At 35.6% G+C, this 57,671-nt stretch carries 44 protein-coding genes and 1 CRISPR repeat array (2 of these 45 cut by a window edge); of the genes, 20 read left to right on the top strand and 24 right to left on the bottom strand.

Going from position 1 to position 57,671, the window contains the following annotated elements; all coding sequences use genetic code 11:
• Together AB8P06_RS07190 and AB8P06_RS07195 are read left to right on the top strand one after the other, a co-directional pair.
• Positions 1 to 499: the 3' portion of an ABC transporter permease gene (locus AB8P06_RS07190; protein WP_369839892.1), read on the top strand. The gene continues 347 nt to the left of window position 1, outside the view; only the last 499 of its 846 coding nucleotides appear in the window; its start codon lies off the left edge, out of view; its stop codon occupies positions 497 to 499.
• 333 nt (positions 500 to 832) lie between these two features.
• On the top strand, positions 833 to 1,462 hold the full coding sequence (locus AB8P06_RS07195) for a hypothetical protein (protein ID WP_369839894.1): 630 nt from the start codon (positions 833 to 835) through the stop codon (positions 1,460 to 1,462).
• A gap of 250 nt (positions 1,463 to 1,712) precedes the next feature.
• On the opposite strand, the gene msrB is transcribed toward AB8P06_RS07195, so the two are convergent.
• From msrB to AB8P06_RS07215, 4 genes are all read right to left on the bottom strand, one after another.
• Positions 1,713 to 2,807, bottom strand: a complete 1,095-nt coding sequence (gene msrB / locus AB8P06_RS07200; protein WP_369839897.1) for a peptide-methionine (R)-S-oxide reductase MsrB — start codon at positions 2,805 to 2,807, stop codon at positions 1,713 to 1,715.
• Between the two features lie 20 nt (positions 2,808 to 2,827).
• Positions 2,828 to 3,262 carry a DUF417 family protein gene (locus AB8P06_RS07205; RefSeq protein WP_369839900.1) on the bottom strand — a complete coding sequence of 145 codons (435 nt, stop codon included), beginning with the start codon at positions 3,260 to 3,262 and terminating at the stop codon, positions 2,828 to 2,830.
• Positions 3,263 to 3,341: 79 nt separating this feature from the next.
• A complete protein-coding gene (locus tag AB8P06_RS07210; protein ID WP_369839901.1) occupies positions 3,342 to 3,614 on the bottom strand; it encodes a hypothetical protein in 273 nt (90 codons plus the stop codon).
• Positions 3,615 to 3,627: 13 nt separating this feature from the next.
• On the bottom strand, positions 3,628 to 4,182 hold the full coding sequence (locus AB8P06_RS07215; protein ID WP_369839903.1) for an RNA polymerase sigma factor: 555 nt from the start codon (positions 4,180 to 4,182) through the stop codon (positions 3,628 to 3,630).
• A 363-nt stretch (positions 4,183 to 4,545) separates the two neighbouring features.
• Between AB8P06_RS07215 and alaS the strand changes: the two genes are divergently transcribed.
• The 4 genes from alaS (at position 4,546) to AB8P06_RS07235 (ending at position 12,727) form a co-directional block, all read left to right on the top strand.
• Positions 4,546 to 7,149, top strand: coding sequence for an alanine--tRNA ligase (gene alaS / locus AB8P06_RS07220; protein WP_369839906.1), 2,604 nt, complete (start codon positions 4,546 to 4,548; stop codon positions 7,147 to 7,149).
• Positions 7,150 to 7,349: 200 nt separating this feature from the next.
• Positions 7,350 to 9,803, top strand: coding sequence for a DUF5686 family protein (locus AB8P06_RS07225; protein ID WP_369839909.1), 2,454 nt, complete (start codon positions 7,350 to 7,352; stop codon positions 9,801 to 9,803).
• Positions 9,804 to 9,986: 183 nt separating this feature from the next.
• Positions 9,987 to 12,404, top strand: coding sequence for a hypothetical protein (locus AB8P06_RS07230; protein WP_369839912.1), 2,418 nt, complete (start codon positions 9,987 to 9,989; stop codon positions 12,402 to 12,404).
• A gap of 89 nt (positions 12,405 to 12,493) precedes the next feature.
• Positions 12,494 to 12,727 (top strand): hypothetical protein, encoded by a 234-nt coding sequence (locus tag AB8P06_RS07235; RefSeq protein WP_369839915.1) that lies wholly within the window; start codon positions 12,494 to 12,496, stop codon positions 12,725 to 12,727.
• A gap of 157 nt (positions 12,728 to 12,884) precedes the next feature.
• Here AB8P06_RS07235 and folP read toward each other — a convergent pair whose 3' ends face one another.
• A complete protein-coding gene (gene folP / locus AB8P06_RS07240) occupies positions 12,885 to 13,730 on the bottom strand; it encodes a dihydropteroate synthase (RefSeq protein WP_369839918.1) in 846 nt (281 codons plus the stop codon).
• Positions 13,731 to 14,031: 301 nt separating this feature from the next.
• On the opposite strand from folP, the gene AB8P06_RS07245 reads away from it, so the two are divergent.
• The 5 genes from AB8P06_RS07245 to tpiA all read left to right on the top strand — a co-directional run bounded on the left by AB8P06_RS07245 (position 14,032) and on the right by tpiA (position 19,082).
• Entirely contained in the window at positions 14,032 to 14,598 is a 567-nt protein-coding gene (locus AB8P06_RS07245; RefSeq protein ID WP_369839921.1) for a DUF1599 domain-containing protein, read from the top strand.
• A 1-nt stretch (position 14,599) separates the two neighbouring features.
• Positions 14,600 to 15,706: a BT_3928 family protein gene (locus AB8P06_RS07250; RefSeq protein WP_369839923.1), complete on the top strand. Its 1,107-nt coding sequence runs from the start codon at positions 14,600 to 14,602 to the stop codon at positions 15,704 to 15,706.
• Positions 15,707 to 15,802: 96 nt separating this feature from the next.
• Positions 15,803 to 16,153, top strand: coding sequence for a tellurite resistance TerB family protein (locus tag AB8P06_RS07255; RefSeq protein ID WP_369839926.1), 351 nt, complete (start codon positions 15,803 to 15,805; stop codon positions 16,151 to 16,153).
• 27 nt (positions 16,154 to 16,180) lie between these two features.
• Entirely contained in the window at positions 16,181 to 18,307 is a 2,127-nt protein-coding gene (locus AB8P06_RS07260; protein WP_369839929.1) for a S9 family peptidase, read from the top strand.
• Between the two features lie 13 nt (positions 18,308 to 18,320).
• Positions 18,321 to 19,082, top strand: coding sequence for a triose-phosphate isomerase (gene tpiA, locus AB8P06_RS07265; protein ID WP_369839932.1), 762 nt, complete (start codon positions 18,321 to 18,323; stop codon positions 19,080 to 19,082).
• 679 nt (positions 19,083 to 19,761) lie between these two features.
• On the opposite strand, the gene AB8P06_RS07270 is transcribed toward tpiA, so the two are convergent.
• From AB8P06_RS07270 to dnaG, 4 genes are all read right to left on the bottom strand, one after another.
• Positions 19,762 to 21,024: an esterase-like activity of phytase family protein gene (locus tag AB8P06_RS07270; RefSeq protein ID WP_369839935.1), complete on the bottom strand. Its 1,263-nt coding sequence runs from the start codon at positions 21,022 to 21,024 to the stop codon at positions 19,762 to 19,764.
• A gap of 466 nt (positions 21,025 to 21,490) precedes the next feature.
• Positions 21,491 to 21,631, bottom strand: coding sequence for a hypothetical protein (locus AB8P06_RS07275; protein ID WP_369839938.1), 141 nt, complete (start codon positions 21,629 to 21,631; stop codon positions 21,491 to 21,493).
• Between the two features lie 13 nt (positions 21,632 to 21,644).
• A complete protein-coding gene (clpP, locus tag AB8P06_RS07280) occupies positions 21,645 to 22,331 on the bottom strand; it encodes an ATP-dependent Clp endopeptidase proteolytic subunit ClpP (RefSeq protein ID WP_007842699.1) in 687 nt (228 codons plus the stop codon).
• A gap of 120 nt (positions 22,332 to 22,451) precedes the next feature.
• A complete protein-coding gene (gene dnaG / locus AB8P06_RS07285; protein ID WP_369839941.1) occupies positions 22,452 to 24,431 on the bottom strand; it encodes a DNA primase in 1,980 nt (659 codons plus the stop codon).
• A gap of 94 nt (positions 24,432 to 24,525) precedes the next feature.
• Here dnaG and tsaE point away from each other — a divergent pair, with 94 nt between their 5' ends.
• The 7 genes from tsaE (at position 24,526) to AB8P06_RS07320 (ending at position 31,545) form a co-directional block, all read left to right on the top strand.
• Positions 24,526 to 24,933, top strand: coding sequence for a tRNA (adenosine(37)-N6)-threonylcarbamoyltransferase complex ATPase subunit type 1 TsaE (gene tsaE, locus AB8P06_RS07290; RefSeq protein WP_369839944.1), 408 nt, complete (start codon positions 24,526 to 24,528; stop codon positions 24,931 to 24,933).
• A gap of 70 nt (positions 24,934 to 25,003) precedes the next feature.
• A complete protein-coding gene (locus AB8P06_RS07295) occupies positions 25,004 to 26,197 on the top strand; it encodes an alanine dehydrogenase (RefSeq protein ID WP_369839947.1) in 1,194 nt (397 codons plus the stop codon).
• Positions 26,197 to 26,568, top strand: a complete 372-nt coding sequence (locus AB8P06_RS07300) for a hypothetical protein (protein WP_369839950.1) — start codon at positions 26,197 to 26,199, stop codon at positions 26,566 to 26,568. The genes AB8P06_RS07295 and AB8P06_RS07300 overlap by 1 nt, the downstream gene beginning before the upstream one ends.
• A 9-nt stretch (positions 26,569 to 26,577) precedes the next feature.
• Positions 26,578 to 27,348, top strand: a complete 771-nt coding sequence (locus tag AB8P06_RS07305; RefSeq protein WP_369839953.1) for a histidine kinase — start codon at positions 26,578 to 26,580, stop codon at positions 27,346 to 27,348.
• The gene (locus AB8P06_RS07310) at positions 27,326 to 28,036 is read left to right on the top strand and encodes a LytR/AlgR family response regulator transcription factor (protein ID WP_369839955.1); all 711 of its coding nucleotides are present in this window, start codon (positions 27,326 to 27,328) and stop codon (positions 28,034 to 28,036) included. The genes AB8P06_RS07305 and AB8P06_RS07310 overlap by 23 nt, the downstream gene beginning before the upstream one ends.
• 211 nt (positions 28,037 to 28,247) lie before the next feature.
• Positions 28,248 to 30,533 (top strand): cation:proton antiporter, encoded by a 2,286-nt coding sequence (locus AB8P06_RS07315; RefSeq protein WP_369839958.1) that lies wholly within the window; start codon positions 28,248 to 28,250, stop codon positions 30,531 to 30,533.
• 166 nt (positions 30,534 to 30,699) lie between these two features.
• Positions 30,700 to 31,545 carry a prephenate dehydrogenase gene (locus AB8P06_RS07320; RefSeq protein WP_369839961.1) on the top strand — a complete coding sequence of 282 codons (846 nt, stop codon included), beginning with the start codon at positions 30,700 to 30,702 and terminating at the stop codon, positions 31,543 to 31,545.
• Positions 31,546 to 32,359: 814 nt separating this feature from the next.
• On the opposite strand, the gene AB8P06_RS07325 is transcribed toward AB8P06_RS07320, so the two are convergent.
• From AB8P06_RS07325 to AB8P06_RS07355, 7 genes are all read right to left on the bottom strand, one after another.
• Entirely contained in the window at positions 32,360 to 33,778 is a 1,419-nt protein-coding gene (locus AB8P06_RS07325) for an L-serine ammonia-lyase (RefSeq protein ID WP_369839964.1), read from the bottom strand.
• Positions 33,779 to 33,876: 98 nt separating this feature from the next.
• Complete coding sequence (locus AB8P06_RS07330) at positions 33,877 to 35,223, bottom strand: ammonium transporter (RefSeq protein ID WP_369839967.1); 1,347 nt, start codon at positions 35,221 to 35,223, stop codon at positions 33,877 to 33,879.
• A gap of 109 nt (positions 35,224 to 35,332) precedes the next feature.
• Positions 35,333 to 35,974: an alpha/beta hydrolase family protein gene (locus tag AB8P06_RS07335; protein WP_369839970.1), complete on the bottom strand. Its 642-nt coding sequence runs from the start codon at positions 35,972 to 35,974 to the stop codon at positions 35,333 to 35,335.
• Between the two features lie 75 nt (positions 35,975 to 36,049).
• The gene (locus AB8P06_RS07340) at positions 36,050 to 36,676 is read right to left on the bottom strand and encodes a YceI family protein (RefSeq protein WP_369839973.1); all 627 of its coding nucleotides are present in this window, start codon (positions 36,674 to 36,676) and stop codon (positions 36,050 to 36,052) included.
• A 78-nt stretch (positions 36,677 to 36,754) separates the two neighbouring features.
• Positions 36,755 to 37,321: a YceI family protein gene (locus tag AB8P06_RS07345; RefSeq protein ID WP_369839976.1), complete on the bottom strand. Its 567-nt coding sequence runs from the start codon at positions 37,319 to 37,321 to the stop codon at positions 36,755 to 36,757.
• 145 nt (positions 37,322 to 37,466) lie between these two features.
• A complete protein-coding gene (locus AB8P06_RS07350) occupies positions 37,467 to 38,516 on the bottom strand; it encodes a glucokinase (RefSeq protein ID WP_369839979.1) in 1,050 nt (349 codons plus the stop codon).
• Positions 38,517 to 38,631: 115 nt separating this feature from the next.
• Positions 38,632 to 39,195, bottom strand: coding sequence for a hypothetical protein (locus AB8P06_RS07355; protein ID WP_369839982.1), 564 nt, complete (start codon positions 39,193 to 39,195; stop codon positions 38,632 to 38,634).
• 365 nt (positions 39,196 to 39,560) lie between these two features.
• Between AB8P06_RS07355 and AB8P06_RS07360 the strand changes: the two genes are divergently transcribed.
• Both AB8P06_RS07360 and AB8P06_RS07365 read left to right on the top strand, forming a co-directional pair.
• Positions 39,561 to 40,940 carry a DUF1800 domain-containing protein gene (locus tag AB8P06_RS07360; RefSeq protein ID WP_369839985.1) on the top strand — a complete coding sequence of 460 codons (1,380 nt, stop codon included), beginning with the start codon at positions 39,561 to 39,563 and terminating at the stop codon, positions 40,938 to 40,940.
• 40 nt (positions 40,941 to 40,980) lie between these two features.
• Positions 40,981 to 42,165 (top strand): DUF1501 domain-containing protein, encoded by a 1,185-nt coding sequence (locus tag AB8P06_RS07365; protein ID WP_369839988.1) that lies wholly within the window; start codon positions 40,981 to 40,983, stop codon positions 42,163 to 42,165.
• A 52-nt stretch (positions 42,166 to 42,217) separates the two neighbouring features.
• Here AB8P06_RS07365 and AB8P06_RS07370 read toward each other — a convergent pair whose 3' ends face one another.
• The 8 genes from AB8P06_RS07370 to AB8P06_RS07405 all read right to left on the bottom strand — a co-directional run.
• Positions 42,218 to 42,340, bottom strand: coding sequence for a hypothetical protein (locus AB8P06_RS07370; RefSeq protein ID WP_007842728.1), 123 nt, complete (start codon positions 42,338 to 42,340; stop codon positions 42,218 to 42,220).
• A gap of 44 nt (positions 42,341 to 42,384) precedes the next feature.
• Entirely contained in the window at positions 42,385 to 43,407 is a 1,023-nt protein-coding gene (locus tag AB8P06_RS07375; protein ID WP_369839992.1) for a helix-turn-helix transcriptional regulator, read from the bottom strand.
• 96 nt (positions 43,408 to 43,503) lie between these two features.
• Positions 43,504 to 43,836 carry a HopJ type III effector protein gene (locus AB8P06_RS07380; RefSeq protein ID WP_369839995.1) on the bottom strand — a complete coding sequence of 111 codons (333 nt, stop codon included), beginning with the start codon at positions 43,834 to 43,836 and terminating at the stop codon, positions 43,504 to 43,506.
• A gap of 890 nt (positions 43,837 to 44,726) precedes the next feature.
• A CRISPR array of direct repeats spans positions 44,727 to 47,930; the repeat unit is 47 nt; unit sequence GTTGTGAATTGCTTTCAAAAATTATTATCTTCGTGATTAGTCACAAC.
• A gap of 57 nt (positions 47,931 to 47,987) precedes the next feature.
• A complete protein-coding gene (gene cas2, locus AB8P06_RS07385; protein WP_007842732.1) occupies positions 47,988 to 48,326 on the bottom strand; it encodes a CRISPR-associated endonuclease Cas2 in 339 nt (112 codons plus the stop codon).
• A complete protein-coding gene (cas1, locus tag AB8P06_RS07390) occupies positions 48,323 to 49,216 on the bottom strand; it encodes a type II CRISPR-associated endonuclease Cas1 (RefSeq protein WP_369839999.1) in 894 nt (297 codons plus the stop codon). Before cas1 ends, cas2 begins: the two co-directional genes overlap by 4 nt.
• A gap of 7 nt (positions 49,217 to 49,223) precedes the next feature.
• Positions 49,224 to 49,670: a PIN domain-containing protein gene (locus AB8P06_RS07395; protein WP_369840002.1), complete on the bottom strand. Its 447-nt coding sequence runs from the start codon at positions 49,668 to 49,670 to the stop codon at positions 49,224 to 49,226.
• Entirely contained in the window at positions 49,642 to 53,991 is a 4,350-nt protein-coding gene (cas9, locus tag AB8P06_RS07400; protein ID WP_369840005.1) for a type II CRISPR RNA-guided endonuclease Cas9, read from the bottom strand. The genes AB8P06_RS07395 and cas9 overlap by 29 nt, the downstream gene beginning before the upstream one ends.
• Positions 53,992 to 54,223: 232 nt before the next feature.
• Positions 54,224 to 57,671 carry the 3' portion of a DUF4132 domain-containing protein gene (locus AB8P06_RS07405; RefSeq protein ID WP_369840006.1) on the bottom strand. 1,592 nt of this gene lie beyond the right edge of the window, so only the last 3,448 of its 5,040 coding nucleotides appear in the window; its start codon lies beyond the right edge, outside the window; the stop codon is at positions 54,224 to 54,226.

Below are 57,671 nucleotides of genomic sequence, written 5' to 3' on the forward strand. Positions count from 1 at the left end.
TACGGTTGTTTCAACTTTAATTGTATTTATAATCACCATATTGCTGGGATTCCAATATTCTAATAACACGACATCCGAAATGGTTTTCAAAGAAATTTTCTTTATCGGAAACTATTTTGTCAAGCTGTTTACGTTCTTCTGCTTCCTGATGTTCCTTTCAATTTTATTGAGAAAATCTGTTTTTGTTTTTCTTGCCTTATTTGTTTTCTGGATTGGCGAAGGTATTTTAACTGCAGTAGAAACATTTTCAAAGGTAAGCGGAATGCAGGGACCTCAGAGAAATGAAGTGCTTCAAAACGACTTTTTCATCACCCACCTTCTCCCGCTGGAAAGCATGTCGAGCCTTATTCCCAACCCTATGATGAGGCTGAATATGGCTAAAATGATGGGCTTAAAATATGAATTTCATTACCCTACGGAAAGTATGATCGCTTGTCTTGTATGGTGCGCAATCTTCATTTTCGGGTCTTATTGGATTCTGAAAAAAAGAGATTGGTAGAGTTTCGAAAGATTAAAAGATAACTATATCCTGTTTTACACTTATCTTTTTTTTAACGCAAAGTTTTTAAAATACGGCTGCAATATTTTAGGAAAAGCAAAGAAAGCAGCAAAGCTGTTATGAAGCATTCTTTTGAAAATCTATTTATAGATTTAAAAACTTTGCTCATCTTAGATATGCCCCACTCATCATTTTCTTTGCGATATAAAAACTGAATGAAAGAAACAGAAACAAGTTTAAAATAGTATAGTTACCTTTAAAAATTAAAGTGGTTCGTTTCGGATCACTTTTTTTGGCTTAAAATTTTCATTTCGTTATATTAAAATAATATCCATGAAGAAAATATACTACGTTCCGGGATTGATCAGTGCTTTGCTGATTCCGGTTTTGTTTTGCTATTATGGAAATCAGAGAGTTCATCCTCAATATACGGTTCTTGATTTAGGAATTCCTGCAAAATACAAATACAACGACAGTATTGACAATACTTTTGAGCCTTACAGAAGCTGGAATTACCAAAAAATTGTCGTAAAACCTAATACAGCTATACAAAATCAACCCTACTATGTTTCTGAACTAAAAAAACTTCAGGCAAGAAATAAAAAAGAAACCGGAATTGAATTCATCATCGGAGACCAAAATACTTTACAGGATTTTATCGCTTTGATTGATGTCATGACATTGGCCAAACAGGAATCCTATGGAGTTGACAATGATAAAACCGGACATTTCTTCGCTGTTCATTTTTATAAAGATCCGAAAAAAATTGAGAGAGGCTATGATGTTTGTTGTGGATATTCTGAGCATATGCAATACATGAAATATGAAGAACATTACACAGGCTTTGAGAAAATAAAATATCTGCTTGATCTTCCTAAGCAGTCTTATTACATGATTTTCGGTTTTTTACTTTTTTTAAACATTTCTATGTTCAGTATTAAAGAAAGATTTCAAATGCAATGAATTAGTTAATCGCAAAGGCGCAAAAGATGATTTACTCTATGTTTTTAAGGCGCAAGAAAATCAAAGATTTTCGGCTATCAATTTTTATGTAATTTTATCTTTTATGCTTATTCTTGCCAAATGAAATCATGATTTGACAGGGTCAGACGTTTTTACGTATTATAACATTTAAAACCTTGCGCCTTTGCGTATAACTTAAAAACAGAAAACAAAAAAGGCCGTCTTTCGACAGCCTTACTTTCACTTTATCTTACTTTTTATCCAGCAGAGAAATATATTCCCCATATCCTTTTTCTTCCATTTCCGCTTTCGGAATAAACTTCAGTGAAGCACTGTTGATACAGTAACGTAAACCTCCTTTATCAGCCGGACCGTCTGTGAAAACGTGTCCCAAATGGGCATCTCCGGTTTTACTTCTTACTTCCACTCTGGTCATTCCGGCAGATCTGTCCATTTTTTCATCGATTAACTTTTTAGTAATCGGTTTTGAAAAGCTTGGCCATCCGCAACCGGATTCAAATTTATCTGTTGAAATAAATAAAGGTTCTCCCGTTGTAATATCCACATAGATTCCTTCACGGGTTTCATCCCAGTATTCATTCTGGAACGGCCTTTCTGTTCCGTTCTCCTGTGTTACTTTGTATTGTTCCGGGGATAACTTATCTTTTAAAGCTTTTTTATCCTGCTTTTGGTATTTTGCTTTGGGAAGCGGGTTTGCATTTCTCGCCATCTCAAAAAGTCCCGGCTCAATATGGCAGTAACCTCCCGGATTTTTATCCAGATATTCCTGGTGATAATCTTCCGCCTTATAAAAATTTTTCAATGGAATGGTTTCAACAACCACAGGCTTACTATAATTCTTAGCCAATTTCTGAACTTCTTCTTTTACCACAGCATCATCCCCTTTTTCAGTATAATAAATTCCGGTTCTGTATTGATCCCCTCTGTCATTTCCCTGTTTGTTCAGACTTGTAGGGTCAATCGTTTTGAAATACAGGTCAATCAATAATTTCAGATCAATCTGAGTGGCATCATATTTTACTTTTACCGTTTCCGCAAAACCTGTTGTATGACTTACCACCTGTTCGTAGGTAGGATTGTCGGTTTTCCCATTGGCATAGCCAACTTCGGTAGCCACTACTCCACGAATCTGTTGAAAAAAATGTTCCGTACCCCAAAAACATCCGCCTGCAAAATAAATCTCTCTTACGTTTTTATTGTCCATAATTTCTTGATTTTCTTTTTCTTTTTTTACTTCTTTAGGTTTAGAATTTAAAAAACCTGATTTTGTAGCAAATACTGCTATACCCAGAATAATCCCGAGCACTATAAGTATATTTTTCATTTTTATCTTTTTATTCATTTCTAATTATTTTGAAACAGCGTTAATCCAAATCCCAGAAACATGACGTCTTTCAGGATAAAAAAATCTGTAACCGGTACTCCATCCACTGTTTTCCATATTCCCGGCGTGGTAAACAAATAGCTTAATGTGACAAGAAAAGTAACGGTCATTGCGATTCCCGCATATCTTTTCAGAAATGCAAATTTCACACTAAATACCAGTAATAAGGCAATGATAATTTCTATCACTCCGATAGTATTTGACACAGCCCGAACGCTCATAAAATCGTATGCGAAAAAAGTGAGAAAATGGTTTTCTACCAAAGGTTTTATAGCATTGGCTTCTGTTGGTGTAAACTTGAAAATTCCGATCCATAGTAAAATAAGGGCAGCCCCGAAAAGCGAAAGGTAATATCCAGGCCTTATTTTTGTAAATTGTTGTAATGTTCCGTTCATGTTTTAAGATTTTGAATGACTATTGTATTATTTTCAAAAGTATAGTCGGAACAATTTCAAAATCCTGACAAAGTTTTTCTTAAATATCTAATTTCTCAAGCACTTTGTTTTTAAAATCCTGAATATCAGATTGATTAATTTTATTCTCCTCTCTCTGAGAAAGTTTTCTTTTTAAAATATCGTCTAAAATTTCCAGCTTTTCTTTGTATGCCCTGCACCATTTACAGATTTTAAGATGCACGGAAAGCTTCCAGTCTTCTTTCCTGGAAATGGTCTGTGCATTTCTTTTTTCCATGAGCAGGGTTGCTTCACGGCATGGCAAAAATATCAGATGAATAATTTTTTTCAACATTTTTTATAATTCGTTACGATCTCGCAAACCAGTTAAAATCCAGGCACTCTCTCAGCTGCATTCTACTTCGTTGAAGAATCTTCCATAGATTAGTCGTAGAAATATTTAATTCCTGACTTACTTCCGGTGCTTTTTTTTCATGAAGATAATACATTTTTAGTGGAATTTTCCATCTTACCGGCAATTCTTCAATACAATCTTCCAAAGTTTTATTAAAATTATGATCGTCCAAAAGCTCCGTTTCCCTGTCTGAAGTATCCCAATCATTCAATACATCATTGTTTTTCCAAGAACCCGTTTCATCAAAAAAATGATCAAGACTGATCTGTGGTTCCGATTTATATTTTTTCCGGTAAAAATCAGAAACTTTATAATTAAGAATACTGTAAAGCCAGGTTAAAGGTTTACTTTTTTCTTCAAAAGAATCATATGACGTAAAAGCAGACAGGAAAACCTCCTGAACAATATCTTCAGCCTCACCTTTATCTGAAAGCAGATATATAGCCCGCCTCAGAAGAGCCCCGGAATATTGCTCTACCCAACTTTTCAGTACTTCATTTTTCGTCATGTTAATCTTTTATCTTTTCAGATCATAACGAAGATAATAAGTTAAACGCAAAAGCACAAAGTTTTTTTTCTGTCATTGTGAACACCATTGGCCTTGTTCCTCGCAATAAAAAAAAACCTACGTACAAGAATTCCCCTCCAAAGGAGGGGTGGCGAAAATTCTTTTAGAATTTTTGACGGGGTGGTTTTAGCCCCAATAACAACTTCCGAAACAAAGAGTACCAATATCCCCGGAAAACACTAGATCTGATTTTAGATAATAACCATTCCAAAATATCAAATATTTGATATAAAATCAGCTAAAAATCTTAAATTTGCATCTTATCAAAAATTTGATTAAAAAAGCAAAGCAATACATATAATTATGACATCACAAGAGATACGTCAAAAATTTTTAGATTATTTTAAAAGTAAAGGCCACCTTATCGTTCCTTCTGCACCTATCGTGCTGAAAGACGACCCTACTCTAATGTTTAACAATTCCGGAATGGCACAGTTTAAGGATTTCTTCCTAGGCTACAAAACACCTACCGCCCCGAGAATTGCCGATACGCAGAAGTGTCTGAGAGTTTCAGGGAAGCACAATGACCTGGATGATGTAGGTAGAGATACGTATCATCACACCATGTTTGAAATGTTGGGAAACTGGTCTTTCGGTGATTATTTTAAAAAAGATGCTATTGCTTTTGCCTGGGAATTATTAACGGAAGTATTCGGAATTCCAAAAGAGAATTTATATGTAACGATTTTTGAAGGAGATTCTGCTGAAAATCTTGAAAGAGATCAGGATGCTTATGATTTCTGGAAATCCCATATTTCAGAAGACAGGATTATCAACGGAAACAAGAAAGATAATTTCTGGGAAATGGGTGAAAGCGGGCCTTGCGGACCCTGCTCGGAAATCCATGTTGATTTGAGAACACCGGAAGAAAAAGCTAAGGTTTCAGGACTTGATCTTGTGAACAACGACCATCCTCAGGTGGTGGAAGTCTGGAACCTGGTTTTCATGGAATTCAACAGAAAAGCGGATAAATCCCTGGAAAAACTTCCTGCACGTCATGTTGATACCGGAATGGGCTTTGAGCGTCTTTGTATGGCACTTCAGGGGAAATCTTCCAATTATGATACAGATGTTTTCACTCCGCTGATTTCTAAAGTTGAAGAGCTTTCAGGTAAAAAATATACAGGAGTTTTAGAAGACGAAAAAGATATTGCCATCCGTGTGGTGGTAGATCATATCAGAGCAGTTTCTTTTGCAATTGCAGACGGACAGTTACCTTCAAGCGGAGGAGCCGGTTATGTGATCAGAAGAATCCTGAGAAGAGGTATTTCTTATTCTTACAGATTCCTGGATATGAAAGAACCTTTCCTTTATAAATTAGTGGCCGTTCTTCAGGAGCAGATGGGTAAATTCTTTCCAGAACTTGAAAAACAGGGAACTCTGGTAACGGAAGTTATCAAAAGTGAAGAAGAATCTTTCCTTAGAACCATTGAAACAGGATTGATCAGAGTTGAAAAATTAATTCAACAGACGATTGCTGACAACCAAAAAGTATTGCCAACTCTTGAAGTTTTCGAATTGTATGATACGTATGGCTTCCCGGATGATTTAACAAGAATTATTGCGGAAGAAAAGGGTTTGACGATTGATGAAGAAGGCTTTAAAGCCGAAAGGGAAAAGCAAAGATTACGTTCAAAAGAAGATTCAGCCCAAAAAGTTTACGATTGGGTAACTCTGGAAGAAAGAGACGAAAACTTTGTAGGTTACGATAAAACAGAATCTGAAACTTACATTACAAGATATAGAAAAGTAGAGAATAAAGACGGTGAATTTTATCAGGTGGTATTGAGCGAAACACCTTTCTACCCTGAAGGTGGTGGACAGATCGGTGATAAGGGAGTTCTTGAAAATGCTGTTGAAAGCTTTGAAGTTTTAGAAACCAAAAAGGAAAACGGATTAATTATTTCTTTAATCAGCGGACTTCCTAAAGATGCAGGTGCAGTTTTCTATGCCAAAGTAAATGCAACCGACAGAAAAAATTCTCAGGCTAACCACTCTGTAACTCACTTGTTGCATGAAGCTTTGAGAGAAGTTTTAGGAACTCACGTTGAACAGAAAGGCTCATTCGTTGGTCCTGATTATCTGCGTTTTGACTTCTCGCATTTCAATAAAATGACAGAGGAAGAATTGACCTTAGTTGAAAATAAAGTAAACCAGAAAATCAAAGACAGCATCGCTTTACAGGAGTTCAGAAACATTCCGATCCAGGAAGCTTTTGATAAAGGTGCAACAGGTCTTTTCGGTGAAAAATACGGTGATTATGTGAGAATGATCCAGTTTGGAAGTTCAAAAGAGCTTTGTGGTGGAACTCACGTGAAAAATACCATTGAAATAGGTCACTTCAAAATTGTTTCCGAAAGCTCTGCTGCTGCAGGAATCAGAAGAATTGAAGCGATCTCGGGAGATAAATCTGAAGAATATTTCAAAAATTTAGAAAAACAGATTACCGAACTTTCACAATTGCTGAAGTCTAAAGATGTTGTAAAATCGATTGAAAAACTAATTGATGAAAATACCTCTTTAAAATCTGAAGTTGATGCTTTAAAGAAAGAAAAAGCAAAAGGAGAAATCAGTGACTGGAAAAATGCTTATGAACAAAAAGGTGATAAACAGCTTTTAGTGAAGAAAACGTCTCTTGATGCAGGCTCTGTAAAAGACATCGTATTCCAGCTGAAAAGAGAAATCCCTTCTTCTGTGACGATCATTCTGTCTGATGCAGACGGAAAACCAATGATCACAGTTGGGGTTTCTGATGATTTAGCTGCAAACTACCAGGCTAGAGCTATCATAAAAGACTTAGCCAAGGAAATCCAGGGCGGCGGCGGCGGAAACCCGGGTTTCGCAACTGCAGGCGGGAAAAATCTTGACGGTCTGGAAAATGCATATCAAAAAGCATTGAATATTTAATTTTACAATCCGAAAAGGTTTAAAATCTAAAATAAATGTTCGTTATTTTATTGCGGTGAGAATTGAACAACTCCTAAATCAGCTGTATTTAACCTTAATACAGCTGATTTTATTTTTTAATTTTTAACAAAACATTATATTTTTTACTATGGTTTTGTAACTTTCTTATCAATAGTTTTGTCATATCTATAAAAAAACTAATGACAAAGCTTTTATCCTCTTTATTTCTATTTTTCACTGTTTTATTTTTCGGTCAGAGCCAGCTGAAAGTATTCAATAAAACCAACAACCAACCAGTTCAGAATGCAGCTGTCTACTGTGATGACAATTTGCTCGGCAAAACCAACCACGAAGGCATACTGTCATTCAAAACAAAATGTAAAAAAGTTGAAATTCTTGCCAGTAATTTTGAGGATGCTTTAGCAGATGTAAAAAAATCGATGGAAATATCATTACTTCCATTATCTGAAAAGAGAGATAATATTGACAGGGTGGTTATTACGGATAAAAGTGATCCCAGAGCCTTGAAAATTTTGGATGAAGTTAATAAAAAAGCCAAAGAAAATTCTCCCAAGTCTTTGGATTCCTATAATTTTAAATCTTATTCCAAGTTTTCTATTGATGTAGATCAGGATTCGATTGATATTTACAAAAACTTCTTAGCTACCAGGAAAGATTCACTTTCAAAAGCTGAAAAAAGAGAATTCAAACAAAAAAAAGGTGAAAAGAAAGATTCGTTGATCAGTGAAGATTTTATCAGTGCTACAGAGGAAAGCCAGATGTTTCTTTGGGAAAAAGCAACCGAATATAAATATTCCCAGAAGTTTGGTAAAAAAACCAATATCATAGACAACAGAATGTCAGGATTTAAAAATCCGATTTACGAGGCATTGGCTATCAATATTTCTAATCTCGACAGGATTCCGAGACAGGTAAGACCAGAAAACAGAAAGCTGTTTAATTTTTATCTTTCCGATACTTTACAGCTGGACGGCAGGAAAACCTATGTCATCAAATTCAAAGAAATTACAGATAAGAAAAAGCAGAATCCTAGAAAGTTTAACGGAAAAATATATGTAGACGCCGAAAGCTTTGCCCTGAAAAAGTTTGAAAGTGTCAACAAAAAACAAAACGAAGGAAATATCGTCTCTGTATGGAAACCCATCAACAATAAATGGTTTTTAGATTATGAAGACATTAAATTAAAAATGAGCAGCCAATCTTTCAACACCTCTAAAAAAGACAGTCTGAAAGAAGGCGAAAGAAGTAAATACAACAAAAAGAAATTTGGAAGTTATCTGTACGTCAGAAACCGTTTCTTTGATTTCCAACTGAATGAAGCACAGCAGGCAGCCGATTTTAAAGGCTACTCTCTTGACATGAAAAACTCCGATGGAAGCCTTCTGGATAAGTACAGAACCGACAGTCTTACGACGAGAGAAAGTGTAACGTATACAAAAATTGACAGCTTTGTACAAAAAAATGATTTTGAGAAAAAATTAAACACTTTAACCCAATTAATGCGGGGAAATATCCGTTACAAGATCATTGATTTTGACCTTACCAAATTTTTCAGCTATGATAAATACCAGGGATTACGTTTGGGAGCCGGGGTAAAACTTAATGAAAAATTCAACAAGACGTTCTCTCCTGATGGTTATTTCGGTTACGGATTTAAAGATCATACATGGAAATATGGTTTAGGTCTGGATGTAAAATTATCTGATAAAAGAACTTCGGTTTTCCGTATCGATTATGCAGATGATGTCTTTGCTGCAGGAAGATTCAGCAATAATATGTGGGACATGATGATGAAAGTTTCAGATATTAATCTTGATCTTCACAATGCAACTTTTTATAAAAATCAGAAATGGGGAGCTTCATTCTTATATGATATTTCCAATTCGTTGAGCATGAAAATTGCCGTGAATAAAGAAAAACAACAGGCTCTTTTCGATTACCGGTATGAAAATTTAGGAAATGGCTTCGATAATACAAGTGCAACACTATCTCTGAAATTTGCCCCGAATGATAAAAATATCATGACTCCGACCGGGAAATACACCTACGAAAAAAGCTATCCTCAAATATTTATGAATTATGAAAAAGGATTTGAAACTTTAGGCGGAGATCTGGATTATCATAGATTAGATGCCTTGATTATTCATCAATTCAGGTCTAAACTGGGATACACCAATATCAAACTTTTTGGAGGAATCTCTTCCGGAACCGCACCGATCTGGAAAAATTTTGAAATAGCCGGTCAGAACGATAAAACTGTTGATAAGTGGTATTCGAATATCAGCACACCATCTAATCTTGGATTTTCAACAATGCCTTCAGGAACGTTCTTCGCAGATAAATTTATTGCGTTTAGGGTATCACAAAATCTTCCGTTCAGATTTAAGACTTTCGGGACAAGATATTCAGACATAGAACTTGAATATCAGGCTGCCATAGGAAACTTAAAAAACAGAGCAGATCATCAGTTCGATTTCCAGGTACTCGATCATTACTACCAGGAAGTAGGATTTATCTGGAACAGATTTTTAGGCAGAAATTTTGGGGTGGGTTTATCTTACAGACTAGGGTATTATCAGACCTCTGAATTCAAAGATAATATCGGAATAAAAATAAGATTAAACGCATTTTAAAAAACAGATTCAATAAAGAATATTTAAATTACTTATAGAATAACACTGCAATACATTTATATATTTAATAATAATTCAATCATAGTAAAACCCTATCAGACCGGATAGAAAAAACCAAAGCAATACTTTGTAAAAAGCTTTTTATAAAAAAGAAATATCATTAATTTTGACAAGTTTTTTTACATGAAAAGGGTTTTATTAATTATATTTTTCTGGTCATCCGTTTTTGGTTATTCACAATCAAAAATTACCGTTATTGATGAATCGGATAAAACTCCTGTTTCTCAAGCCGAAATTCTCTGCAGTGGTAAAATCATTGGCAAAACAGATTCACAGGGCATTTTAGAATTCAAAACCCAATGTAAAAGTGTTGAAATCCGGGCAGACCGTTATCAGAAAGAAACCGCTCCGGTAGAAGATAATATGAAGATCTCACTGTTTAGAAGCTCTTCTAAAACCACCACTATTGAAACGGTAACTCTTGAGGACAAAAGTGATCCGAGGGCATTGGATATTTTAAAAAAAGTCAATCAGAATTTTAAGGACAATTCACCTAAAAGCCTGGGATCATATACGTACAAATCTTATGAAAAAATTTCCCTCGACATCGATGAGGACAGTATTTCCCAGTTTAACCAGTTCTTTAATGATGCTAATCTTTTCAGAAAAAAGAGAGAGAAAGACTCAATAAATAATATTTCTGCAAGACAGATCTTTTCAAAAAGTAAATTATTTCTCTGGGAAAGGGCCCAGGAATTTTTATATTCTAAAAAATACGGCGAGAAAATCAACATTCTCGATAACAGAATCTCCGGGCTAAAACAGCCGATCTATGAAATGATTGCTTTACAGCAAAGCAACAGGGATAAAATCCCGAATCAGATCAAACAGGAAAACAGAGGCTTATACCGGTTCTTCCTTACCGATACCCTCGAATTGGACGGAAGAAAAAATTTCGTCATTCGCTTCCGTGAAGTGAATTATAAAAAAAAGGATAAAAAGAGGAAATACAACGGCGCCATCTATATAGATACGGAAACGTACGGGATAAAGAAAATAGAAAATTTCAGCAAAATTAAAAATGACGGAATTATTACAAGCACATGGATTTTCTACAATAATAAATGGTTTCTTTCTGATGAAACGGTAAGGCTCCGGATGAGTAAAATGGATATGGAAGAAGAGGAAAACAAAGACCTGCCTAAAGAAGCCCTGCCCAAAAAAGACAAGAGAAGCTTCGGAACCTATGCATTTCTTACGTCAAAATATTTTGATTTCAAATCACCCGTCGAAGAAAATTCAAAAGATTTCCAGGGTTATACTTTCTCCGTGAAAAATGCTGACGGAAAATCGCTTGATTTATACAGAACCGATCCTTTGACAGAGCGGGAAAAGAATACCTATACCACCATCGATAGTCTTGGAAAGCTCTATAATATTGATAATAAAGCCAAAATATTAACCGGACTGATCAATGGCCAGATCAGAGTGGGAGTTGTCGATTTTGCTGTGGATGAAATTGTAAACTACAACTTGTATGAAGGATTCAGGGTAGGTTTGAAAGCCAAGCTTAATGAAAACTTCAACCCTTACTTTTCCCCGGATTATTACTTCGCATACGGTTTTAAAGACGATAAATGGAAATACGGAATCGGCCTTGATGTGAAAACCACTCTCGAAAAGCAATCGTTTTTCAGACTTGAATATTATAATGATGTAACCGCATCAGGAGAATTTTACAGAAGACTCTGGAATTTTAAGATGCGGATGATGAATTACGGAAATAACCTTAATAATGATAAATATTTCCATTACAGAGGAGCATCTTTATCTTACCTGAATGATGTCTCCAACGGACTTACCCTTGTTTTTGCAGCCAAAAGAAATTTTGAGGAAGCCATGTTTGATTATCAGTTCAGGAATCGCGGGCCTGCATTTGAAAATTTCAACACCTTGTTTACCCTGAAATTCTCACCGAATTCCACCAATATCATGACTCCTCAGGGAAAATCAATTATTGATCAGAAATATCCCGAGCTTTATTTCAATTACGAGCAAAGTTTTAAAATAATGGGCGGAGATTTTAATTACACCCGTTTTGATGCGCTTTTTGTTCATAATTTTAAAACCATGCTGGGAACAACAGGTTTCAGACTATACGGCGGACTGGTGCTGGGAAATGCACCGATATGGAAAAATTTCACAATGAACGGTCTTGCTTCCCCGAGCAGAGACATCAATTTCAACCTTACTTCTTACCTTGGTTTTGCAACCCTGGAAGGCGGAAAATTCTATAATGATAAATTCATTGCTTATTATTTTACTCATAAACTCCCTTTCTATTTAAAAAGTATCGGCCAGAATGTTTCAAGCTTTGACTTTGTTTTACGAGGAACCATCGGTGATATGAAACATCCGGAATACCATCAGTTTCAGTTTAAAAAACTGGATCACCTTTATCAGGAAGTTGGTTTAGAATGGAATAATTTTCTATCAAGTTACTTTAACCTGGGATTATTTTACAGGGTAGGTTATTATACAACCCCGAATTTTAAGCAGAATTTTGCCATACAATTTAAATTAAAACTATTGGAATTTTAAACACCTTTCAATTCCCCTCTTCCGGAGGGGTGGCGAAAATTCTTTCAGAATTTTCGCCGGGGTGGTTAACAACAATTAAAAATCTCAACATGCAAAAAATAGAAATAAAAGCAGATCAGTTTTTTGAATTATTAAAATTAAAAGACACCTCAATGTGGGAAATCTTCGCCCAGATGATCGACGGAAATGAAAAAGAAATTATCTTCCTCGATCACGAAGACAAAATCCTTTTCAACTACATTCTGCCAACAGAACAGGAAAAGCTGGAAGAAGACAGAAAGGAATTTTCGAAACAGTTTTCTGAGAAGCTGAATGGTTTTTAGAGTTATGAATTATAAGTTATGAGTTATGAATTATAAGTTGGGAGTTGATGGTTGAGAGTTAATTCGCGTTCTGAAAAATTCACCATTCACCATTCACCATTCACAATTCACGATTGACCATTGACATTTTAAAAACTCATAATTTATAACTCATAACTTACAACTTATAACTCATCACCGTTTTTTTCGCTTCAGCAACATCATGAACCCTCAGGATTTTTGCTCCCTGTTGCAGAACTTTCATATGAAGTTTCTGGGTTTCTTCGTTAATATCCAAAGGAGATTTTCCGAGAGGTTTATAAATGAATGATTTTCGTGAAATACCAATTAATAAAGGAAATTTTTCAAACCCGAGATATTCTACCTCATCAATCATTTTCATCTGGTCTTCAACAGTTTTTCCAAATCCGAAACCGGGATCCAGAATGATATCTTTTACCCCTTTTTGCAGCAGTTCGTTGGTTTTTTCTGAAAAATACCGGTTAACTTCCAGGGTAATGTCTTCAAATTTGGTTTTATCATGCATTGTTTCATAAGACGGATTAACGTGCATCAGGATGTAAGGAAGTCCGGTTTCAGCTGCAGCATCAAACATTTTGTCATCATACTGTCCACCTGAAATATCATTAATCATATCAATTCCTTCATTAAAACCGAACCTCACCGTTTCCGAATAAAAAGTATCCAAAGAGATTAAAGCTTCGGGAAATTCTTTTTTAATCCGGGAAATGGTTGTTCCAATTCTCTCTATTTCCTCTGTACTACTTAAAAACTCTGCATTAGGACGTGTAGACTGCGGACCGATATCGATAATTTCAGCACCCTCTTTTAACAGCTTCTCAGTATGTTGTAAAGCCGATTTTTCATTATTAAACTTTCCGCCATCCGAAAACGAATCCGGAGTAAGATTTAAAATTCCCATGATTTTTGGGATATCCAGATCGATTAATTTACCGTTACAGTTTAATGAATGGGTATTGATGGATGATAAATGATTTCGCATATTGCAAAATTAAAAAGTTTTGTGAGTTATGGATTATAAGTTATGAATTATGAGTTATGAATTATGAATTATGAGTTATGAGTTATGAGTTATGAATTTTAAAATGAAATGCTAAAAGATCAATGGTCAATCGTGAATGGTGAATGGTGAATTTTTCAGCTCACGAATTAACTCTCAACCATCAACTCTCAACTCTCAACTCATAATTCATAACTCATAACTCATTTGCTCTTCAAAAATCTAACCCCTCATTCCCGCTACCTAAAACCGAATTCGTATATTTGAAAGATTAAGAGAATTTATGTTAAAAACTTCAATACAGTTCCAGAAAGTTATTGCTCAGTGCCGGGATCTTTTCAGTAAAAAAATGCAGGATTACGGTGCTGCATGGAGGGTGTTAAGACCAAGCTCCATTACAGACCAGATTTACATTAAAGTAAACAGAATCCGTACGTTGCAAATGACTGATAAAAGAATGGTGGATGAGAATGAGGAAGATGAATTCATCGCTATTGTGAACTACTCTATCATCGGATTGATTCAGCTTGAGAAAGGCCTTTCCAATGATTTTAACGAAAATAATATCGAGATTTTAAGTCTTTATGACAAATATGCCAACGAAGCCAAAGCTTTAATGGAGAAAAAAAATCATGATTACGGGGAAGCCTGGAGAGATATGAGGATTTCATCAATTACAGATCTTATTTATCAGAAGGTTCTCAGAACAAAGCAGATTGAAGATAACCAGGGAAAAACGATCGTTTCCGAAGGTTTGGATGCCAATTATTTTGACATGCTGAATTATGCCGTATTCTGTCTTATCAAATTCTCTGAAAAAGAAAACAATTTCGAACCCAAAACTATTTAATATGATCAAAGGTTTATTACGTTTCATTATTGCAGTTATTTTTATTCTGTCAGGCTTTGTAAAAGCGGTAGATCTGGTAGGATTCTCCTTTAAAATGGAAGAATATTTTTCACCTGCGGTTTTCAATATGCCATTCTTTGAAAAATTTGCCCTTCTGTTTTCTGTAATTGTAGTGGTACTCGAACTTTTCTTAGGATTTATGCTTTTATTAAAGCTGAAACTTAAATTTACCCTTTCAGCATTGATCGCACTTTGTATATTTTTCGGTTTTCTTACCTTTTATTCCGCCTATTATAATGTGGTAACAGACTGCGGATGTTTTGGGGATGCCATCAAATTTACTCCTTGGCAGAGCTTTATTAAGGACGTTGTTCTTTTAGCAGGCTTAATTATTTTATTTGTTTTGTACCGGAAAGACTTTGTGAAAAAGGATGAGTACAGTAACACCAAAAAATCTCCATCCAAATTCAAATACTGGATATTGGGCTTGTTTTCACTGGTTATGATTTACATTATGGCCCAGGGAATCATGCACGAACCGTTAATTGATTTCCGTGATTATAAGATCGGAACGGATATTAAGAGTGAAAAAGAAAAAATTGCTAAAAATCCGTCTGAATACAAAACTTTTTACTCCCTTAAAAACCAGAAAACAGGAGAAGTTCTAAAGGTTAATCAGGACGATTATATTAAAGAAACCAAATACTGGGCAGAAGGCTCTCCATGGAAAATCGAAGAAGGAAAAAATGAATCTGTTCTGGTAAAAGAAGGTTATAAATCTGAGATCGTTAAATTTAAAATAGAAGATCCTACCGGAATCGAACTTACGGAAGAAATCATCAGAGCCCCGAAAGCTGTTTTAGTTTTCTCCTATCATCCGAAAGATGTTCCGGCTGACCTTCTACAAAAAGTTGAGGCAAAAGTAAATGCTCAGAAAGGAGCCGTTATTTATGGCGTTTCAACAGATCAGAATACTTTTAAAACCATTAAGAATGCAATGATGGACGGAACGGCTATAAAAACCATAGCCAGAAGCAATCCGTTTGTACTGATCTTACAAAACGGAAAAATCATAGACAAACAGCCTGCAAAGGATTTTATTAAATAAATTAGAACAGTTATGGTGAATGGTTAATTGTCAATAATCAATAATTCACCCAAACTATCAACTATCAACTATCAACTATCAAAATTAAACCTACTCATGCAAAAATCAAATAAGCCCATCGCCGGTTACCATTTATTAATGATCCTTTCTTCTGTTGACGGAGAATTTGCTCCTGAAGAAGGAATGCTTATTCAGCAATATCTCGCAGATGAGTTTCCTTTTAAAATGAATCTGGACAATGAGCTGGAAACCATTGCTTTACTTCAGCCTGAAGAATGGAAAGATCACTTTGAGTTTCATGCCCGATGCTTTCATGATGATTCTACAGAAGAAGAACGTATAAATTTCGCAAAATTTGCTAAGAGCCTGATCAAAGCCGACCATAAAGTGACTGATGAAGAGCATACTTTTTATAAGCTTTTGAAAAATATGTGGCATCTGGAATAACCACTTATACCAAAACAAAATATGACAATGAAAAAATTTTATTTAGGATTATTAATCATGACTGTTTCTACAACTCAAGCTCAGAAATTTCCTGATCTTAAAGCTCCCATTGCTGAAAAACAGGAACATATCAGAGAAATACACGGCGATAAAGTAAACGATCCCTATTACTGGATGATCGATTATTTCAAAAAAGGAAAAGATTCCACAAAAGTTGTTAACTACCTAAAAGCGGAAAACAGCTATTGGGAAGGGATGATGAAAGATACGGAACCCTTCAGGGATAAGCTTTTTCAGGAAATGAAAGCCAGAATCAAAGAAAAAGATGAATCTGTCCCAACTTTTAAAAACGGATATTATTACTATACCCGAACAGAAACCGGAAAACAGTATTTCAAATATTGCAGAAAGAAAGGAAACCTTAATGCTCCCGAAGAAATTATCTTGGATGTTGACCAGCTTGCCGAAAGACATCCGTATTATTCAGCTTCAGGATTCAGCATAAGTCCTGATAACAATAAAATAGTCTATGGCGTAGATGATGTTTCCAGAAGACAATATAAGCTATTTCTGAAAGATTTATCTACAGGAAAAACCATGGATCTAGGTATCAAAAATACCGGCGGAAGCGCGACATGGGCCAATGATAATAAAACTATTTTTTATACGGAGAACAATCCCGTAACTCTTTTATCTGAAAAGATCAAAAGACATACGTTGGGAACAGATCCTGTTAAAGATGTTGTAGTGTACGAAGAAAAAGATAAAACCAACTACATTGGTGTCGGGAAGACGAAAAATGAAAAGTTTATCTTAATCGTTTCCAGTGCTACCACTTCTTCCGAAACCAGATACCTGGATGCCAATAATCCTGACGGAACTTTCAAAGTTTTCCAGCCGAGAATGAAGGATGTTTTATATGACGTAACTGCATTGGAAGATAAATTCTTAATTACCACCAATAAAGATGCCCTTAATTTCAAAGTCATGGAAACCCCTTTGGATAAAACAGGCGTTGAAAACTGGAAAGATTTCATTCCGCACAGAAAAGATGTGTTGATGGAAGGAATCAGTGAATTTAAAAATTATCTGGTTTTCAGCGAAAGACAAAACGGACTTTCACAATTGGTTATCTACGACAGAAAAACCGGTAAAAAAGAATTCTTAAAATTTGAAGAACCCGCCTATACCGTTTATCCGGCAGGAAACCCGGAATATAATACGGATAATTTCCGTTTCGGGTATACTTCCATGATCACACCGAGCTCTCAGTTTGAGCAGGATTTAAAATCAGGAAAAAGAACTTTATTAAAACAACAGGAAGTTCTGGGTGGGTATGATAAAAACAATTATACCACCGAAAGGCTTTTTGCTACCGCAAAGGACGGTACAAAAATCCCGATTTCCATTGTTTATAAAAAAGGATATAAAAAAGACGGAAACAGTCCGCTTCTGCTTTATGCTTACGGATCTTACGGAAATTCTATGGATGCTACTTTCAGCAGTACAAGACTGAGTCTTCTGAACAGAGGTTTTGCTTTTGCGATTGCTCATATCCGCGGTGGCCAGGAAATGGGAAGACAATGGTATGAGGACGGTAAAATGATGAAAAAGAAAAATACTTTTACCGATTTCATCGATGCCGGAGAATATCTTGTGAAGGAAAAATATACGTCTCCAAAACATTTGTATGCCCAGGGAGGAAGCGCCGGAGGTTTATTGATGGGAGCAGTTACCAATATGAGCCCGAATTTATGGAATGGCATTATTTCACAGGTGCCATTTGTAGATGTGGTGAATACGATGATGGATGAAAGCATTCCATTGACGACCAATGAATATGATGAATGGGGAAATCCGAATAATAAAGACGCGTATTTCTATATGAAGTCCTATTCTCCTTATGAAAATATAGAAAAGAAAAATTATCCTAATATTTTGGTGACCACAGGTTTACATGATTCTCAGGTACAATATTTTGAACCTGCAAAATGGGTGGCAAAACTGAGGGATATGAAAACGGACAAAAATATTTTATTATTAAAAACAGATATGGCTTACGGCCACGGCGGTGCTTCAGGAAGGTTTGATTATCTGAAAGACACAGCGCTGGTCTATGCTTTTATGTTTAAATTAGAAGGAATTAATCAATAATTTTAGATAAACTATGAGAAGAAAAATAGTTGCAGGAAACTGGAAAATGAACAAAAATGTAATTGATGCTCAACAATTAATGATTCAATTACTAAGCTATAAAAACAGTAATACGACCAACTGTGAAGTATGGATTGCACCACCGTCTTTATATTTAATGATGGCAAAAGATATCTTCGAAAAAGATGAGATCGGTGTTTTCTCCCAGGATATGAGCGAGCATGAAAGTGGTGCTTATACCGGAGAAATTTCTGCAGACATGCTGGAATCTATCGATGCAACCGGTTCATTAATCGGACATTCTGAAAGAAGACAATATCACGGTGAAACAGACTCCCACTGCAACAGAAAAATCAAATTAGCGCTTGATAAAGGCTTGATCCCTGTTTACTGTAATGGTGAAACCCTTGAACAAAGAAAATCAGGACAGCATCTGGAAGTGGTAAAAAACCAGACTGAAGTAGCTCTTTTCACCCTTTCTTCTGAAGAAATTAAAAAGGTAGTGATTGCTTACGAACCTGTCTGGGCCATCGGAACCGGAGAAACGGCAAGCCCGGAGCAGGCTCAGGAAATTCACGCCCATATCAGAAACATTATTGCTGCAAAATACGGGCAGGAAGTTGCTGATGAGGTTTCAATCCTTTACGGAGGTTCTGTAAAGCCGGATAATGCAAAGGAAATTTTTTCCCAACCGGATATCGATGGTGGTTTGATCGGCGGAGCGGCTTTAAAACTGGAGGATTTCTCTAAAATTATTGAGGCTTTTAATTCATAAAATCTTTCATAAAAATAAAAAGACTGTCTTCATATAGGCAGTCTTTTATTTTGCAAAAAACTTTTATAAGTTTCGGCTAAAGCCATTGGAAGAAAATTACTTATTAAACGGGCTAAAGCCCGTTTCTATTGAATTTGAATTTTATTTTCTCTTATAATAGATTCTTTCCTGATAATTTCAATCATAAAACCCTGCTTAAAATATCGCAAGATATCTCTTAACTCAGCTTAAAATCTTCAATTTTCTTAATGTTTAAATCAATCTTAGATTTAGGCTAAAGCCATTAAATATTGTTTTTTTTAATTGTTAAGCGGGCTAAAGCCCGCTCCTATTGAATAGAATTTTTATTTTCTCTCGCAGATCTTACAGCTTCTTTCCAGATAATTTCAGTCATAAAACCCTGCTTAAAATATCGCGAGATATTTCTTAACTCAACTTAAAATCTTCAATTTTCTTAATGTTTAAATCAATTTTAGTTTTGGTTAAAGCCGTTAAAGATCCGTTTAATTGTCAAGCGGACTAAAGTCCACAAAATATCCACAATTCAAACCATAAACATCTGTGTACATCTGTAAAATCCGTGGGAATAAAAAATTCACCTATCAGTTTTAATTATCCACAACTGAAAAGCTAAAAAAAGCTGCTTCAAAAAATTTGAAACAGCTTTTACAAAATCTAATTACTGAATATCGACTATATACATCGTTCCTTTATCCTGTTTTCCTGTCTTAGGAAGAATTTTTGTTTTCGGATTTCCGTTTCCATCATCTACTACACCAAAATCATCATCATTGAAAACGGCTAATTTATTATTGCCCAAATAAACAATTCCCTCAAATTTATCGTGCTCGTATCCTATTTTTGCGACCAGATCCACTGCTAAAGTTTTAGAAACCGGCTGTAACCCGGCTGCTGAAATTTCATCCCAGCTGCTTTGTTCAAGGGTTTTACCGTTAATTTTCAATCCGTCAACAGCTGCAAGGTCTGTTCCGCTGACATCTGAAGCGCCTGTCAGATTAATTCTGTATACTTTTTTAATTCCGCCCTTAGATCCGAAATTACCGTCTCTCTCAATCACCAGAAATTCATTATTGCTGATCGCCGTGATATCACATACAGAATCGGAGGCACCGCCGTCCTGTTTATATAAATATTGTTTTGTCTGTCCTGTTGCAAGGTCAAAAGTTACAATTCTTGTCAGTGTTGTATTGGTTGCTAAAGCTTTTGTAGGAACATACATTGTCGATTGCATGGTACCTACCAGCATTTTTCCGTCCGGGGTCATACACATCCCTTCCATACCTCTGTTTGGCCTTCTTTTCGCTAAAACAGCGGGTAGCTTTCTGTTTCCTGTATTTACTCCGATAGGGCTTATCCTTTCCATTTCCACTCCTTCAGCACTGTAATGAACGATATGCGGACCGTATTCATCGGAAACCCAGAATGTACCGTCTGCAGCAGCTACAATACTCTCACTGTCGAGTCCGTAGTTATCCGTTCCTAAAGGATTTCCGTTTACATCATAAGCCGTCTCACCTGTGCTTCCCATTCCTGCGGGATTTGGAAGCCCTGTTATAGGCTGTCCGGAAGGATTTTTAAGTTTAATATATTTGATCACCTCAATATTTCCTTCTGCATTGATTTTAAAATGCATGATGGTAGGGGTAAAATTAGGAGCTGAGAATTTTATCCCGTTTTGATAGGCTGTATTCGGACCACGATCGGTGATTACATAAAATTCACCTTTTCTCGTAGGATGTGCCGTTGCTCCGGAACCGAATCCACCGTTTATTACCTCTACACCGTTTATTGTGGTCAGGACATTAAAAGGAAATTCCTGGGGTAATTTAGAATAGTTGATATCATTATTATTGATGTTGTCATCATCCTTACAGGCCATAACAGCAGTAAGCATCAAAACAGATAACAGAAGTTTTTTCATATGAACTTTTTGTGACTGCGAATGTAGAGAGCTATTGTGAACTGATCTTGAATGGAATAATAAATGTGTTTTAAATATTAATTATTTAAGCCTAAATAGGATAAAATCCAGATAACGTCTGTATAAATTTGTAAAACGTAAGTTCGACGAAGTCAAATCCACCATAAAAAACAGACTTAAACCTTTTGGACTTTTATAATTTTAATCCTTTCTTTTGTCTTAAAACAAAAGAAACAAAAATTCAAGACTGGATCCTTACGCTAAAAATAAAGTTTGTTCTCTAAAAATTCTAAACTCGCACGGATTTATGATTAATATTTTATATCATTTTTCAGCCGTGCTCAAACACCAGAATTTTCTTAACGTTCACAAAATTTATTTTCTTAACGCTTCAGTCTCCTAGGGCGAACACTTTTAGATAGTTGTCTAAATTTTCATTTACAATTACTTAAACTTGGTAAGCTAATTATCCGTGTAAATTTGTTAAATCAATGGTTAAAATTTCCCAATCCACTTTATTCATTACTTGAAAGGACGGAACTTTATCTTTCTGATAATCCCTGGTATAAAAACAAAAAAGCGCACCAACAGGTACGCTTTTATCCATATTTTAAAGAAAATTATTTCTTCTCTTTAGATCTTTGTAAAACCTCATCTACCATTCCGTAGTTTTTAGCTTCCTCAGAAGTCATCCAGTAGTCTCTGTCAGAAGATTTCTCAACCCACTCATAAGTCTGCCCTGAATGCTCTGCAATAATATCATAAAGCTCCTGCTTTAATTTCAACATTTCTCTTAAGTTGATCTCCATATCTGAAGCTACCCCTTGAGCACCTCCTGAAGGCTGGTGAATCATTACTCTTGAATGTTTAAGCGCAGAACGTTTTCCTTTTTCTCCGGCAACCAGTAATACAGCTCCCATTGAAGCGGCAATACCCGTACAGATTGTTGCTACATCAGGCTTAATGATCTGCATGGTGTCATAAATCCCCAATCCTGCATATACACTACCACCAGGAGAGTTGATATAAATTTGAATATCTTTTGAAGGATCTGCACTTTCCAGGAATAAAAGCTGTGCCGTAACGATATTGGCAACCTGATCATCAATACCTGTTCCCAGGAAGATGATTCTGTCCATCATTAAACGTGAAAAAACGTCCATCTGAGCTACGTTTAATCTTCTTTCTTCCATAATGTACGGCGTAAGATTCGTTGGACCATACATTCCCATATACTGATCGGTAACCAGACCGCTGTTTCCTAAATGCTTTACAGAGAAATCTCTGAATTCTTTTTTAATGTCCATATTTCTATTTGTATTAATTTACAATTTATCTGAAATTTAAATTACAACTTTTATTCCTAAAATTTTATAGGACTTTTTGTCATAGCCGGGAAACTTATTGAGCAACAGTTTGTCTGTAAACTACTTTTTACTGCCTCCATAAATACCTTTTATCGGAGAATATTCAATAATATCACTTAGTTTCATGGAAACCTGCTTCAGCAATGTAATTTTTTTTAACAGCTCAAAATATTTAGTTTCATCCTGGTCCCGGTGCTCATCAAGCTCCCGACTGGTTTCTTTGATCAGATAGTCAATATACCTGTATTTGTGCAACAGGACATCTCCCTGTACCTGTTCTGCTATTTTGTCTCCGTAATTCGGGGGATAAATATTCCTGGAAGACCAGTTTTCAAGCTCATCCAAAGGAATCAGGGCATCAACAACCTTAGAGGTAATTTCTTCCTCCATAAAAGATACAAAAAAACTTCCGCTTCTGAGCTCATCTTTCTCAATACCTTCTTTCACCTGATTGATGATAATTTCATTTCCCTTCACCAGAAACTCATAGTTTTCCTCTTCAAAATGATGCAGGATTTCTTCAATAACCGTTATTTGGTAATCTCCGTTTTTCTCATCCTTCCTGTTCAAAACAATGTCACCAAACATCAGCATATGATCGACAAGCTTGCTTTCCATAAATAAAACATCATACAAAAACGGATCACCTTTATCCTCATCCAAAGGAACAATTTCCATTTTGGCAGGAGCATTTTCCTTTTGCTGAACGTGCTGTGTCTGGTTTTGTGTGATCTGCTTCTGAACATCAAGTTCATTGAACAAGCTTTGCTCAGAAAGTCCGAATTTATTGGAAACCTCTTTAAGATACACCTCTCTTTTCAGGGCATTTTGTACAAAACCAACCGATTTTACAATATTCCGGATGGCTTCAGCTTTCTTGATAGGATCGTTTCCTGCTTCTTTTAAAAGGATTTCAGCCTTAAAATCAATAAAATCCATCGCTTCATTTTCGATGAATTTTTCCACATAATCCTGCGGATGCTTTCTTGAAAAGGAATCCGGGTCATCACCTTCAGGGAAAAGCAAGACACGGATGTTCATCCCTTCTGTGAGCAGCATATCTATGCTTCGGAAACTGGCCTTAATCCCGGCATTATCTCCGTCGAAAAGAATCGTTACGTTTTCCGTAAGTCTTTTAATAAGCTTGATCTGCTCCGTTGTTAGAGATGTTCCGGAACTTGCCACCACGTTTTCAATCCCGGACATATGAAGTGAAATCACATCCATATATCCCTCCACCAAAAGACAGACATTCTTTCTTGAAATAGCCTGCTTACTTTGATTCAGCCCGTAAAGGACATTTGATTTATGATAAATTTCCGTCTCCGGAGAATTGAGGTATTTCGCTGTTTTGACATTATTTTTCAGGATTCTGGCTCCAAATCCCAGAACCCGCCCGGAAAAACTGTGAATCGGGAATATCACCCTTTCCCGGAAACGGTCTACTCCCGAAGGTGTATTTTCAGGAAAAATGGAAAGCCCTGATTTTTCAAGAATTTCTTTATTATATCCTTTGTCTAAAGCATAAGCTGTAAAGGCATTTTTCTTTTCGGGAGAATATCCAAGCTGAAACTTCCTGATAATATCATCCTTAAGCTCACGTTCCCTGAAATAAGCAAGCCCGATATTTTTTCCTTCATCAACTTCCCAGAGGAAATTTTGAAAAAAGTCATTGGCTATTTCATGAATCTTATACAGTGAATCTTTCTCAGACTGTGCATTTTTAGCTTCCTCAGAGAACTCACGCTGATCTTCTTCAATTTCAATTCCGTATTTTTTGGCAGCATGACGAAGTGCTTCAGGATAAGTGAAGTTTTCAATTTCCATCAGAAAAGAAATTGCCGTTCCTCCCTTTCCGGTTGAGAAATCTTTCCAGATCTGCTTACTTGGTGAAACTACAAAACTTGGCGATTTTTCATCATGAAACGGGCTCAGCCCTTTATAATTAGACCCTGCCCTTTTCAACTGCACATATTCACCCACAATCTCTTCAACCCTGATTGTGGAGAATATTTTATCTATGGTCTGTTTGGAAATCATGATGTAAAAATAAGGAAAATTTGAGAGTTTTGAGTGTAAGAAAGTTTGAAGCCTCAACTCTAAAAAATCACTATTTTTGCACCAAATTACTTTTATGCAATTCAATATAAAAAGTATCGAAGACTGGCAAAGTATTGTCGACCAGATTATTCCGCAATTAAAGCATAATATTTTCCTGTTAAAAGGGAATTTGGGGGCAGGGAAAACCACCTTTACGCAGTTTTTGCTTAAAAATTTAGGAACCTCAGATGAGGTAAGCTCTCCCACTTATTCTATCGTTAATGAATATAATACACCCAAAGGAAAAATTTATCATTTTGATCTTTACCGTTTGAAAAATATTGAAGAAGTCTACGACATCGGAATTGAAGAGTATCTTGACAATGCTTTTCTGTGCATCATAGAATGGCCGGAAGTATATGAAGAAGAGCTCTACGGGCTTAATTACCACACAATGAGCATCATCAATACCGGAGAAAACCGGGAGGTCTCATTCGATTAAATATTATGTATCTTTGCTCAATGAATTCAATTGTAAAATAATTGCCTGTAAGATATAATTAAATTTAAGGATGAGTACTACAAACATTTTTACTCCTTTTACTGAAGAAGAATTGATGCCGAAAGAGGAAAAGTTGGAGGTTATAAAGAAAGGAAAACAATTCAGCATTGGTATTCCGAAAGAAACCTGTCTTCATGAAAGAAGAACATGTATTACACCCGATGCGGTACAAGTATTGGTAGAGCATGGCCATGAAATCATCATAGAAGCCGGAGCCGGGGAAGGTTCTTTTTTTACAGATTTACAGTATTCCGAGTCGGGAGCAAAAATTACAAACGATCCGAAAGAAGCTTTCGGTCAGGATTTAATTCTTAAAATCAATCCTCCTACCGAAGACGAAATTGATTATATGAAACCGAATACCTATTTGGTTTCCGCATTACAGATCAACCTTAGAGATAAAGAATATTTCTTAAAGCTTGCAGATAAAAAGATCAATGCCATTGCTTTCGAATTTATCGTTGATGAATATAAACAGCTTGCCCTTGTAAGGCTTGTCGGCGAAATTGCAGGTTCGGTATCCATTTTATACGCTTCAGAATTACTGGCCCTGTCAAACGGATTGATGCTGGGTGGAATTACCGGTGTAAGACCTACCGAAGTCCTTGTTTTAGGAGCAGGAATTGTAGGTGAATTTGCCACCAAAGCGGCCATTGGTTTAGGAGCCAGCGTAAGGGTTTTTGATAATTCTTTATCTAAATTAAGAAGGCTTCATACTCTTGTAGACAGCAGGGTTCCGACTTCAGTTATTGATCCCAAAGAATTAGGCAAAGCCCTGAGACGTGCAGATGTAGTTATCGGAGCTCTTCCGAGATTAAATATGCAGCCTATTGTTACCGAAGAAATGGTAATGAGAATGAAAAAAGGCAGTGTTATCATCGACATTACTATTGATAATGGCAAAGTAATCGAAACTTCCGAGCTTACCACTATGGAAGAACCTTATATCATCAAGCACGGAGTCATTCATTGCGGACTTCCGAACCTTACTTCAAAAATGCCGAGAACTACTACAAAAGCAATATCAAACTTCTTCCTTTCCTATATTTTAAATTATGATGAAGAAGGTGGATTTGAAAATATGCTGATCCGCAAAAATGAAATGAAACAGAGTTTGTACATGTACAAAGGCAGACACACTAAAAAAATAATCTGTGACCGTTTCGGACTTACTTATCACGATATCAATCTTTTAATTTTCTAATGAAAAAACTGAAATTTTATATGATTGGTCTTATTCCAGGGCTGGTCATTGTATTCTTTATATTAAACAAAAAAGGAGCAAGCTGCAGCGGATATTTACCCAACAGCCGCGTAATTGCAGAAACCCTTTCCAAAGATTTTAAGTATTCTGAAAGTTTTAAAAACGAAATGGATACCTATAAAATCGATGAAAAATTCCTTAAAGACAGCATCATTACAAAAGGAAAAGTAGATTTCGACAGAAGCCACGCACAAAAAAAACCGTGCCCGGATTATCTGCTGATCTATCCTGAAAAAAGTCCTAAATATGAGATCACTTTCGAAAAATGTGAAGAAACCGTAACGCTGAACGGCCTGAAAAAACTTAAATAAGACATTTCCATGGAAGGCAATTACTACATGATTCATGATTATCTGATATTCATTGGAGTTTTTGCTATTTTCTTTTTTCTGACCGTAGGTATTTATCTGTTTGCCCAAAATAAAAAATTCAGGCAGCGAAATACCAAATTAGCTGAAACCAATAAAATCATCGAGCAAAGATTGAATGAGGTACAGCTGGAGCATATCGGTACCAAGCTGAATCCGCATTTATTTAAAAATATATTGAATTCTGTTCAGTCTCATGCCTACCAAACATATATGTCACTGGATAAACTGGCAAACGTACTGGATTATATTTTATACGAAAGCAACAATAAGTTTGTAAGCCCGAAAGAAGAACTTAATTTCGCACTGAGTCTGATCGAGATCAATAAAATCAAGGTAAATCCACTCTTTGATTTCAGGATCAAATCTAAGATCAATAAATCGGATGACCTGTATGAAGAAAAAGTTTTTGCCCCGTTGATCTCTGTCGACCTGATTGAAAATGCTTTTAAGCACACCGATTTTCTGGCGCAGGATTCATTTATTTCCATTCAGATGGAGCTTGAAGACCGCGTTTTCCTCATGCGGGTGAGCAACAAAGCTTCACTGAAAAACATCCTTGAGAAAGAGAAAAGCGGGTTCGGAAGCCAGTCTTTAGATCAAAGGCTGAAAATGATTTATAACAATTATTATCAACTGACTAAAAGTTCAAAAAACGGTATCTTCACGGCAGAATTAAAAATCAATTTAGGAGAATTCTATGATAAAATGCGTTATTCTTGATGATGAATTGCTGGCGATAAGCTATTTAAAGCTTCTCTGTGAGCAGATCGACCATGTAGAAGTTGTAAAAGCATTCAATGATCCTAAAGTTTTTCTTAATGAAATCGACAACATCGATTGTAATGTCTGCATTCTGGATATTGAAATGCCGGGAATGACAGGTTTACAGGTGGCAGAATTAATCTCAGGTTCAAAAAAAATCATTTTCACTACCGCTTATAAAGAATATGCTGCCGAAGCATTTGATTTAAACGTCATTGACTACGTAAGAAAGCCCATAAAAAAAGAACGGCTGGTACAGGCCTTTGATAAAGCCAAAGAATCGGTTGACGCTTCCCACAAAAAAGAATTTATTGAATGGAATACCAATATCGGTAAAACCATTATTTTCACACACCAGATCACTTATATCAAAACTTCGGAGATCGACAGCCGTGATAAAGAGATCATCTTGAATGACAATACAATGATCGTTTTGAAAAACCTCAGTTTTAAAAATCTTCTGAAAATGCTTCCTGCCAAAGATTTTGCCCAGGTCAACAAAAAAGAGATCATCGCTTTATCCTCCATCAAAGTTTTTTCAACCAACGAAATTATTACCACCTTATCCGTTGATGGAGAAAACTTTCTGAAACTGCAGATCGGTGATACTTACAAAAGTGCATTGCTGGAAATGTTCGGAAAATAGATCATTCACAGAATTCCTTTTTTGCTGTATAAATGAGCCGCTTTTACCTTCCTCTTGTTTTAAAGATTTGTCTGTGTACTTTGTACTTTTGTCCTGGATATTATTCAAACAGGTTTTATTACATTATTTATAGCATTGGTTACATTTTAAGAAATTGAATAGGTATCAATTCATATATTCTTAGGAAATTTACACCTTAAAATAAGGAGTTATGAATTTGGGAAAATACAGGAATATTATATTCTATGTGGCTACAATAACCTTTTTTTCATGTTTGATGTATTGGTTTTTTATTGAAGGGAAAACATTGGAAATTGGAGAAAACATTGCCCCAAGTAAAACCACAGGCTCAACGATGTGGGAAAACTTCGCGGATGCATTTTTAACGAATCTCCATCATCCTTTAGCCCTTCTTCTTGCACAGATTGTTACCATTATCCTGGTTGCAAAACTTTTCGGATGGATTTGCATAAAATTAAAGCAGCCATCCGTAATTGGTGAAATGATTGCGGGTATTGTTCTGGGGCCTTCCCTTTTCGGACTCTATTTTCCGGAATTATCGGCTTTTATTTTTCCAAAAGAATCATTGGGTAACTTACAGTTCCTGAGCCAGATCGGTCTGATTCTCTTCATGTATATTGTCGGAATGGAACTTGACCTGAGCGTTCTGAGAAAAAAAGCCCACGATGCCGTAGTGATCAGTCATGCAAGTATTATTATCCCTTTTGCACTGGGAGTCGGGCTTTCGTATTTTATTTATAAGGAATTTGCACCGGACGGAATTCAGTTCAGCTCATTTGCCTTATTTATAGCCATTGCAATGAGTATTACGGCATTTCCTGTTCTGGCAAGAATTGTTCAGGAACGAAATTTGCACAAAACAAAAATAGGAACCGTAGTGATTACCTGTGCAGCAGCAGATGATATTACCGCCTGGTGTATCCTGGCAGCAGTAATTGCCATTGTAAAAGCCGGATCTTTTTCCGGATCTCTATTCGTTATTTTAATGGCCATTCTGTATGTTTTCATTATGATAAAAGCCGTAAGACCATTCTTAAACAGGATCGCCGAATCACAGAAAGGAAAAGGCTTTATCAACAAAGGACTGGTTGCCGTATTTTTCCTGATCCTGATCATCTCATCATACGCTACTGAAGTTATCGGGATTCATGCACTTTTCGGAGCATTTATGGCAGGCGCTGTAATGCCGGAAAATGTAAAATTCAGAAACCTTTTCGTAGAAAAAGTAGAAGATGTTGCATTGGTTTTACTGCTTCCTCTTTTCTTTGTATTTACCGGATTAAGAACCCAGATTGGATTATTAAATGACCCTCACCTCTGGAAAATAGGCGGCTTTATTATTTTAACGGCCGTTACCGGAAAATTTGTAGGAAGTGCACTCACCGCAAAATTCCTGAAAATAAGCTGGAAAGACAGCCTCACCATCGGTGCATTAATGAATACCAGAGGTCTTACAGAGCTTATTGTCCTTAATATTGGTTATGATTTAGGGGTTTTAGGTCCGGAATTGTTTGCAATGCTTGTAATCATGGCATTATTTACAACTTTTATGACTGGCCCTTGTCTCGATCTCATCAATTATCTTTTTAAAGGAAAAAAATCAATGATCGAGGAAGAGCAAGAAGAAAATGATGCAAAATACAGGGTTCTTTTATCTTTCGAAACCGCAAAATCCGGAAGTACATTATTGAAGCTTGCCGATAATTTTACCCGTAAAATGAATGGAAACAAAACAGTGACAGCCATGAATATCGCTCCGGTAGATGAGCTTCATGCTTTTGATATAGATCATTTTGAAAAAGAACAGTTCAAAAATGTTATTGAAACTTCACATGAATTAAAACTGAAAGTCACTACCCTTTTCAAAGCCTCAACAGATGTTGAAAGTGATCTCGCCAATATAACCAATAAAGGAAATTATGACCTTCTCCTGATCATGCTTGGAAAATCAATGTACGAAGGAAGCTTATTGGGCCGGCTCTTAGGTTTTACCACCAAAATCATTAATCCTGAAAAACTGTTAAACACCGTAAAAGGAAAAGGAAATATTTTCAACAACTCTCCTTTTGACGATTTTACGCTGCAGATTCTGGACAAAACCAATATTCCCGTAGGAGTTTTAGTGGAAAAGGGATTTGAAACTGCCGACAAAGTATTTGTTCCTATTTTTAATTTAAGCGATTTTTACCTGCTTGAATATGCCAAAAGATTAATTAATAATAACAATTCTCAGATTATCATTCTTGATGTTGCCGGACAGATCCGTAATAATATCGAAGTAAAAGAACTGATCAGAAGTATAGAACAGGTAGCACCCAATCACATCACCCTGTATAATGAGAAGAAAATTGAAAAAGAATTTTTAAATGCCCAGGATTTAATGCTTATCAGCAGTAAAAGCTGGCGAGGGCTTATCGATACCAAAAGTCTTTGGCTGTCTGATGTGCCGTCTACTTTAATCATATCAAATCCATAAATTTATTTTTACATTTTAAAAAATATTTTATACCTTCGCTTCGTGATTACAAATAAAGAAACATATTATTATAGAATTTTTAACTCAGATCTGGGATAGGGATTCTTATGAATACAGCATACAACCTCGTCCTAGGACGGGGTTTTTTATTTTAACAAACAGAAAAATGAAAATAAGTATTATTGGAGTAGGCCTCATCGGAGGTTCGATTGCTTTAAAATTAAGAGAAAAAGGAATCGCAGATTTTATATATGGAATTGATAACAGCAGCAGGCATCTGGATGAGGCCTTGCATTTAAAAATCATTGATGCCAAAGTAGATCTGGAATATGGCATTAAAAATTCGGATCTTATTATCGTAGCCATTCCCGTAGATGCTGCACGGAATATTTTACCGGCTGTATTGGATTTAATTTCCGCCAACCAGACCGTAATGGATGCAGGGTCTACGAAAGCAGGTATTGTAAATATTGTAAAAGATCATCCGAACCGTTCAAGGTTTGTAGCTTTCCACCCGATGTGGGGAACCGAAAACAGTGGCCCTAAATCAGCAGTTGCCGAAAGTTTCTCAGGAAAAGCCGGCGTAATCTGCAATAAGGAAGAATCTGCAGCTGATGCTTTGGCTACTGTCGAAAAAATTGTAGAGAGCCTTGATATGCATTTAATTTATATGAATGCAGAAGATCATGATGTTCACACCGCTTATATTTCACATATTTCACATATTACGTCATATGCTTTAGCCAATACAGTTCTGGAAAAAGAACGCGAAGAAGATACTATTTTCCAGCTTGCAAGTTCCGGTTTTTCAAGTACGGTAAGACTTGCAAAATCCCATCCTGAAATGTGGGTTCCCATTTTTAAGCAAAATAAAGAAAATGTTCTGGATGTACTGAACGAACATATCTCACAGCTTAGAAAGTTTAAGGCTGCCCTGGAAAAAGAAAATTATGAATATCTTGGAGAACTGATTGCGAATGCTAATAAAATAAGAGGAATACTGGATAAGTAATCCTCTTCCTTTTGTTTTTGATTCTGACGGAATGTCTTTTTCTTTTATCTTGACACAAAAGAAACAATCTTAGACAAACATCTGTGGAAATTTATGAAAATCCGTGGTTAATAAAACATATTTAAATTTATTTTTCTTTTGTCTTAACACAAAAGAAACAAAAAGTCAAGACTGGATCCTTTCGCTAAAAATAAATTTTGTTCTCTAAAAATTCTAAACTCGTGCGGATTAACTATTGCTATTTTATATTGAAAATTTATCCCGCACTCAGACAGAAGATTTTTTTTAACGTTCACAAAATTTATTTTTTTAACGCTACAGTCTCCAAGGTCAGGTAATGAAAATCTTCGATTCTCAATTTGTACCTTATTTTTCAGGTATTAAACTTAAGTCATAAAAACATTCTTAGACAAACATCTGTGGAAATTTGTAAAAACCTGTGGTTAATAAAGTAGATTTAAATTTATTTTCTTTTGTCTTAACACAAAAGAAACAAAAAGTCAAGACTGGATCTTTTTGCTAAAAATAAATTTTGATCTCTAAAAATTCTAAAACTCGTGCGGATTAACTATTGCTATTTTATATTGAAAATTTGTCCTGCACTCAGACAGAAGAATTTTTTTAACGTTCACAAAATTTATTTTTTTAACGCTACAGTCTCCAAGGTCAGGTAATGAAACCCTTCGATTTTCAATTTGTACCTTATTTTTCAGGTATTAAACTTTACAAACAACCTTAGATAAACATCTGTGGAAATTTGTGATAATCTGTGGTTAATAAAACAGATTTAAAACTTTTTGAGGTCTAGATAATTCTAACATTCCGGGACATTCACTGCAATCGCCAATCCGCCTTCAGAGGTTTCTTTAAAACGGTCACTCATCGATTGTGCGGTTTCCCACATCGTCTGAATGACTTCATCAAGTGTCACCCTTGCTTTGGTAGGATCACTTTCAAGAGCGATATTCGCTGCAGTAATTGCTTTTATGGCTCCCATTGTATTTCTTTCAATACATGGAATCTGTACCAGTCCTTTTATCGGGTCACAGGTTAATCCCAGATGATGTTCCATGGCGATCTCGGCTGCCATCAATACCTGTCCTACGCTGCCGCCTAAAATCTCGGTCAACCCGGCTGCTGCCATTGCCGATGAAACTCCTACTTCTGCCTGGCAACCTCCCATCGCTGCGGAAATTGTTGCATTTTTTTTAAATAATGTGCCTATTTCTCCTGCAACTAACAGGAATCTTACAATATCATCGTCGCTAATGAATGAAGTGAAAGCCTGGGAATACATCAAAACGGCAGGAATTACCCCGCTTGCTCCATTTGTAGGAGCTGTAATGATTCTGCCGAAGCTTGCATTTTCCTCATTTACAGCTAATGCAAAACAGGCGATCCATTTATTGATGTTGGTGAAATTCTCTTCTGCATCTACTACCAGCTGGAACCATTCATCTTTATTTTTATAGATCTTATCACCTAAAAGTTTTCGGTTGATTCCGGCTGCTCTTCTTGAAACATTTAAACCACCCGGTAAAACCCCTTCTTTGTTTACGCCTTTATAAATGCATTCTTTGATCTGCTGCCAGATGTACAGGGCTTCTTTTCTTGTTTCGTCCTGTGTTCTCCAGCTTTCTTCATTAACGAAAATTAGATCGGAAAACTTTTTAAACCCGAATCTTTCGCAATATTTTACAATATCCGAACCGTGATGACAGGGATATAAGGTACGTACGCAGTCTTTTTCAATTGAGTTTTTCTCCTGAGTTGCAATAAAACCACCGCCTACAGAATAATAATCCTGTATAAGTTCAGTTCCGTCATTGAAAATGGCTTTGAAGATCATTCCGTTGGGATGGAAATCAAGGGATTTCTGCATATTAAGGATCAGGTGATGCCCATAAATAAAAGGTATTTCTTTTTCACCACCCAGATTCAGGATCTGATCCTGTTTTATTTTTGCTACTTTTTCATCAATTTTCGTGGTATCGATGATTCTGAAATTTTCACCGTTTAAGCCGAGCATTCCAGCAATATCGGTTCCGTGCCCGATTCCGGTTTTAGCCAGAGAACCGTAAAATTCCAGAAAAACTTCTTTAACATCGGCAAGCGATTTTTCTCTTTTAATTAAATTAATAAAAGATGTTGCTGCATTCCATGGTCCCATTGTATGTGAACTTGACGGACCTATCCCTACTTTAATAATCTCAAAAACTGATATTGACTCCATAAATAAATCATCATTTTCCTCATAACAAAGATACATGATAAATCCTTATGAAACTCAGCCATTATCAGGATTAATAAATATTTAAGAAACTTATTTTTTTACCATTTCAGACTCTCCTCATGCTGAGAAATATCCAGTCCCAGGCTTTCGGATTCTTCTGATACTCTCAGGGTAATAATACGGTCTGTAATTTTATATAAAAGCAGGGATCCGAAAAATGTAAATACGGAAACCAGTACCAAAGCCATCATATGATGGGCAAAAACTTCGAATCCACCATGCAGAAGGCTTGCATTTTCTCCGTGAGCGAAAATTGCCGTTAAGATCATTCCCATAATTCCTCCGACTCCATGACAGGCAAAAACATCCAATGTATCATCTATTTTTTTCAATGCTTTCCAATTGACCATAACATTTGAAACGATGGCCGAAATAAAACCTATAAAAAGGCTTTCGGAAACCGAAACGAAACCACAGCCCGGAGTGATGGCAACCAATCCCACTACAGCACCGATACACGCTCCCAAAGCTGAAATTTTCCTTCCATTAATCCTGTCAAAAAAAATCCAGGTCATCATCGCAGAAGCTGAAGCAATAGTTGTGGTACCGAAAGCATTTGCTGCCGTTGCATTGGCAGACAATGCCGAACCTGCATTAAATCCGAACCATCCGAACCAAAGCATTCCTGTTCCTAAGAGCACATAGGGAATATTGGAGGGCTCATGATGCGGATTTTTTCTGTTTCCTAAAACCATTGTGCCTGCTAAAGCTGCAAATCCGGCACTCATGTGTACAACGGTTCCACCCGCAAAATCTTTTACTCCGAAATATTTATTCAGAAGGCCATCGGGATGCCACACCATATGACAAAGAGGGGTATAAATGAAGATGCTGAAAAGCACCATGAACAGGAGATAAGAGATAAAACGGACTCTTTCTGCAAAAGAACCGGTAATCAATGCCGGCGTAATGACAGCAAATTTCATCTGAAACAGGGCAAAAAGGATAAAGGGAATTGTAGATGCCATCATTTTATGAGGTAAAACGCCTACACGGCTGAAAAAGGGATAGCTCAGCGGATTCCCGATAATTCCGTAATGTTCTCCATTAATTTCAAAGCCTAAGGAATCACCGAATGATAAAGAAAAACCGATTACGACCCACAAAATAGAGATCACTCCGAGGGCAATAAAGCTTTGCAGCATTGTGGAAATTACATTTTTCTTTCCCACCATTCCGCCATAGAAAAAAGATAACCCGGGAGTCATCAGGAGTACGAGGCCCGCTGCCGCAAGAATCCAGGCTACATCTGCACCTACTATTTTATCTTCGCTTAAAAACTCACCAGTATTGGGAAAATTTACGATCGGACTCCAGAATAATCCACCTATTGCTACAAGACTGATGATTGCAAAAGAAACAATCCATTTAAGGCCTACTTTCATAAAATTTACATTTAACCCTGTCAAAATTAATTATAAATTTTATAAAAACATATATTTATTTCAATTAACCCCAAATAAATTCAACCCAAATTGAAATAATATACATTTATTATTTAAACACCTCATTGAGTATTTTTGAAACTTCTTTATATTTTGTGGCCGGAAAAAGATGGGTCCCGCCTTTGATAATATAATCAGGCTTTGAGTTTTTAATCGGGAAAACGATATCCCGGTCTCCCAATATCTGAATTACTTCCGGGGTTTCTTCAAACTTCCAATCTGATATTTTCTCAATAGACCATTTTAAATAATAAGGGTCTCTCACTCTGAAATATTGCAAAACCCTGGGATTTTTAGGATCGAAAAATTTTCTCACTACTCCATAAACATTAGCACTTTTTTCGTTAAAAAAATGTACAGGTAAGATTTTAGGAATTCTTGTAATTTCTCCTGCTCTTATCAGTTTTGATTTTTCCTTATCGGATTTTATGCTTCCCATGATCACTACTTTTTCTGCAGACTTTCTTTTATGGATCTCCTGCACCAATAATCCCCCGAAAGAATATCCTAAAAGATAAAAAGGTTCGGAACTGTTGATCTTCATTGTCATCCTATCGATATATTCTGAAAAACTTTCATTTTTTTCAGGAATCAGCCAGTCGATAAAAACAACTTCATGCTGAGCCGGAAACTGTAATTTTTCCAGTACTTTAAAATCTGCACCAAGCCCGCTTATAACATAGATTTTCATACTGCTAAAATAAAAAATATGGACAACTATTGAAAGTTATCCATATTTATTTTTATCATTAAAAGTGATAAACTTTTATTTCTTTTTCACAGGAACCCTGTTTTCATTATCCAATTTTTCTGTAGAAACCCTGAACTGAATATCCATTTCGTTTTTGATGAAATAATCTTTCAATGAAGATTGGTAGAATACTTTAAAGTCTCTTCTGTTTAATGAGAATTTAGCAGATTCGATCACAACGGTAAACTGAGTAACATATACGTTAGCAGGGAAAGTGATTGTTTTTCTCACTCCTTTGATCGTCACATCTCCGTACACTGTAGAATTATATTCGCTGTTTGCTAAAGGGATAATTTTAGTCAAATGAAATTTAGCAATCGGGAATTTTTTAACTTCGAAGAAGTTAGTGCTTTTAAGATCATTGGTTAATTTTATCTGATCTTCGTCAGAAACATCTCCAGCCATTAAGCTTCTCATATCAATGACAAATTCACCGTCAACCAAAACCGTTTTATCAAAATTAAATTTTCCACTCTTTAATTTTACAGTTCCAGAATGAGATGAAGCTTCAGTTTTTACAACTTTATATCCCCACCATCTGATCTCGGACGAAGTAACCTTGGAAACTTTATCAAATTTCTTTTGAGCAAAAACAAATGACATGCTCACACACATCATCGCAAACAATAGTAGTCTTTTCATTCTTTTTTATTTACAATTCAACAAAAATAAAAAAAAGTGTAGAACTTCTACACTTTTAACAATCTTTTTTTGATTAAATTATTTAGCAGTCACTTTTACGATCATATCGATATCATCTTTCACAAAAACATCCTGCATTGTAGATTTGTAAGCAACATCAAATTTCTGTCTGTCGAAAGAGAATTTATCAGATACTAAACTTACCACCCCTTTGCTGTAAGCAATTTTTGCAGGGAAAGAAACAGGGTTTGTTTTTCCTTTTACCGTTAAGTCTCCTGTTACCGTATAATTGTAGATTTTATCACTTCCTTTTTTTACAGAAGTAATTTTGAAAGCAGCTGTAGGGTATTTTTCCACTTCGAAGAAATCACCGTTTTTAAGGTGACCGTTTAATTTCCCCTGGTATTCTCCTGTAAGATCGGTAGACGTAATTGAGTTCATATCAAGAACGAAAGATCCTCCTACTAATTGGTTTCCTTTCATCACCATGTTCCCTGATTTTACTTTTACAGTACCGTCGTGAGAACTTGCTTCAGATTTCGCAACTTTATATCCCCACCAGTGAACATCAGATGCTACTACTTTTTTTGACTGCCCGAAAGCTAAACCACCAGCTAATACTGCTAATAAAAATATTTTTTTCATGAATAAGTTATTATTTATTGTTTCTATTTAACGGTGCAAATGTAACCATCTTATTCAATAGATTTCATTGATGTATATCAATAAAAACAATTATTTTCATGAATAATATCACTCAAAAAACTCCGGGAAATCCGGAGTTTGTATTTTATTCTTGAAAATAAGCAGTATAGAGTGCTGCCCCATTTAATCCCGTGAGATTATCCTTGATCAGGTAAATCGGAATATTTCTGAGCATGTCTTCCATCTTATCACTTATTTTAAACTTTTCATAAAATTTAGCCTTATCCATATAATCAATCAGCATCTGAGGAATATCCCCTGAGATCAATAACCCACCCACTGCTTTAAGCTTTAAGGTAAGGTTGTTGGCTTCTCTTGCCAGAAACTCAAGGAAAGTGTCCAGGGCAATTTTACAGATCAATACATCATCTTCCATTGCTGCTTTGTATAGTTCCTGGGTAAAGTTTCCGTTAGCAAAACGATCAGCCAGCCATTCAGGCTCGGGATGTCTTTTAACATCTCTTAAAAACCTGTAGATATTAAATAACCCTGTTTTAGAAAGTACATTCTCCCAGCTTACAATTCCGTAAATATTATTTAAGAATTGATAAAATTCAACTTCAACATTAGTTCTCGGTGAGAATTCGGAATGCCCGCCTTCTGTTGCGAAAGGTCTTAAGTATTTTCCGTCAAAGAAATATCCGGCCTCTCCCAATCCGTTTCCGGGTGCTAAAATAGCCACATTCCCATTTTCTAAATGACCGCTCGTATAGATCGCATCCAGGTCACTGTCTTCAAGAAGTGCCATCCCGTAAGCCGAAGCTTCCAGGTCATTCAGCATATCTACTTTTTCAAATCCGAAATCGTTTTTAATTTCTTCTGCATCCAGGCTCCATCCCAATCTCGCAGGGTTACTTTTCCCGTTGAGCACAGGTCCCGGAACTGCCATTCCCAAACGTTTGGCATTATCCAGTTGATTCTCCTGAATAAATTTTTTCAGAATTTCTGAAAAAGAAGAATAATCTTTAGTAGAATATGTATTTTTTGTTTTTATTTCAAGGCCTCCGTTTCCTGAAACGAAATAGCCTAATGTAGTAATATCTTCACGCAGGTTTGCTCCAATGATAGAAACATTATCATTATTACCGTTTTTCACGCCCGGTAAATACAGTGGAAATTTTGGATTCAAATTCATAATCGCAAATTTTATCAAATATAATAATAGTTTTCGGAAATCGTGTGTCGTAATAAAAAACCTTTTCAAAAAAATGAAAAGGTTTTGGTTAATAATTGTTTATATAAAAATCTAACTACTTTCCTAATGGAATATTGTAAGAAAACCCTACTCCAAGATTCCCCACATTATAATCCTGGCCGGCTAAATCACCTTTATCTCCTACAAATACCTTTTGGTATTGTACAAAGAAATTCCAGTCTCTGTTGTGATATCCAATCTCAGGTTTGATATAGAATCCTCCGTCCGGTCTGTCAACCGTGCTGTTGGAAGCTACTTTATCATCCCCTACAAGGAATCCATATCCCAAGTCGGTCCCGAAATAGAAACCTGTCTGCTTAGGATATACTCTAAGTAAAGCAGCAACCGGTACTACTCCCACATCATTGTTCTTATATCCGTTGTTTTCTTTACCGAAATAGTGACTATAACCTGTTGCAATACCCAGTCCAAATCCCGGAGTGATCAGGTTCTGATACGCTACATCAACTCCTACTGCTGCAGAAAGGTTATCTGCAGGAACAGCCAAACCAACATTTGCACCTACCTTCAACATATTATTCATCTGCACACTTTGTGCGCTTAAGGCTCCAGCCGTTAAAATTCCAGCTAGTAAAACTGCTTGTTTAAACATTTTCATAACTCTGATTTTTTAAATTTTACTACTCATGAATCTGTAAAAATCATGCCAAAGCCGGATATGAAAGTATACTTTAACATTAGAGAAACACGCAAAAGAATGAATTACAATCAATTAAAAACTAAATGTTTGTTTAATAGAAGTAGAGGTTAGAAGCTAGATGTTAGATGTTAGAATAAAAGAAAAGCCGAAGTAGGAAATTTAGAAAAATATCAGACAATTTAACCTGCCATCATCATTACCTATTACTCATAACTCATAATTTATAACTTATAACTATTACTCCCTAATTGTAATATTAAAAATTATTAACCGTTATTCTTTTAACCTTCTTTCTGTAAACCCATCAAAAAAATAAATCTTCTATGGCAGTTTCTTCCCTAATCAACAATAAGCATCTTCTCTGGCGGGCAGGTTTTGGTCCCGGAATCTCCCAGGTAGATGATCTGGAACAGAAAGACATTAAGAACTTAATTAAAGAGCTTTTTAATGAAAATGGTTTTACAGAAGTTAATTACGATACTCCGGATGTGGAAATCATTGATTATATGAGTGATAAAACACCTGCCGAAAAGAAAAAGGAAATTCAAAAAATCAACCGGGAACAGAATAATGAACTGAACCTGAATTTTCTCAACAAAATGATCAACAGCAATGAACAGATGAGGGAAAAGATGGCTTTTTTCTGGCATGGCCACTTTGCATCAAGAGTGATCAATCCAAAGTTTAACCGACAACTATTGAATAGCATCAGGAAGAATGCACTGGGAAATTTTAAAGATCTGCTGTTTGAGGTAAGCCAGTCACCGGCAATGCTGAATTTCCTGAACAATCAGCAGAATAAAAAAGACCATCCGAATGAAAACTTTGCACGGGAAGTGATGGAACTGTTTACGATGGGAAGGGGAAATTATACCGAAAAAGATGTGAGAGAAGGTGCAAGAGCCTTTACAGGATGGGGCTATGATAAAACGGGAAGCTTTAAGGAAAGGAATAAATTACACGATGAAGGAGTCAAAACCTTTCTGGGAAAAACAGGAAATTTTACAGGAACGGATGCTTTAAATATTATTCTTGAACAAAAAGCCACCGCAAAGTTCATCTGCAGTAAGGTGTACCGGTTTTTTGTCAATGAAAATATCGATAGTGATCAGGTGAATGCGTTGAGTGAGAGCTTTTATCATTCAAATTATGATATTAAAAAACTCATGACCGAAATATTTTCAAGTTCATGGTTTTATGATCAGAAAAACATCGGTAACAGGATAAAATCTCCTATTGAATTAATGACCGGAATGATGCGAATGCTGCCGATGAATATTCAGAATCCGGAAAACCTCATCGTTTATCAAAAACTGCTTGGGCAAATGCTTCTTTATCCGCCGAATGTTTCGGGCTGGCCCAGCGGAAAATCATGGATCGACAGCTCAACTTTAATGCTTCGACTCCAGATTCCACAGATCTGGTCAGGTTTAAGGCCTCTTGAGTACAGCCCACGCCAGGATGACGACATTGATATGGGAATGAAATCACGGGAGACCGCTTTAAACAAAGCTTTTAAAAATCCCAATATTACTATCGACTGGAGCCGGGTTGAAAAAACATTTGCTCATAAAAAATGTGAGGATTATCTGATTCAGAGTACAAAGACACTGGATATGAATTCCGTGAAAAACTTTTCAGATAACAGCATAAAAATGAATGTCATCAACCTGATGTCAACACCGGAATATCAGCTGATGTAACCATCTCAGAACTGCAAACTGTAACTTAAATAAAAAAGTCATGTTAATTAAAAGAAGAGAATTCCTTAAGATAAGTTCATTAGCCAGTGCTTCATTGCTGGTTCCCAATTTTCTTAAATCAATGGCATTGGATCCTGCTCTGGAACCCAACCGGAAGATTTTGGTAGTGCTCCAGTTTACAGGTGGAAATGATGGTTTAAACACTATTATTCCTGTAAAAAATGACATTTACTTCAGAGAAAGAAACAGTATTGCCATTAAAGATTCCCTGCAGCTCAACGATGAAACGGGAATCAATTCTGCTCTGTCTTATTTTAAAGAGCTTTTCGACAGTGGAGAACTTTCTGTCATGAATAATGTAGGATATCCCAATCCTGATAAATCCCATTTCCGCAGCATGGATATCTGGCACTCTGCAAGTAAAAGTGATGAATATCTGGAAACAGGCTGGATTGGGCGTTTTCTTGATGAGGAATGCTACCGCTGTGACCATCCGACCCAGGCCCTGGAAGTTGATGATATGCTGAGTCTTGCTTTAAAAGGGGAAAACAATAAAGCTTTTGCATTTAAAGATCCGAAAAGGCTCTACCAGACCAGCCAGGAAAAATATTTTAAATCATTGTATGACCATCATCATGACGACGAAACTGTTTCTTACCTGTACCAGACACTTGGCTCAACGATTAATAATGCAGATTATATTTTTGAAAAAAGCAAGTCAAAAATGACCGGTCAAACCTACCCGAATTCACAGTTGGGAAAAGATTTTAAAACCGTTGCATCCCTGATAAAATCAGATATCAATACCCAGGTATATTATCTTTCTGTAGGAAGTTTCGACACCCATGTGAATCAAAATGACCGCCAGAAGAAACTCTTCAATGACATCAATGAAGCGGTAAAAGCTTTTGTACGTGATATGAAGTCTAACGGGCTTTTCGAAAATATTCTCCTGATGACTTTCTCTGAATTCGGACGCCGTGTCGCTCAGAATGCCAGTAACGGAACCGATCACGGAACTGCCAATCAAATGTTTTTCATCAGTGGCGGATTAAAAAAGAAAGGAATCCTTAATGCTCTTCCCGACCTGCAAAACCTGAATGAAGGCGATTTGGTCTATTCGGAAGATTTCAGGAAAGTATATGCTACCATCTTAAAAAACTGGCTGCAGGCTGATACTTCAAAAGTGCTGGGCTGGAAAAACGGAATTTACGATTTCATATAAAAAAGACTGTCTTTTTATAAACAGTCTTTTTATAAACAGTCTTTTTTTAATTCTAAGCAGGGAGCTGCTTTTCATCTTTCTTTTCATTCAGCTTTTCGGAAACCTTCTTAACGATAAAATCAATCGCTATAGGGACTACAATGGCAAGTAACGCCTTGAATATTCTTGATTTCATAATGTCTATTTTCAAAATAAATACAATTTCCAAGCCATAATTAATTACAAATCATCATCAGGAATTACCAGATTCTGATAATTCTTACTTCCTGCTTTAAACTTATCCTCCATTCTCAATCTCAGTTTTCTCGGCTTGTGAACAATCAGGCAGTCTCCGAACCCCAATAAAAGTCTTTCCAGCTCAAAATTGATCTGAACACAAATTTTAAACAGTGTTCCCTCTTCGGTTTCGCTCATTATCTCCTGACTTTTATGTAAAGGCTTTGTTTTCACATAAGGCGCGTTCGATGCGTCAACAAAGAATACTACGTTCCTGGACTTCATGGTATCTGAAACCGTAACTCCTACAATATCTTTAAAATATTCATCCCCGTCAAGATCTTTGTCAATATACTGAATTGTGTCTTCAACTTTAATGGTCTCCATCCTGTCCAGAGCCAGATTATACATTTTCTGTTTATGCTGACAGATCAAAAACCACCGGTTGTTAAATTCCTTCAGCAGCTGCGGATGTACAATATAGGAACTGGATTCCCTTGCTGTAAAGCTTTTATAAAGAATATTCAGTACTTTTTTGTTGATGATGGCTTCATACAATGCATCAATATGCTCAAGGCCCTTCAGCTGTTCGTTTTTATCCAGATGAATAATAGATTTCTGACTGGTAGAATGAATGGAATCTTCTAGTTTCTGAATTACCCCGTTCATTTCTTTAAACATTGAAAAATCCTTAAACTGCTTTAAAATCTGTACGGCATTGTTCATCGCCTTCAGATCGCTTTCATTCACGGAAATATTATGAATGCTGTAATCCGGATCACTGTAACGGTAATATTTTCTTTCATACACTTCAATCGGAGCTTCATACCCGAACTTTTCACTGCGCATATTCTGCAGATCAAGCTGAACGGTTCTTTTACTCACAAAAGATTCTTTACCTTCAAATTCAAATAACGCCTCAGAACACTCATCAATAAGGTCTTTAAGCGTATACTTCCGGTATTTGTTTTTAAGGCATTTATCCAATGTTTTGTAGCGGATAAGGGCATTTTTATTGGACGACATGGTTTCTCGTTTTTTATTTTGTTAAACGCAAAGACGTAAAGGTCTCTATGCAAACTAGCATCAACTGTACAATTTTGCGCCTTTGATTAACCTTATTTATTTGTTTTTCAAAGCCTCTCCTTCAAAAGAAATCCCGTTCCAACCGAATTCCATAAAGTTTCTGATGTTCTGATGATCCGTTCCTTCCGGATTTTTTAAAACATCTTCTCTGTAAAATTCTCCGAAAAGGTTCAATACCTGTTCTTTGGTAAGGTTGCTCAGCTTTGCAAAACTGAAAACTTTGCATGAGCCGTTGTTTTGGTCTGCCTCATTTACTGTATTTCCGTTTTTAAATTTTGTCGGGATAAAATCGTAATGCTCATCAATATAAGCTATAACTTCTTTGAATTGAATGGTTTCCGGGGAATTTTCTAACTGTTCTAATAACATAGTAATTAATTTAGTAAGGTAAAATTGCGAAATCGTGAAATAGTCAATCACCATTTTACAGTTTAGCCATTTCACTTTTACAATCAACAATTCCAAAAAGCCGAAAGCCCAATTCCAAATTGCCGAGAAAAGTATAAACTTAAAATACAAAAAGGTACTTAAACGTGATTTTAAGTTTAATAAGATCGCATTATTCACCTACCAGCTTCATCTTATAAAGGACAAACTTATTATATAGTAAAATAAGAAAGTCAAAGAGAAGAAGAATGAAATGCTTGCTAATCAAATATTCCGCGGGGCAAAATACGAAGAAAAAAATACAAAGTACAAATGTATTAAAGTTTAATGAAAAGATTTCAACAAATTGGATTATGTTTAAACACGCTATGCTGATATAAATAATATGGCAATATTTTGAAGTTATCGGGTATTTTTCATCATTGGTATTTTCAGATTTTTAAATTCACTTTGCTATGTTGTTCTAATTTCATCAATTTCTTTGTAAACAGGAGACAGCTCTTGTGTGAGATTATAAAAATATTTGTCTCTATCTTCCTCCTGTTTCTTATTACAGGACATGAGAAAAACAAGTAAAGAAAAAAATAGTATAATAGATTTCATATATGTTTGATCTTTAGAATTTTGAATTTATTAAATTTTTATTTTATCAATAATTCCAAAAACCGCAAAAATTTTTGTTTTAAACTACATATCAAGTTCGTATACTTTAAATTAGTGGTATAAGTCTGTCGTTTTTACATTTTCTTATATTTAGAATGAGCAAATGTAGAATCGGTTTACTCTTGTTGTTAAATGTAAATTGCTTTCAAAAAATTATTATCTTCGTGGTTAGTCACAACCTGGTCTGCCGTCTTGTTCATCATCAAAAGGTTGTGAATTGCTTTCAAAAATTATTATCTTCGTGATTAGTCACAACTAGGCTTAACAGATGGGCTGGTACTAACTGGTTGTGAATTGCTTTCAAAAATTATTATCTTCGTGATTAGTCACAACGAAAAAGAAACTAAAACATCCGTCAACCTAGTTGTGAATTGCTTTCAAAAATTATTATCTTCGTGATTAGTCACAACGCTGGTATTATCACTTTTTTAACCCATGTAGTTGTGAATTGCTTTCAAAAATTATTATCTTTGTGATTAGTCACAACATTATCAGAGGAAGTTAAAACAGCCATAGTGTTGTGAATTGCTTTCAAAAATTATTATCTTCGTGATTAGTCACAACAATCTTGCATTCTCCGCAATCCTCTTCTGCGTTGTGAATTGCTTTCAAAAATTATTATCTTCGTGATTAGTCACAACCATATATGCAACTTATAAAACTTATAGGGGGTTGTGAATTGCTTTCAAAAATTATTATCTTCGTGATTAGTCACAACTTTGCCTACTCACATCACGGTACCGATCCCGTTGTGAATTGCTTTCAAAAATTATTATCTTCGTGATTAGTCACAACCCTTATGCTATGATGGCAGGGCTCATGGGCGTTGTGAATTGCTTTCAAAAATTATTATCTTCGTGATTAGTCACAACGTTATTAATCCGTAATACCGTGGATACCTTGTTGTGAATTGCTTTCAAAAATTATTATCTTCGTGATTAGTCACAACACCATATATCATGATACATTTATTCTTTCTGTTGTGAATTGCTTTCAAAAATTATTATCTTCGTGATTAGTCACAACTTTCATCCTTAAAACGATGTAAAACAGATTGTTGTAAATTGCTTTCAAAAATTATTATCTTCGTGATTAGTCACAACTAGATATGAGTAGCTTATATCCATCAGATAGTTGTGAATTGCTTTCAAAAATTATTATCTTCGTGATTAGTCACAACCTTACAATTGTGCAGCCTAGACTAGATCATGTTGTGAATTGCTTTCAAAAATTATTATCTTCGTGATTAGTCACAACATGGGATTCTATACAATCGGGTGAACTTTCGTTGTGAATTGCTTTCAAAAATTATTATCTTCGTGATTAGTCACAACAGGAGATAATAGAGGTACACGAAAAAACTCGTTGTGAATTGCTTTCAAAAATTATTATCTTCGTGATTAGTCACAACGGAGCTATGGGCGGAGTGCATGGGTAAAAAGTTGTGAATTGCTTTCAAAAATTATTATCTTCGTGATTAGTCACAACAGTGGTATTAACTTTATAATAGCCTTTCTGGTTGTGAATTGCTTTCAAAAATTATTATCTTCGTGATTAGTCACAACCACAAACTGTTTTATAAAGTCTGAGGCGATGTTGTGAATTGCTTTCAAAAATTATTATCTTCGTGATTAGTCACAACTATGATTGTACTTGGAGGAAACATGAGATTGTTGTGAATTGCTTTCAAAAATTATTATCTTCGTGATTAGTCACAACGTAATATTCTTTTGGCCTGCTATTTCTTTTGTTGTGAATTGCTTTCAAAAATTATTATCTTCGTGATTAGTCACAACATATAAAAGCCTCTTAATTACAAGAGGCTTGTTGTGAATTGCTTTCAAAAATTATTATCTTCGTGATTAGTCACAACCAAATGTAGCATTTTTTCCTATTCCCACCTGTTGTGAATTGCTTTCAAAAATTATTATCTTCGTGATTAGTCACAACAAAAGGGTTACGGTTATCCTCTGATGCACTGTTGTGAATTGCTTTCAAAAATTATTATCTTCGTGATTAGTCACAACATGATTTGTTTAAATCCGATAGATCGTACTGTTGTGAATTGCTTTCAAAAATTATTATCTTCGTGATTAGTCACAACATACTCTATTAGATCTGCCCTCTACCAGCTGTTGTGAATTGCTTTCAAAAATTATTATCTTCGTGATTAGTCACAACGATCACAGCCATAGCTATTATAGCAGAGGAGTTGTGAATTGCTTTCAAAAATTATTATCTTCGTGATTAGTCACAACCGCCAAACTGTCCGCATAGCCATGCAATATGTTGTGAATTGCTTTCAAAAATTATTATCTTCGTGATTAGTCACAACTCAATCAGAAAAATGCTAACAGGAAACACGGTTGTGAATTGCTTTCAAAAATTATTATCTTCGTGATTAGTCACAACATTGAACAATTAGAAAATTTAGGAAATAGAGTTGTGAATTGCTTTCAAAAATTATTATCTTCGTGATTAGTCACAACAATTTTTTAATACAGTTTCATAATTTGATAGTTGTGAATTGCTTTCAAAAATTATTATCTTCGTGATTAGTCACAACTAAGGACAGGCTATTCGCTCCTTTGTTCCAGTTGTGAATTGCTTTCAAAAATTATTATCTTCGTGATTAGTCACAACGGGCAACGAGTCCGTCAAGAGGGCCATGCTGTTGTGAATTGCTTTCAAAAATTATTATCTTCGTGATTAGTCACAACGTAATATTCTTTTGGCCTGCTATTTCTTTTGTTGTGAATTGCTTTCAAAAATTATTATCTTCGTGATTAGTCACAACATATAAAAGCCTCTTAATTACAAGAGGCTTGTTGTGAATTGCTTTCAAAAATTATTATCTTCGTGATTAGTCACAACCAAATGTAGCATTTTTTCCTATTCCCACCTGTTGTGAATTGCTTTCAAAAATTATTATCTTCGTGATTAGTCACAACAAAAGGGTTACGGTTATCCTCTGATGCACTGTTGTGAATTGCTTTCAAAAATTATTATCTTCGTGATTAGTCACAACATGATTTGTTTAAATCCGATAGATCGTACTGTTGTGAATTGCTTTCAAAAATTATTATCTTCGTGATTAGTCACAACATACTCTATTAGATCTGCCCTCTACCAGCTGTTGTGAATTGCTTTCAAAAATTATTATCTTCGTGATTAGTCACAACGATCACAGCCATAGCTATTATAGCAGAGGAGTTGTGAATTGCTTTCAAAAATTATTATCTTCGTGATTAGTCACAACCGCCAAACTGTCCGCATAGCCATGCAATATGTTGTGAATTGCTTTCAAAAATTATTATCTTCGTGATTAGTCACAACTCAATCAGAAAAATGCTAACAGGAAACACGGTTGTGAATTGCTTTCAAAAATTATTATCTTCGTGATTAGTCACAACCTCAAAAAACAATCTACTGAAAATCAGTAGATTGTTTTTATTTTTAGGATTTAAAATTTAGAATAATTCAAGTTGTTGAAAGGTCGGTGGTGGCTCTTCTTTATTTCTGGCGAAGAAAATTTCAATATCACCAAACTGTTTATCTGTAATGCACATTATAGCAACTTTTCCTGCTTTTGGAAGCATAAATTTTACTCTTTTGATATGAACTTCTGCGTTCTCACGGCTTGGACAATGCCTGACATACATTGAAAACTGAAATAGTGTAAATCCATCATCAATCAAAGCCTTACGGAAACGGTTAGCATCTTTCATATTTGCTTTGGTTTCGGTCGGAAGATCATATAATACTAAAACCCACATAATCCGGTATGCATTAAACCTTTCGGCATTCATATCAGTTCAGGATAAGAGATCAGTCGTTTTTCCCCCGTATAACATTTATAAAGTGAACTGGCCGTCATTTTTATAGCGACTAATAATGGTCTTGTTTTACCATCAATTCTTACATCCCTTGTTGCAATCTGCAGAATATGGGTTTTAAATTCTTTGGTTAACTCTTCAGAACCGGAATTTGTTTCTAACCACCGCATTACCAGCCAATCGATAAACGGCCGATAAGGCTCCATTAAATCATCAGCAAGACAGTAGGGGTTATATTTATTTTTATGGAAAATTCCGAGAACGGGAAGCAATCCTGTTTCAACAATTGCTCTGGCAACAATACTCCGTAAAACAGAATATCCAAAATTAAAGAACTGATTTGGGGAATCTCCATAACGTTCTCTAAGAAAATCCAAACTGATAAGATACTTCCAGTAATGTTGAGCTGCAATGCCTTCCATATTAGTAATGTCACCACTTTTTACATTTTTCTGATATTCCAGCATAGGCTCATAATAATTTCCCAATTTTACCAAAACATTTTTCTGATTTTCAATCTTACACTCAACGGTTTGCTTCCAAAGTTGTTTTTTAAGTGGTTCGCTGGCTTCCAACTGATCTTTTACTCTATCAGAATGTTCGGTATGTCCATATATCGGGAGCATTATTCCGTGTGGTAAGTGATGATGATCACAACTGATCACTACCACATTATTCCCCATCATTTTCTGAATAAGTTGATGTGAAATCGTAATCTGAAAATGATCCAGCATCAGCAACCCTAAATCTTCTACAGGAATACTTCCCTTCTCTGATTTCGTCTCAGGACAAAGGATTTTCATTTGCTCATCTTTGAGTTTAAGGTAAGCTGGATTCCCTATGTAAATAGAACGGGTGATCATAAAATAATCATTTAAAAGGATTTATAATTTTTAATTTTTTATCAATCAATCCGTGATGTCCCATATCATCCTGAGAATATAAAATGTTATAACCATTCAAAATTGCATCTGCTACAATAATAGAGTCTCCTAATTGAAAATTATGCTTAATCATTAAATGATGTGCATATCGATATGTGTCTTTATCAACTCTATTTAAATTTAATATATTTAATAAGTCAATTCCCATTTTTGAAATATCTTTCTTTAAAATTCCTTTTTTTGTCAGTTTAAATAAAAACTCTTGAAAAGTATAATTAGAAATTGACGCCCCTGGCCTAATTAAATTAATAGCTATTTCTGAAATATAATAATCTGATTTTTCAAATGCATAAATTAAAATATTCGTGTCAAGAGAATATTTTATATTTTTAAAATCAAGATTATTACCTATTAAAAATTTTCCGGATATCATTCGAGGTAAAAGTTATAATATTACCTAAACTACCAACTTTGAGCTTAAAGATTAATTCTTTTTCTTTGGTAAGCTCAATTTTGTTAAGCTGAGTATATTCTAATTTGTTTACTATAGTTGTTGCGACACATAAAGGAATTACATAAAGACGATTTCCTGTAAAACTTACAATTTTATATAGATTATTAATTTGATCTTTATTTGAAATATTAAAATCAATTGTATTCATATTATCTCTTTCTTCAACCAAATAAATCACGTCATTTGGTGATAAGTAAAATAATAATTTTTCACCTTTTTTATTAGTTTCCGGACAAGAAAATAATCCTTGTTTCTGTCTTTCAATTACCTCGTTCAGCGGAATGCTTTCATAACTTCTTTTTCCTTTATCACCCGCATAAACCGCAAAAAACAAATTTGTTCCTTTGGCAGCTTCTACATATTTATCTTTTTTATTTCCTGTTTGACCTACAGGAAATTTACTTCCCAATTCAAAAATCCTGACTTTATTAATAGGCTGATGTGGTTTACCATCGTTAAATTTTTCAATATTTTTATTCATATCCTCAATTCCTTCAGGTGAAAATGCAAGTTCAGAACTTCCTTTAAATTCCAAATAGTTCTTTAAAATTTTCTGAATTCCCGTATCTGTAATTGAATTGATCATTTTCAGGTCAAATGAAGTATCCAAACTCTTTCTTGTAGCAGTTAATATTTTCCCTTTTGGAATTTTAATCCAGGGCAGATCTACTTTTCCTGAAACCGTTTCTTTATGCATCGGTTTTCGTATGGCCCAATTTATTCCTTCTTGCTTTATCAGTTCTTTTCTTTTAATACCATCTTTTTCAACCCATTTTTCGTAATGATTTGTTGCTTTATTGATCACCCGCAGGTTTTGTTTAAAACTGACGATAATTGTTTCCATTTTGTTTTTAGCATCAACAGTAAAGTTATCCCAAGGCTTTAAAAATTGTTTAGGAACTTCCTTCTCAATTTTTTCGCCGGTTTGTGGATGACTGTAAACTACTCTTTCAAACCTCATCAGCTTTCTTTTTAAATCATATCGCTTAATGTCAGATTTAGCTGATTGATTATTGAGAAGATTAATATGGTCTTTGGTGGCACATGCAATTACCAAAGCATCCATAGCGTGATGGCGATGGTCTATCCTTTTCTTGGAAAATCCTTTTGAAAGTTCAATCGGAACGGTAGGTAAAAACTTCTGATGATTTTCATTCCAAGCTGTAAAATCCTTGGAATTGGTCAATTGATTCATTCTTTCAAAACGGGGAAGTATTAATTCATTCCAAACATCATTCAGCCCCCAATCTTGCTTCAATTGTGTTGTCACTTTTCCATTTCCGGGAACAATATTCTTAGAATTTACGCCTTCATCGGTTCCATTTTCTACCCGGACAATATTGGATAGTACACCGGAAATGTATTTGCTGATATATCGCGTGTCATTCAGCTGACGTTCAATCATCTTTTCAGGAATTTCCTCTAAAAGAAGCTTTGTTCTCTTACTACGGTTTTTTGCATAATGTTTTTTTACAAAGTCCTCATAAGCTTCCACTTCAAAAACCCGCACACTTTTTCCAAAACCACATTCTATCATTGTTCCGTGAAACTGTTTAATAAAACCGAGTCCGATATGGTTATCTTTCAATTTATTAACCGCAGATTCACAGATAATTTTATTGCTAAAACTATCATCAAAATAACGACTTTGGGGGATAATATGTTCAATTTCATATTCAGGTGTAAATAATTTATTCAACGGAATAATTTCTCCAGTGTAAGGCGAACGGTATTTTTGTTCAAGCCAAAGTTTATATCTCTTTAAATCTGAAGAAGAAGGCTGAGCTGTTTTACTGATTTTAAGAATATCATCATTAATTTCAATTTCAGAATTCAAGACTCCATCTTCATAAATTTTAAGGATTTCCTGTTGCATCGGTGAGAAAGGTCGAACGTTTTCTACTTCATTATCATTCATCATTTCAGCTAATAGAGCTTTGATGCGAAAATTGGTATTTTCGTTTTCAGTAACCATATTGGTCAGTTTTTTACGGTCATCTGCCGTATTTTTCATTTCTCTTCCTAATTCGATATGAATTTCATTAAAGAAGTCTTTTACACCATTCCCATACCTGATCCAAATATCTTTAACTACACGAAGAGTTTCTGTAACCACCTGCTCTACAATCGGATTACGAAGCGAATGCTGTTTAAATTCTTTTAAAAATTCTTCCAAATCCTCTGCGGAATTCCATTTCCCTAAAACCGAAGCTTCTGAATGACGACCGTAAACTATATATTGTGCCAGCCATAATGGTAAGCCCTGGAAATGGTTTTCATGTGTAAAATGTAACGTTTTGTCCCTTATCTTCTCTTTTATATTTTCATCAAATTCACCTGTGATGATTTTTTCAATTCTTTCCTGAGATTTTTTATCAATGCTTTCCCAATTCCAATATTTTCCTAATCGTAACAATGGTAACAATTTCTTAATGGCTTTTTCTGAAAAAGAACCATATTCACTTTTAAAGGGTGGAAACTTTTTAAAGGCTTCAAAAAATGAGTTTTCATCCAGATTATTTTTACGGGCAAATGATTTCAATGCTTTTTCATACTCTGTCTTATCATTCACGGAATAAATAATATGCCAGATACTTTGCTCCATTTCTCTTGTCAGGAAATCAGACCGATAATTTTCAACCTTTTCCAGCCTTGTTGAAATCATTGTCCGGGTTTCATTGCATGGATATTTTTTATCTTCCACATAATTCCATCGGTATTTTTCAACCTCTGCATTAAGTAATTTTCCTTTAAAATCTTTTTGCTCCAAGAGGTATTTAAGCAGAGGCTTCTGTTCAACTTCCTTTCTGCTATTTAAAAAGTCAAACAAGCCCTCATAATCTTTCGTGCTGCTTAAAAATTCTTTTGTAGTATTCGTATCATCATCTTTTCTGTAAATATTCAGATTAAACATCCACTGCCAGACACGAAACTCCTGGTAATATGGATTTGATTTCGGAATAGTTTTCAAATATTGCGTGTGTTCTACTCCATTTTCATCTTTATATTTTCTAAATTCTAAAGTACAGTTTGAAACAGAAGCTTTCTGGCTTCTCAAAGGTCTTTGATAAAAAATAAGATCATCTAAAAGCAGGTGAACAAAATCTTTTTTGCTCAATGTTATCTGATGAGCTTCATTATTGCGATACAATTCTCTTATACAATCATTATATAGATCATCATTTTGCAATTCCGGGTGAAACTCTTTCTGTTTTTCCAGAATTTTTTTCAGTTCTTCTTTATAAAACTTTCTTTCAATCGTACGGACCAATTTTCCCTTAATTTTTTGCTTGGGATTTTGTAGCAATGCTTCATAAATGTATGCTCCGACTGTTTTATGGGACTGGTCAATTTGCTGTTCTGTCTTCTTTTTTATAAGTGTCCAGTCATTCTCACTCGGTGCACGAAAACTCCTTTTCTCGTTTCCCTCTTTATCCGTTTTTACACTTCCATCATCATTTAAATCAGTTGTTACAATAAAGTCTCTTGTTTTATTTTTCCAATTAAATAGAGGAATTTTACTTGAACGTCTGTAAATCCATCCATTTTCTAAAATCAATGAATACCAAATGTCCGATTTCCCTCTTTGAGGTTCATCAGCCAAAACATCCATAATTTTTAACGAATAAAATTCCACCAATTTATTAGGATTCTCATCTTCCTCTTCACCCCGTAATTGATAATATCCACGTTTCTGATTAAAATTCAAAAGAATCCAGGCCAGTTCCTCTTTTTTAATTTTTTGGGTAAGTGCCTTTTTGCGGAGATAATAAATCGTCCAATCATAAGGAATTTTCCTGTTATTTTCCAGAAGCTGTGGTTGATGTTTTTTGAAATCTGACAGCATTTCTTCAAAGGAAGCTTTAAAAATAAATTCATTGCCATCATAAACCAATTTAGGTTCAGTTTCCGCTTTGAATTTTCCAAACCGTCTTTCAAAATCTATCTGGGATGCATAGTGTACCGGCAAAAAGCTTAAGATATTCAAAACCCGATGTAGTCTTTCCCTGCGCAGTAAAAATCTTTCACGAAGCCTTCTTACACCTCTGTAACCTGTGCGCTCAGCGGTTTGGGAAACAGAATTACCTTTTCCAAATTCTCCCAGAATATCCTGAGACATCGGAATAATCCGGCACCCCATTCCAAGGATTTCACCCTTTTTATTTTCAAAATCCTGTTGAACCAAAGCCCAGCCGATTGAATTTGTTCCTAAGTCTAATCCTAATATATTTTTAATCATGCTTATCAGTTTTTATAATACATAAAAATAGAAAGAAAAAAAATATTTGAATTATGGATTCCCGTAAATCAACTCATAAATTTTTCGTTTATATTTGTATCAATAATTTTGAAAGCAATTCACAATAAGGATTATTCCGTTGTGAAAACATTAAAGTACCCTCGTCTTACAATACGGGGGATTTTTATTTCTTAGATTTCAACAATTATAATGGAACTGTTAACCTTAACATCTATTCATATTCTCTTTTTATCTGCGAGAGTATGGTTGGATCCTGTATCTCATCGTCTTTGGCTAGTAATAGTACTTTAGACATTATCTCGGCAGACTTTGGATCATCATCAGCAAAAGGCAAAAACAGCTTTCCTCTATGTTGAGAATGCACAGGAAGTATGGAAAGATATTTACCCGGAACCTGATGAACTATGGCACTTCCCAAATGCACGCTGTATTCTGCCATTTTACCTTTCACCAAAACGTGTGAACCTTCAATACTGATATTTTCCAGCTTAAATAACCGCGCTGTTTCTTTCATCAGTACAGATCGCATTTCAATGGAGGAATGGCTGGCTTCGGGGTCTACACCTCCCACGTGAGCAACTGACACCACCAGATCTATATCACGCATTACTTCTGAAAACAATCTTGGATTGATATCCTTAAAAGGAATATTCTTATAGTCTTTTAATGAATGAAATTCTATCGTTTCAAGGGTAGAGCCTTCTACTTCTGCGGGTGAAAACCAATCTGCCATAGCATAAAGTTTCACCTGAAACCCTTCCTTATGATAGACCTTTTGTAGACCTTCTTCATAATCTACCTTCCAGCCTCTTGTTTTAAGCAGTGCCAATGCCTGCTTCGGCTGAATCTGATGCCCTGCATAGCGGCGTGATACGGATTTCTCTTTCAACTCATCCGGTGTCGGAACATATAATTCCCTGAATACCTGTTTAAAGGGTTGGATAAGTTTTTCTGTGAAACAGTAATGTTGATAATCACTCCAAACGGAATGTTCATGTAAATCCACACAATGGGCAATTCTGAACGTATTATTTTCATTTAATTCCTGAATCTCGCCATCGGCAGTTACCAGATTACCATCATGAAAAAATCCTATTTTATTATCATTGGAAATGAAGACCAGTTTCTCTAAATGCTTTACAATAACAGGATGCTCAAAAAGATTTTTGATTTCTGTAAAAAGAAATTCATCCCCTCTAATCATAGCCTCTTCTAATCCTTTTCGGGAACGGGTCCATTGTTCACGCATGATCTTGCGGTAATTTCCTAATTCTATGATGGCTTTGTCCTTCTTTATTTTTGGAGGAATTGATTTTAACTGTTTATCATCCCTGAATACTACCAGTTCAGCTTTTCCATCGACTTCTATAATTAAACCTACGGTAATCCCATCAACAGTTATCTGTGTTTCTTTTGACAGAAGCGTTTGAATCTGTTTGGTTTCCATAGCCCAGGTCAGTCTTACCGGATCAGGATAGCCTGCATTCCGGGCCAGGTTTTCCAAAGCTACCCGGATAGCCAGGGCTTCGCTTGCCTGTTTCATAGAACCAAACTCCCTGCTTTCTTTTTTAAACTGTTGTAAATATTCATACCGGCTTAATACATCTTTCTCGGGACTGGTTTTACTTAAGGGTACAAGTCCGTATACCCGAAGGTAATCCTGATCCCGTTTATCTTTTATTTTTGCCGTTACTTCCCTTATCTTTAAATCGCCGGTAAGGGTATCGGAATAAAGCCTTGCTCTGCGGTGTCCATTCCCGTCGGATATGTATTTAGCAGATTCATACAACATCTCCCAACGGGCTTTTCCTAATTCTTTATAAGCTTTTATAAACCAGTCTTTGTCTACGGCTCCATCCTGGAATTCCTGAATATCTACCGCCGAATATTTCGCTACCTCACTTTCGAGTTCTGAGTTCTGTGCCTGGTAGGTACCGGTTTTGGTATGGGCATGCATCCACCATATTGCTGAATCCAGTCCTTTCCAACCTAAATAATTACTGATCAGCTTTTGCCATTGTGGAGCATATACCGCTGCCTGTATCAGGTGGAGTTCTGCAATCTTTCCTTCTTTCATCATTTCATTAAATGATTCCTGGGTATCGGTTTCTAAAGGATAACAGGAAGATAAAAGATAGGAAAAGAGTTTCTGCCGGGTCATGCTTTCGTTGCCATAGCTGTAGATATAACTGGCATAGAGACCTGATTTACCCAGTCCTTTCAAAATCTGCATGAAGCGACGGGCTCCGTATATGGTCTGAAACTGCTGTACGAAATGAGAAACTGCTGTACCGGCATCACCACGGACAAGCTCTATATCTAAAAACTTATTTTGTATTTCTTCAATAACAGGTTTTAAAAAAGGAAATATTTCCAGGTATTTTGGGGTGTTATGATAAAGTTTGGTGACGGTAAGTTCCCTTATGGCAGATTCAGCAGTGAAAATCCCTTCATAGAGTTCATCTTTGGTAATAACCTTCAGTTCATAGGCTTTGCAGAAAAGATAGAAAGGCGGAACTGAATATTTGATATTTTCTTCCAGTCCATTGAACTGCATCCACCGGTATAATTTCCAAAGCCTTACATACTGATCATTAGTGAGATTTTTATACAAAACAGCACTTAAAAACACATGGAAAAAACCTAGTTGCTGCCATCCGCTTCCTCCATATCCGTAATAGTAATCGTTTTCTTTTGCTTTGTAGTCTTTAATATCCTGTGGAAGATGAGCAAAAAGAGTACTGGATGCATCAATTAAAAAATCAGTCTCTTCTTCGAATATAAATTTGTACTGCAGGGATTCAAGGATTTTCTTAACCGGATTATCCCAGTAATAATCACTTTTCATAGGGTTGGGTATGATATCTTTGTGATAAAATACAAAGCCTTCCAGAAAATCCCTGAATTTTTTACGGTCACAGTTTTCGGCAAATGTCAATAGGAATAGATCTATTGGTTGAAGTTTAGCATCTTTATACCACTGTTCCCATACCTCATGCAGGGGATAATTTGCAGATAGCTGGTCAGGGGTAAAGTTTTCGGTATTATTTTTTATTTGGCGGAAGCTATTACCCATTAATAATTTTATTACTGAACCATTCCAGTCTTCTGCTTCATACTCATAATCTTTATGTTTCAGGAATAGGTCATGGAGTTTTTGCAGTTCTTTTTTTATATGACTCATAGATTGCGTAAAGCCATATTTATCTGTCCTGGTTGCTTTGGTATAAACCGAATCCTTTTCTACTTTTGGCAATTCATATTTTGATATAACAGCCGGATTATAGAATCCGAATCCATTCTCTACAGATAACAGTTCTTTATTCCCGGAAGGGTTAAGCTGGTCAAGCAGGTTTTGTTCTCTTTCCGATATTTTTGCTTTTCCGGTATACTGCTCTGCCCAATGGGTAATTTGAGCCGGTATTCTTTTGTTTTTTTGAAGCTGAAGCATGATATCCAGTGAAGCGGTTCGCTGTTCTATATCTCCTTTATTCATTAAGTCATCAACTAATGGGCTAATCACTTCATCTTCCTGTTGTACTATCAGCTCTATGAGTTTCTGGCGAAGTGTGCCGCCTTTTCTTTTAAACAGATCAAAGAAGGCCATTACTTCCTCTTTGGTTAAAGGATTCTGCAGGAGTACATTGATCCCTGAAGCC

It is taken from the genome of Chryseobacterium tongliaonense (assembly GCF_041224435.1).
GTDB lineage: Bacteria > Bacteroidota > Bacteroidia > Flavobacteriales > Weeksellaceae > Chryseobacterium > Chryseobacterium tongliaoense.

Bases quoted from the DNA above. Each gene is read 5' to 3' on its own strand.
- clpP (WP_007842699.1), bottom strand. From the start codon at position 22,331: ATGGACATTAAAAAAGAATTCAGAGATTTCTCTGTAAAGCATTTAGGA.
- folP (WP_369839918.1), bottom strand. From the start codon at position 13,730: ATGCGAAATCATTTATCATCCATCAATACCCATTCATTAAACTGTAAC.
- AB8P06_RS07355 (WP_369839982.1), bottom strand. From the start codon at position 39,195: ATGAAAATGTTTAAACAAGCAGTTTTACTAGCTGGAATTTTAACGGCT.
- AB8P06_RS07295 (WP_369839947.1), top strand. From the start codon at position 25,004: ATGAGTACTACAAACATTTTTACTCCTTTTACTGAAGAAGAATTGATG.
- AB8P06_RS07275 (WP_369839938.1), bottom strand. From the start codon at position 21,631: ATGGATAAAAGCGTACCTGTTGGTGCGCTTTTTTGTTTTTATACCAGG.
- msrB (WP_369839897.1), bottom strand. From the start codon at position 2,807: ATGAAAAATATACTTATAGTGCTCGGGATTATTCTGGGTATAGCAGTA.
- tsaE (WP_369839944.1), top strand. From the start codon at position 24,526: ATGCAATTCAATATAAAAAGTATCGAAGACTGGCAAAGTATTGTCGAC.
- AB8P06_RS07270 (WP_369839935.1), bottom strand. From the start codon at position 21,024: ATGAAAAAACTTCTGTTATCTGTTTTGATGCTTACTGCTGTTATGGCC.
- AB8P06_RS07215 (WP_369839903.1), bottom strand. From the start codon at position 4,182: ATGACGAAAAATGAAGTACTGAAAAGTTGGGTAGAGCAATATTCCGGG.
- AB8P06_RS07205 (WP_369839900.1), bottom strand. From the start codon at position 3,262: ATGAACGGAACATTACAACAATTTACAAAAATAAGGCCTGGATATTAC.
- dnaG (WP_369839941.1), bottom strand. From the start codon at position 24,431: ATGATTTCCAAACAGACCATAGATAAAATATTCTCCACAATCAGGGTT.
- AB8P06_RS07335 (WP_369839970.1), bottom strand. From the start codon at position 35,974: ATGAAAATCTATGTTATAAGCGGGCTTGGTGCAGATTTTAAAGTACTG.
- cas9 (WP_369840005.1), bottom strand. From the start codon at position 53,991: ATGATTAAAAATATATTAGGATTAGACTTAGGAACAAATTCAATCGGC.
- AB8P06_RS07250 (WP_369839923.1), top strand. From the start codon at position 14,600: ATGATCAAAGGTTTATTACGTTTCATTATTGCAGTTATTTTTATTCTG.
- AB8P06_RS07195 (WP_369839894.1), top strand. From the start codon at position 833: ATGAAGAAAATATACTACGTTCCGGGATTGATCAGTGCTTTGCTGATT.
- AB8P06_RS07310 (WP_369839955.1), top strand. From the start codon at position 27,326: ATGATAAAATGCGTTATTCTTGATGATGAATTGCTGGCGATAAGCTAT.
- alaS (WP_369839906.1), top strand. From the start codon at position 4,546: ATGACATCACAAGAGATACGTCAAAAATTTTTAGATTATTTTAAAAGT.
- AB8P06_RS07345 (WP_369839976.1), bottom strand. From the start codon at position 37,321: ATGAAAAAAATATTTTTATTAGCAGTATTAGCTGGTGGTTTAGCTTTC.
- AB8P06_RS07315 (WP_369839958.1), top strand. From the start codon at position 28,248: ATGAATTTGGGAAAATACAGGAATATTATATTCTATGTGGCTACAATA.
- AB8P06_RS07380 (WP_369839995.1), bottom strand. From the start codon at position 43,836: ATGTTATTAGAACAGTTAGAAAATTCCCCGGAAACCATTCAATTCAAA.
- cas2 (WP_007842732.1), bottom strand. From the start codon at position 48,326: ATGAATGCCGAAAGGTTTAATGCATACCGGATTATGTGGGTTTTAGTA.
- AB8P06_RS07245 (WP_369839921.1), top strand. From the start codon at position 14,032: ATGTTAAAAACTTCAATACAGTTCCAGAAAGTTATTGCTCAGTGCCGG.
- cas1 (WP_369839999.1), bottom strand. From the start codon at position 49,216: ATGATCACCCGTTCTATTTACATAGGGAATCCAGCTTACCTTAAACTC.
- AB8P06_RS07350 (WP_369839979.1), bottom strand. From the start codon at position 38,516: ATGAATTTGAATCCAAAATTTCCACTGTATTTACCGGGCGTGAAAAAC.
- AB8P06_RS07230 (WP_369839912.1), top strand. From the start codon at position 9,987: ATGAAAAGGGTTTTATTAATTATATTTTTCTGGTCATCCGTTTTTGGT.
- AB8P06_RS07320 (WP_369839961.1), top strand. From the start codon at position 30,700: ATGAAAATAAGTATTATTGGAGTAGGCCTCATCGGAGGTTCGATTGCT.
- AB8P06_RS07370 (WP_007842728.1), bottom strand. From the start codon at position 42,340: ATGAAATCAAGAATATTCAAGGCGTTACTTGCCATTGTAGTCCCTATA.
- AB8P06_RS07340 (WP_369839973.1), bottom strand. From the start codon at position 36,676: ATGAAAAGACTACTATTGTTTGCGATGATGTGTGTGAGCATGTCATTT.
- AB8P06_RS07360 (WP_369839985.1), top strand. From the start codon at position 39,561: ATGGCAGTTTCTTCCCTAATCAACAATAAGCATCTTCTCTGGCGGGCA.
- tpiA (WP_369839932.1), top strand. From the start codon at position 18,321: ATGAGAAGAAAAATAGTTGCAGGAAACTGGAAAATGAACAAAAATGTA.
- AB8P06_RS07325 (WP_369839964.1), bottom strand. From the start codon at position 33,778: ATGGAGTCAATATCAGTTTTTGAGATTATTAAAGTAGGGATAGGTCCG.
- AB8P06_RS07305 (WP_369839953.1), top strand. From the start codon at position 26,578: ATGGAAGGCAATTACTACATGATTCATGATTATCTGATATTCATTGGA.
- AB8P06_RS07300 (WP_369839950.1), top strand. From the start codon at position 26,197: ATGAAAAAACTGAAATTTTATATGATTGGTCTTATTCCAGGGCTGGTC.
- AB8P06_RS07330 (WP_369839967.1), bottom strand. From the start codon at position 35,223: ATGAAAGTAGGCCTTAAATGGATTGTTTCTTTTGCAATCATCAGTCTT.
- AB8P06_RS07235 (WP_369839915.1), top strand. From the start codon at position 12,494: ATGCAAAAAATAGAAATAAAAGCAGATCAGTTTTTTGAATTATTAAAA.
- AB8P06_RS07210 (WP_369839901.1), bottom strand. From the start codon at position 3,614: ATGTTGAAAAAAATTATTCATCTGATATTTTTGCCATGCCGTGAAGCA.
- AB8P06_RS07395 (WP_369840002.1), bottom strand. From the start codon at position 49,670: ATGATATCCGGAAAATTTTTAATAGGTAATAATCTTGATTTTAAAAAT.
- AB8P06_RS07260 (WP_369839929.1), top strand. From the start codon at position 16,181: ATGAAAAAATTTTATTTAGGATTATTAATCATGACTGTTTCTACAACT.
- AB8P06_RS07225 (WP_369839909.1), top strand. From the start codon at position 7,350: ATGACAAAGCTTTTATCCTCTTTATTTCTATTTTTCACTGTTTTATTT.
- AB8P06_RS07365 (WP_369839988.1), top strand. From the start codon at position 40,981: ATGTTAATTAAAAGAAGAGAATTCCTTAAGATAAGTTCATTAGCCAGT.
- AB8P06_RS07255 (WP_369839926.1), top strand. From the start codon at position 15,803: ATGCAAAAATCAAATAAGCCCATCGCCGGTTACCATTTATTAATGATC.
- AB8P06_RS07375 (WP_369839992.1), bottom strand. From the start codon at position 43,407: ATGTCGTCCAATAAAAATGCCCTTATCCGCTACAAAACATTGGATAAA.